At 72.1% G+C, this 56,899-nt stretch carries 52 protein-coding genes, 1 tRNA gene and 1 pseudogene (2 of these 54 only partly in view); 40 read left to right on the top strand and 14 right to left on the bottom strand.

What is annotated here, in order from left to right; all coding sequences use genetic code 11:
• Positions 1–298, bottom strand: partial view of a chorismate mutase gene (locus tag ACGFK0_RS26085; RefSeq protein WP_392909149.1) — the 5' portion only. The gene continues 101 nt to the left of window position 1, outside the view; 298 of the gene's 399 nt are visible here — the first part of the coding sequence; it begins with the start codon at positions 296–298; its stop codon lies off the left edge, out of view.
• Positions 299–574: 276 nt separating this feature from the next.
• Here ACGFK0_RS26085 and ACGFK0_RS26080 point away from each other — a divergent pair, with 276 nt between their 5' ends.
• Together ACGFK0_RS26080 and dnaE are read left to right on the top strand one after the other, a co-directional pair.
• Positions 575–1,426, top strand: a complete 852-nt coding sequence (locus ACGFK0_RS26080) for an AraC family transcriptional regulator (RefSeq protein WP_392909147.1) — start codon at positions 575–577, stop codon at positions 1,424–1,426.
• Between the two features lie 125 nt (positions 1,427–1,551).
• Positions 1,552–6,243: a DNA polymerase III subunit alpha gene (gene dnaE, locus ACGFK0_RS26075; protein WP_392909145.1), complete on the top strand. Its 4,692-nt coding sequence runs from the start codon at positions 1,552–1,554 to the stop codon at positions 6,241–6,243.
• 6 nt (positions 6,244–6,249) lie between these two features.
• On the opposite strand, the gene ACGFK0_RS26070 is transcribed toward dnaE, so the two are convergent.
• Positions 6,250–7,140 (bottom strand): LLM class flavin-dependent oxidoreductase, encoded by an 891-nt coding sequence (locus tag ACGFK0_RS26070; protein ID WP_392909143.1) that lies wholly within the window; start codon positions 7,138–7,140, stop codon positions 6,250–6,252.
• Between the two features lie 52 nt (positions 7,141–7,192).
• A complete protein-coding gene (locus ACGFK0_RS26065) occupies positions 7,193–7,897 on the bottom strand; it encodes a DUF6882 domain-containing protein (protein ID WP_392909141.1) in 705 nt (234 codons plus the stop codon).
• Between the two features lie 120 nt (positions 7,898–8,017).
• Between ACGFK0_RS26065 and ACGFK0_RS26060 the strand changes: the two genes are divergently transcribed.
• Entirely contained in the window at positions 8,018–8,611 is a 594-nt protein-coding gene (locus tag ACGFK0_RS26060) for a hypothetical protein (RefSeq protein ID WP_392909139.1), read from the top strand.
• Here ACGFK0_RS26060 and ybaK read toward each other — a convergent pair.
• Together ybaK and ACGFK0_RS26050 are read right to left on the bottom strand one after the other, a co-directional pair.
• Positions 8,495–9,016, bottom strand: a complete 522-nt coding sequence (gene ybaK / locus ACGFK0_RS26055; protein WP_392909137.1) for a Cys-tRNA(Pro) deacylase — start codon at positions 9,014–9,016, stop codon at positions 8,495–8,497. The genes ACGFK0_RS26060 and ybaK overlap by 117 nt on opposite strands.
• Before the next feature lie 23 nt (positions 9,017–9,039).
• Entirely contained in the window at positions 9,040–9,702 is a 663-nt protein-coding gene (locus ACGFK0_RS26050; protein ID WP_392909135.1) for an LON peptidase substrate-binding domain-containing protein, read from the bottom strand.
• Positions 9,703–9,952: 250 nt separating this feature from the next.
• Between ACGFK0_RS26050 and ACGFK0_RS26045 the strand changes: the two genes are divergently transcribed.
• The 8 genes from ACGFK0_RS26045 to hisF all read left to right on the top strand — a co-directional run bounded on the left by ACGFK0_RS26045 (position 9,953) and on the right by hisF (position 16,217).
• Positions 9,953–10,777 carry a PhzF family phenazine biosynthesis protein gene (locus ACGFK0_RS26045; protein WP_392909133.1) on the top strand — a complete coding sequence of 275 codons (825 nt, stop codon included), beginning with the start codon at positions 9,953–9,955 and terminating at the stop codon, positions 10,775–10,777.
• A gap of 76 nt (positions 10,778–10,853) precedes the next feature.
• Entirely contained in the window at positions 10,854–12,161 is a 1,308-nt protein-coding gene (gene hisD / locus ACGFK0_RS26040; protein WP_392909131.1) for a histidinol dehydrogenase, read from the top strand.
• The gene (locus tag ACGFK0_RS26035; RefSeq protein WP_392909129.1) at positions 12,158–13,297 is read left to right on the top strand and encodes a histidinol-phosphate transaminase; all 1,140 of its coding nucleotides are present in this window, start codon (positions 12,158–12,160) and stop codon (positions 13,295–13,297) included. Before hisD ends, ACGFK0_RS26035 begins: the two co-directional genes overlap by 4 nt.
• Positions 13,294–13,887: an imidazoleglycerol-phosphate dehydratase HisB gene (gene hisB / locus ACGFK0_RS26030; protein WP_358467106.1), complete on the top strand. Its 594-nt coding sequence runs from the start codon at positions 13,294–13,296 to the stop codon at positions 13,885–13,887. Before ACGFK0_RS26035 ends, hisB begins: the two co-directional genes overlap by 4 nt.
• Positions 13,888–13,889: 2 nt before the next feature.
• The gene (locus ACGFK0_RS26025) at positions 13,890–14,060 is read left to right on the top strand and encodes a hypothetical protein (protein ID WP_392909126.1); all 171 of its coding nucleotides are present in this window, start codon (positions 13,890–13,892) and stop codon (positions 14,058–14,060) included.
• Positions 14,051–14,692: an imidazole glycerol phosphate synthase subunit HisH gene (hisH, locus tag ACGFK0_RS26020; protein ID WP_392909124.1), complete on the top strand. Its 642-nt coding sequence runs from the start codon at positions 14,051–14,053 to the stop codon at positions 14,690–14,692. The genes ACGFK0_RS26025 and hisH overlap by 10 nt, the downstream gene beginning before the upstream one ends.
• Positions 14,693–14,739: 47 nt before the next feature.
• Positions 14,740–15,459, top strand: coding sequence for a bifunctional 1-(5-phosphoribosyl)-5-((5-phosphoribosylamino)methylideneamino)imidazole-4-carboxamide isomerase/phosphoribosylanthranilate isomerase PriA (gene priA, locus ACGFK0_RS26015; protein ID WP_392909122.1), 720 nt, complete (start codon positions 14,740–14,742; stop codon positions 15,457–15,459).
• Positions 15,456–16,217 (top strand): imidazole glycerol phosphate synthase subunit HisF, encoded by a 762-nt coding sequence (gene hisF / locus ACGFK0_RS26010; protein WP_392909119.1) that lies wholly within the window; start codon positions 15,456–15,458, stop codon positions 16,215–16,217. The genes priA and hisF overlap by 4 nt, the downstream gene beginning before the upstream one ends.
• Before the next feature lie 43 nt (positions 16,218–16,260).
• On the opposite strand, the gene ACGFK0_RS26005 is transcribed toward hisF, so the two are convergent.
• Positions 16,261–17,952 (bottom strand): CocE/NonD family hydrolase, encoded by a 1,692-nt coding sequence (locus tag ACGFK0_RS26005; RefSeq protein ID WP_392909117.1) that lies wholly within the window; start codon positions 17,950–17,952, stop codon positions 16,261–16,263.
• A 246-nt stretch (positions 17,953–18,198) separates the two neighbouring features.
• Here ACGFK0_RS26005 and ACGFK0_RS26000 point away from each other — a divergent pair, with 246 nt between their 5' ends.
• Positions 18,199–18,819, top strand: coding sequence for a hypothetical protein (locus ACGFK0_RS26000; RefSeq protein ID WP_392909115.1), 621 nt, complete (start codon positions 18,199–18,201; stop codon positions 18,817–18,819).
• 51 nt (positions 18,820–18,870) lie between these two features.
• Here ACGFK0_RS26000 and ACGFK0_RS25995 read toward each other — a convergent pair whose 3' ends face one another.
• Both ACGFK0_RS25995 and ACGFK0_RS25990 read right to left on the bottom strand, forming a co-directional pair.
• A complete protein-coding gene (locus tag ACGFK0_RS25995) occupies positions 18,871–20,046 on the bottom strand; it encodes a winged helix DNA-binding domain-containing protein (protein WP_392909113.1) in 1,176 nt (391 codons plus the stop codon).
• Between the two features lie 18 nt (positions 20,047–20,064).
• On the bottom strand, positions 20,065–20,430 hold the full coding sequence (locus ACGFK0_RS25990; protein ID WP_392909111.1) for a hypothetical protein: 366 nt from the start codon (positions 20,428–20,430) through the stop codon (positions 20,065–20,067).
• Positions 20,431–20,554: 124 nt separating this feature from the next.
• Here ACGFK0_RS25990 and ACGFK0_RS25985 point away from each other — a divergent pair, with 124 nt between their 5' ends.
• Positions 20,555–21,181, top strand: coding sequence for a hypothetical protein (locus ACGFK0_RS25985; protein ID WP_392909109.1), 627 nt, complete (start codon positions 20,555–20,557; stop codon positions 21,179–21,181).
• 38 nt (positions 21,182–21,219) lie between these two features.
• On the opposite strand, the gene ACGFK0_RS25980 is transcribed toward ACGFK0_RS25985, so the two are convergent.
• The 4 genes from ACGFK0_RS25980 to ACGFK0_RS25965 all read right to left on the bottom strand — a co-directional run bounded on the left by ACGFK0_RS25980 (position 21,220) and on the right by ACGFK0_RS25965 (position 26,836).
• Positions 21,220–21,693, bottom strand: a complete 474-nt coding sequence (locus ACGFK0_RS25980) for a hypothetical protein (protein ID WP_392909107.1) — start codon at positions 21,691–21,693, stop codon at positions 21,220–21,222.
• A 97-nt stretch (positions 21,694–21,790) separates the two neighbouring features.
• A complete protein-coding gene (locus ACGFK0_RS25975; protein ID WP_392909105.1) occupies positions 21,791–23,062 on the bottom strand; it encodes a hypothetical protein in 1,272 nt (423 codons plus the stop codon).
• A 97-nt stretch (positions 23,063–23,159) separates the two neighbouring features.
• Positions 23,160–25,016, bottom strand: a complete 1,857-nt coding sequence (locus tag ACGFK0_RS25970; protein ID WP_392909103.1) for an ABC transporter ATP-binding protein — start codon at positions 25,014–25,016, stop codon at positions 23,160–23,162.
• Positions 25,013–26,836 (bottom strand): ABC transporter ATP-binding protein, encoded by a 1,824-nt coding sequence (locus ACGFK0_RS25965; protein WP_392909269.1) that lies wholly within the window; start codon positions 26,834–26,836, stop codon positions 25,013–25,015. The genes ACGFK0_RS25970 and ACGFK0_RS25965 overlap by 4 nt, the downstream gene beginning before the upstream one ends.
• A 185-nt stretch (positions 26,837–27,021) precedes the next feature.
• Here ACGFK0_RS25965 and ACGFK0_RS25960 point away from each other — a divergent pair, with 185 nt between their 5' ends.
• The 20 genes and pseudogenes from ACGFK0_RS25960 (at position 27,022) to ACGFK0_RS25865 (ending at position 48,437) form a co-directional block, all read left to right on the top strand.
• Positions 27,022–27,699 carry a TIGR03085 family metal-binding protein gene (locus tag ACGFK0_RS25960; RefSeq protein WP_392909101.1) on the top strand — a complete coding sequence of 226 codons (678 nt, stop codon included), beginning with the start codon at positions 27,022–27,024 and terminating at the stop codon, positions 27,697–27,699.
• Between the two features lie 251 nt (positions 27,700–27,950).
• Complete coding sequence (locus ACGFK0_RS25955) at positions 27,951–28,157, top strand: cold-shock protein (protein ID WP_018657218.1); 207 nt, start codon at positions 27,951–27,953, stop codon at positions 28,155–28,157.
• Positions 28,158–28,313: 156 nt separating this feature from the next.
• Positions 28,314–28,697, top strand: a complete 384-nt coding sequence (gene hisI / locus ACGFK0_RS25950; protein WP_392909099.1) for a phosphoribosyl-AMP cyclohydrolase — start codon at positions 28,314–28,316, stop codon at positions 28,695–28,697.
• A 13-nt stretch (positions 28,698–28,710) separates the two neighbouring features.
• The gene (locus ACGFK0_RS25945) at positions 28,711–29,298 is read left to right on the top strand and encodes a Trp biosynthesis-associated membrane protein (protein ID WP_392909097.1); all 588 of its coding nucleotides are present in this window, start codon (positions 28,711–28,713) and stop codon (positions 29,296–29,298) included.
• Positions 29,295–29,960, top strand: a complete 666-nt coding sequence (locus ACGFK0_RS25940; RefSeq protein WP_392909095.1) for a response regulator transcription factor — start codon at positions 29,295–29,297, stop codon at positions 29,958–29,960. Before ACGFK0_RS25945 ends, ACGFK0_RS25940 begins: the two co-directional genes overlap by 4 nt.
• Positions 29,961–30,050: 90 nt before the next feature.
• The gene (locus tag ACGFK0_RS25935) at positions 30,051–30,491 is read left to right on the top strand and encodes a DUF2752 domain-containing protein (RefSeq protein ID WP_392909093.1); all 441 of its coding nucleotides are present in this window, start codon (positions 30,051–30,053) and stop codon (positions 30,489–30,491) included.
• A gap of 140 nt (positions 30,492–30,631) precedes the next feature.
• On the top strand, positions 30,632–31,438 hold the full coding sequence (trpC, locus tag ACGFK0_RS25930) for an indole-3-glycerol phosphate synthase TrpC (RefSeq protein ID WP_392909091.1): 807 nt from the start codon (positions 30,632–30,634) through the stop codon (positions 31,436–31,438).
• Between the two features lie 131 nt (positions 31,439–31,569).
• Positions 31,570–32,805: a tryptophan synthase subunit beta gene (gene trpB / locus ACGFK0_RS25925; protein WP_392909089.1), complete on the top strand. Its 1,236-nt coding sequence runs from the start codon at positions 31,570–31,572 to the stop codon at positions 32,803–32,805.
• Positions 32,802–33,614 (top strand): tryptophan synthase subunit alpha, encoded by an 813-nt coding sequence (gene trpA / locus ACGFK0_RS25920; RefSeq protein ID WP_392909087.1) that lies wholly within the window; start codon positions 32,802–32,804, stop codon positions 33,612–33,614. The genes trpB and trpA overlap by 4 nt, the downstream gene beginning before the upstream one ends.
• Positions 33,615–33,766: 152 nt before the next feature.
• On the top strand, positions 33,767–34,252 hold the full coding sequence (locus ACGFK0_RS25915) for a vitamin K epoxide reductase family protein (protein ID WP_392909085.1): 486 nt from the start codon (positions 33,767–33,769) through the stop codon (positions 34,250–34,252).
• A gap of 56 nt (positions 34,253–34,308) precedes the next feature.
• On the top strand, positions 34,309–35,085 hold the full coding sequence (locus ACGFK0_RS25910; protein WP_392909083.1) for a DsbA family protein: 777 nt from the start codon (positions 34,309–34,311) through the stop codon (positions 35,083–35,085).
• 143 nt (positions 35,086–35,228) lie between these two features.
• Complete coding sequence (locus ACGFK0_RS25905; RefSeq protein WP_392909081.1) at positions 35,229–36,083, top strand: DsbA family protein; 855 nt, start codon at positions 35,229–35,231, stop codon at positions 36,081–36,083.
• Between the two features lie 43 nt (positions 36,084–36,126).
• Positions 36,127–37,368 (top strand): prolipoprotein diacylglyceryl transferase, encoded by a 1,242-nt coding sequence (gene lgt / locus ACGFK0_RS25900; RefSeq protein WP_392909079.1) that lies wholly within the window; start codon positions 36,127–36,129, stop codon positions 37,366–37,368.
• 30 nt (positions 37,369–37,398) lie between these two features.
• The gene (locus ACGFK0_RS25895; protein WP_392909076.1) at positions 37,399–38,118 is read left to right on the top strand and encodes a VIT1/CCC1 transporter family protein; all 720 of its coding nucleotides are present in this window, start codon (positions 37,399–37,401) and stop codon (positions 38,116–38,118) included.
• A gap of 103 nt (positions 38,119–38,221) precedes the next feature.
• Positions 38,222–39,013, top strand: a complete 792-nt coding sequence (locus tag ACGFK0_RS25890) for a hypothetical protein (RefSeq protein ID WP_392909074.1) — start codon at positions 38,222–38,224, stop codon at positions 39,011–39,013.
• A 52-nt stretch (positions 39,014–39,065) separates the two neighbouring features.
• Positions 39,066–40,241, top strand: coding sequence for a hypothetical protein (locus tag ACGFK0_RS25885; protein ID WP_392909072.1), 1,176 nt, complete (start codon positions 39,066–39,068; stop codon positions 40,239–40,241).
• A gap of 350 nt (positions 40,242–40,591) precedes the next feature.
• Entirely contained in the window at positions 40,592–45,193 is a 4,602-nt protein-coding gene (gene gltB / locus ACGFK0_RS25880; RefSeq protein WP_392909070.1) for a glutamate synthase large subunit, read from the top strand.
• Positions 45,194–45,211: 18 nt separating this feature from the next.
• Positions 45,212–46,675 (top strand): glutamate synthase subunit beta, encoded by a 1,464-nt coding sequence (locus ACGFK0_RS25875; RefSeq protein ID WP_392909068.1) that lies wholly within the window; start codon positions 45,212–45,214, stop codon positions 46,673–46,675.
• 105 nt (positions 46,676–46,780) lie between these two features.
• Positions 46,781–47,083 (top strand): annotated as a pseudogene (locus ACGFK0_RS25870) (helix-turn-helix transcriptional regulator); the annotation flags it as partial.
• Positions 47,084–47,558: 475 nt separating this feature from the next.
• Positions 47,559–48,437 (top strand): hypothetical protein, encoded by an 879-nt coding sequence (locus ACGFK0_RS25865; RefSeq protein WP_392909066.1) that lies wholly within the window; start codon positions 47,559–47,561, stop codon positions 48,435–48,437.
• A 1-nt stretch (position 48,438) separates the two neighbouring features.
• Here the strand turns inward: ACGFK0_RS25865 and ACGFK0_RS25860 are convergent, their stop codons facing one another.
• Positions 48,439–49,128, bottom strand: a complete 690-nt coding sequence (locus tag ACGFK0_RS25860) for a helix-turn-helix domain-containing protein (protein ID WP_392909064.1) — start codon at positions 49,126–49,128, stop codon at positions 48,439–48,441.
• Between the two features lie 67 nt (positions 49,129–49,195).
• Here ACGFK0_RS25860 and ACGFK0_RS25855 point away from each other — a divergent pair, with 67 nt between their 5' ends.
• From ACGFK0_RS25855 to ACGFK0_RS25845, 3 genes are all read left to right on the top strand, one after another.
• A complete protein-coding gene (locus ACGFK0_RS25855; RefSeq protein ID WP_392909062.1) occupies positions 49,196–49,753 on the top strand; it encodes a type 1 glutamine amidotransferase domain-containing protein in 558 nt (185 codons plus the stop codon).
• 118 nt (positions 49,754–49,871) lie between these two features.
• The gene (gene pyk, locus ACGFK0_RS25850; protein ID WP_392909060.1) at positions 49,872–51,302 is read left to right on the top strand and encodes a pyruvate kinase; all 1,431 of its coding nucleotides are present in this window, start codon (positions 49,872–49,874) and stop codon (positions 51,300–51,302) included.
• Positions 51,303–51,553: 251 nt separating this feature from the next.
• Positions 51,554–52,939 carry an alanine/glycine:cation symporter family protein gene (locus tag ACGFK0_RS25845; protein ID WP_392909057.1) on the top strand — a complete coding sequence of 462 codons (1,386 nt, stop codon included), beginning with the start codon at positions 51,554–51,556 and terminating at the stop codon, positions 52,937–52,939.
• A 348-nt stretch (positions 52,940–53,287) separates the two neighbouring features.
• On the opposite strand, the gene ACGFK0_RS25840 is transcribed toward ACGFK0_RS25845, so the two are convergent.
• Positions 53,288–53,361: transfer RNA gene (locus ACGFK0_RS25840), tRNA-Leu, on the bottom strand.
• Between the two features lie 78 nt (positions 53,362–53,439).
• On the opposite strand from ACGFK0_RS25840, the gene ACGFK0_RS25835 reads away from it, so the two are divergent.
• The 4 genes from ACGFK0_RS25835 to ACGFK0_RS25820 all read left to right on the top strand — a co-directional run.
• Entirely contained in the window at positions 53,440–54,042 is a 603-nt protein-coding gene (locus tag ACGFK0_RS25835) for an ANTAR domain-containing response regulator (protein WP_392909055.1), read from the top strand.
• 122 nt (positions 54,043–54,164) lie between these two features.
• Positions 54,165–55,472, top strand: a complete 1,308-nt coding sequence (locus ACGFK0_RS25830; RefSeq protein ID WP_392909053.1) for a branched-chain amino acid ABC transporter permease — start codon at positions 54,165–54,167, stop codon at positions 55,470–55,472.
• Positions 55,473–55,484: 12 nt separating this feature from the next.
• Positions 55,485–56,477: a branched-chain amino acid ABC transporter permease gene (locus ACGFK0_RS25825; RefSeq protein ID WP_392909051.1), complete on the top strand. Its 993-nt coding sequence runs from the start codon at positions 55,485–55,487 to the stop codon at positions 56,475–56,477.
• A gap of 148 nt (positions 56,478–56,625) precedes the next feature.
• Positions 56,626–56,899, top strand: partial view of an ABC transporter ATP-binding protein gene (locus ACGFK0_RS25820; RefSeq protein WP_392909267.1) — the 5' portion only. 515 nt of this gene lie beyond the right edge of the window; the window shows 274 of its 789 coding nt (coding positions 1–274); it begins with the start codon at positions 56,626–56,628; the stop codon falls past the right edge of the window.

Here is a 56,899-nt window from a genome sequence, read left to right as displayed (position 1 = left end):
CCATCGCCTCGACGATCCGCCGCTCACGGCCGGCATCGCGTCCGGCGAAGCCGCCGACCGGCTTGAGCCGCTGGACGGCGGCGGCGACCGCGGCGCGGTGTTCCAGCAGCGTGGCGAGGGCGGCGTCGAGGCCGTCGATCGCGACCCTGGCCTCGCCGAGCGTGGTGACGGCCGCCGCGGACGGCAGCGGAACGCGCAGCTCCGGGACGCCCGGCTCCGGGGTGCGGGGCACTCCGGACGGGCCGCACGCCGGGCAGGCCGCGTCGTGCTCGGCGGGATCGATGACCTGGTCGTGCATTCGGGGCTCCCTCTCGTGCGGCGGCCGTCCGCGCAAGGGGGAGTCCGTGCCCGGGGCCGCTTCCGATCAACAGAAAAGGCAGAGCCCTGGACGGGCTCCGCCTTGGCCGGCTCCGGGGTCGTCGCTCAGGTCACGGCGACCGGCTCACCCGGAGCCGGCTGCGTAAACCTGGGATGGCGACGACGTTCCACGATTCCGATGGTATGCGGCGGCGGCGCCCGCGCGTCAAACCCTGGACAGATCGTCTCGCCCGCTGAGACGAATACCATGTCCGATATGGGGGCAGAGGTCGCACACCACTACCGGCATCCGGCACTGCCCGAGGTCGACCTGCTGCGGGCCCGCTTCGTGACGCACCGGTTCAACCGGCACACCCACGACGGCTACGTGTTCGGCGTGATCGACGCGGGCGTGGAGGAGTTCGAGCACGGCAGCGGCGTCGAGCGCGCCGGGGCCGGCTCGCTCGTGGTCGTCAATCCCGGCGTCGTCCACGGCGGCCACGCGGGCACACCGGACGGCTGGGCGTACCGCGTGATGTACCCGCCGGTCGGCGTCGTGGCCGAGATGGCCGCCGATCTGGGCGCGCGGCCCGGTACGCCCGCGTTCGCCGGACCCGTCCTGGACGACCCGGCCGCCGCCGGCCTGCTGCGCGCCGTGCACCGGGCGGGGGAGAAGGGGGACGCGCTGGCGGCGTCCACCCTGCTGAGGACGGCCCTGGCCGGCCTGCTGACCCGGCACGCGCGCGTCCGGCCGGACGGCACGTCCACCGGAATGCCGGCCGCCGTCCGCGAGGCCCGCGACATCCTGCACGCGAACCTCGTCGGCCCGCCGTCGCTGGAGCGGCTGGCCGAGGCGGTCGGGGTCCGCCCGTTCGCGCTGCTGCGGGCCTTCCGCGACACCGTCGGCCTGCCGCCGCACGCCTACCTCAACCAGGTGCGGGTGCGAAGGGCGCGGGCCCTGCTGGACGAGGGGCTGCCTCCGGCCGACGTCGCGGCGGGCACGGGATTCGCCGACCAGGCCCATCTGACCCGCCACTTCAAGCGCACTTTCGGTGTTCCCCCGGGCGCCTACCGTAGTGCCCGCGGGATTGGGCGCGTCGGCGCGCGGGGGCCCCGCGAAGCGGGTTAGGCTCTCAGCACCGCGTCGTCCCGGTGCCCCGGCCGGGTCGGCGATCTTCCCCCGGGACCGATCACGCACACGTGCCGGCGAGGCACGTGCGCGGTCGCATGCGACGAGCAGGAGGCGCAGCAGGCATGCCGGATTCTTTCGTTCACCTGCATGTTCATACGGAGTACTCCATGCTCGACGGAGCCGCTCGCCTGAACCAGATGTTCGAAGAGGTCGGCCGGCAGGAGATGCCCGCGATCGCCATGACCGACCACGGCAACATGCACGGCGCGTATGAGTTCCACAAGCACGCCATGGCCGCGGGGGTCACTCCCATCATCGGTTGCCTTCTGGCCGGCCAGGAGATCCTCACCGCCGAGGGCATCAAGCACGTGGAGGACGTCCGGGAAGGCGATCTGGTTCTCACCCACCGTGGTCGTTTCCGGCGTGTGCTGCGGACCATGCGGCGGCCTTACTCCGGCAGGGCGTACACGATCGAGCTGGCGTGCAGGTACGGCCGTACTCTGACCCTCACCGAAGAGCATCCGGTCCTGGTCCGTACACCGGACGGCCTGGTGGACTGGAAGAAACCCGGGGACATCACATCCGGCCGCCGTACCGCCGGAGGCGGCGTACATGCGTGGAACTCATGGGCCTGCCTTCCCAAGCTCGCCGGTGAACAGCAGATCTTCGACATCCTGTCGGTGCTGCCCGCCGACTTCACCGAAGGCCCGGCCGGTGGTGTCGAGCGCTCGTACCCGGCGGGCCACCGGGCGAAAAAGTCCTGGCCGGCGCTGCCCGGCCGGATCCCGCTGGACCGGGACTTCGGCTACCTGCTCGGCCTCTACGCGGCGGAGGGGCACCTGCAGAGCCGGGATGGCGAACTGACCGGCGGGATCGGCATCACGCTCAATCAGGCTGAGCGGGAACTCGCCGATCGCTGGCGCCGTCTGCTCCGGCGCTTTGAGATTCCGACCCAGACGTACCACCGTCCGGAGAAGGGCTCTCAGGAGATCAATGCCTGCTGCGTCCCGCTGGCCTTGGTCTTGAACGAGCTGGTCGGTCGGGGAGCTCGCGGCAAACGGGTGCCTCAGTGCGTGCTCAGTGGGCCGGCCGAGGTCCGGGAGGGCTTCCTCGAAGGATTTCTCGACGGTGACGGTCGCTCCCCGCGACCGGCTTCCAACACCGTCGGCCGCAGGGACCTCAAGGTCGCCTCACGGTCGCTGGCCTGGGGCATGCGCGCACTCCTGGCCGACAGAGGGCATTGGAGCACCGTGTCCAGCGGCACGGAGAAGGGCGACTTCCCCCAGGGCAGGAGTGACCGGGACTACCGCTGGTACCAGGTCTCCTATCACCCCGAGCGTGTGTACGCGCGCACTCTTGAGGATGACGAGTACCTGTACCGGCCGATCCGGCATGTGGAATCGATCGAGCTCGAGTGCGAGGTCTTCAACTTCGAGGTGGAGGAGGACAATTCCTACGTCTCGGACTTCATCCTGCACAACTGCGAGGCCTACATGGCCCCGGAGTCGCGGTTCCACAAGAAGAAGGTCCAGTGGGGGGAACCGAGCCAGAAGCGGGACGACGTCTCCGGCGGCGGGCTGATCAACCACAAGACGCTGTGGGCGCGGAACAGGACGGGCCTGCACAACCTGTTCAAGCTGTCCAGCCGCGCCTACACCGAGGGTTTCGTCTTCAAGTACGCCCGCATGGACGAGGAGCTGCTCGCCGAGCACGCGGACGGCCTGATGGCGACCACGGGCTGCCCGTCCGGCAAGGTCCAGACCCGGCTGAGGCTCGGCCAGTTCGACGAGGCGCTCAAGGCCGCGGCGACGTTCCAGGACATCCTCGGCAAGGACAACTACTTCCTGGAACTCATGGACCACGGCCTCGACATCGAGAGGCAGGTCCGGCAGGGCCTGATCGACATCGGCAAGAAACTGGGCATCCCGCCGGTGGTCACCAACGACTCGCACTACACGCACGAGTCGGAGGCCACCGCGCACGACGCGCTGCTGTGCGTCCAGGTCGGCAAGCAGCTCGCCGATCCGGACCGGTTCCGCTTCAACGGCAGCGGCTACTACATCAAGACGGCCGACGAGATGCGCGCCATCGACTCGTCCGACATCTGGGCCGAGGGCTGCCGGAACACGCTCATGGTCGCCGAGCGGGTCGACCCGGCGGGCATGTTCGAGTACCAGGACCTCAGCCCCCGCTTTCCGGTCCCCGAGGGCGAGACGGAGGAGAGCTGGTTCCGCAAGGAGGTCTGGAAGGGCCTGGAGCGACGCTTCCCCGACGGCCTGCCGGACGGGTACCGGGAGCAGGCCGAGTACGAGATGGGCGTCATTCTCGGCAAGGGCTACCCGTCCTACTTCCTCGTCGTCGCCGACTTCATCAACTGGGCCAAGGAGAACGGCATCCTGGTCGGCCCGGGGCGGGGCAGCGCCGCCGGTTCGCTGATCGCGTACGCGATGGGCATCACCGACCTCGACCCGATCCCGCACGGGCTGATCTTCGAGCGGTTCCTGAATCCCGAGCGCGCGTCCATGCCCGACATCGACATCGACTTCCCTGAAGACCGGCGCGCCGAGGTCATCAGGTACACGACGGAGAAGTGGGGTGCGGACAAGGTCTCGTTCATCGCCACGTTCGGCACCATCAAGGCGAAGGCCGCCATCAAGGACGCGGGCCGCGTCCTCGGCTTCCCGTACGCGCTCGGCGACCGGATCTCCAAGGCGTTCCCGCCCGCCGTGATGGGCAAGGACATCCCGCTGTCGGGCATCTTCGACGACAAGCACCCCCGCTACGGCGAGGCCGGCGAGCTGCGCAAGCTGTACGAGGAAGAGACCGACGTCAAGCAGATCATGGATCTGGCGCAGGGCCTGGAGGGGCTGATCCGGCAGACCGGCGTGCACGCGGCCGGGGTCATCATGTCCGGTGAGTCGATCACCGACCACATCCCGATCATGCGCAGGGACGCCGACGGCGCCATCATCACGCAGTTCGACTACCCGACCTGCGAGACGCTCGGCCTGCTGAAGATGGACTTCCTGGGCCTGCGGAACCTGACGATCATCGACGACGCGCTCAAGGGGATCAAGAAGAACAAGGGCGTCGACGTCGACCTGCTCGACCTCCCGCTGGACGACCAGCCGACCTATGACCTGCTCGCGCGCGGCGACACCCTGGGCGTGTTCCAGTTCGACGGCGGCCCGATGCGCTCGCTGCTGCGGCTGATGAAGCCGGACAACTTCGAGGACATCTCCGCCGTCGGCGCCCTGTACCGGCCGGGCCCGATGGGGGCGAACTCCCACACCAACTACGCGCTGCGCAAGAACGGCCAGCAGGAGATCACGCCGATCCATCCGGAGCTGGAGGAGCCGCTCAGGGAGATCCTCGACACGACCTACGGCCTGATCGTCTATCAGGAGCAGGTCATGGCGATCGCGCAGAAGGTGGCGGGCTACACGCTCGGCAAAGCGGACCTGCTCCGCCGCGTCATGGGCAAGAAGAAGAAGGCGGAGCTGGACGCCCAGTTCGTCGGCTTCGAGCAGGGCATGGTCGACAACGGCTTCTCCAAGCAGGCCGTCAAGACCCTGTGGGACATCCTCGTCCCCTTCTCCGACTACGCGTTCAACAAGGCGCACTCCGCCGCGTACGGGCTCGTCTCCTACTGGACGGCCTACCTCAAGGCGAACTATCCGGCCGAGTACATGGCGGGCCTGCTCACGTCCGTCGGCGACGACAAGGACAAGAGCGCCCTCTACCTGAGCGAGTGCCGCCGGATGGGCCTGAAGGTCCTGCCGCCGGACGTCAACACCTCCGAGGCCGACTTCACCCCGCTCGGCGACACCGAGATCCGCTTCGGGCTGTCGGCCGTCCGCAACGTCGGCCACAACGTGGTGGACGGGATCGTCGCGGCCCGCAAGGAGAAGGGCGCCTACGCCGACTTCAACGACTTCCTCAACAAGGTCCCGCCGATCGTCTGCAACAAGCGGGTCGTGGAGTCGCTGATCAAGGCGGGCGCGTTCGACGAGCTGGGCCACGAGCGCAAGGCGCTGCTGATGGTGCACGAGCAGGCCATCGACTCCGTCATCGACATCAAGCGCAAGGAGGCCGTCGGCCAGGACTCCCTCTTCGGGGCGCTGGAGGACGACGGCGGCGACGACGCGTTCGCCGTCACGATCCCCGAGGGCGAGGAGTGGGACAAGACGACCCTCCTGGCGTTCGAGCGGGAGATGCTCGGCCTGTACGTGTCCGACCATCCGCTCCTCGGCGTCGAGCACATCCTGGAGCGCGAGGCCGACTGCACGATCGCGGTCCTGAACGGGGGCGAGCGCCCGGACGGCCAGATCGTGGTCGTGGCCGGCCTGCTGTCCGGTCTCCAGCGCAAGGTCACCAAGCAGGGCAACTCGTGGGCGATGTTCCAGCTGGAGGACCTCGGCGGGTCTATCGAGGTGCTGTGCTTCCCGTCGTCCTACCAGCTGTGCTCCACCCTGCTGGCCGAGGACGCGATCCTGATCGTCAAGGGGAAGCTGGACCGCCGCGAGGACGTCGCCAAGATCATCGCGATGGAGGTGGCCCAGCCGGACCTGTCGGTCACCGACGCGACCGGCCCGCTCTCGGTCACGCTGCCGCTCGGCCGCTGCACGCCGCCGACGGTGTCGCGGCTGAAAGAGGTGCTGATCACCCATCCGGGAACCGCGGAGGTGCACCTGCACCTGCAGAACGGGCCGCGTACCACGGTCGTCCGGCTGGACGACAGGCTGCGCGTGGCGCCGTCCCCGGCGCTGATGGGCGACCTGAAGCAGCTCCTCGGCCCGTCCTGCCTGGGCTGATCCGCGTCAGGCGCCCAGGAGGGCGCGGGTCGCGGGGATCACCTCGCGGGTCCAGCGGAGGAGCTGGGTCTCGTCGGCGGTCTCGGGCCAGTAGACGAACGTGTCGAACCCGGTGTCGGTGGCGAGACCGGCGAGGACGCGGGCCCACCCGGCGGCGTCGGTGCGGATCGGTTCCTCGCCCTTGAGCCGGACGGTGCCGGGCGAGTCCGTGACGTCGCCGACGAGCTGGGCGATGCGGGTGATGGCGGACGGGTCGCGGCCGGCGTCCTCGGCGGCGCGGGTGATGACGTCCTGGGATTCGCGCCACTTCTCGTACGGGAGGTAGTGCGGGATCGGCGCGGCCCACCCGTCGCCGAGGCGTCCGGTGAGCGCGAGCGCCTTGGGGCCGACGCTGCCGATCCAGATGCCGATCGGGTGCGCCGGGGCGGGGCCCGCGTGGAGGCCCTTCACCGTGTAGTGCTCTCCGGTGATCTTGACGGTCTCGCCGGGCCGCCACATGGCGCGGATGATCTCGATGGCCTCCTCCAGCGCCCGCAGCGCCTGCCCGGCCGTGCGGTGCGGGCCGCCCATCGCGGTGATCGCGGGCCAGAACGCGCCGGCGCCGAGCGCGAGCTCGAACCGCCCGCCGCTGAGCAGGTCGAGCGTGGCGGCCTGCTTGGCGAGGACGGCGGGTCCCCGCAGCGGCAGGCTCGCCACGTCCGGGAACACCCGCAGCCGCTCGGTCTCGGCGAGGACGGCCGCCATCAGCGTGACCGTGTCGGCGAGGCCGGCGGCGTAGGGGTGGTCCTGCACGCCGAGCAGGTCGAGGCCGTCGGCGTCGGCGAGCCGGGCGAGGGCGCGGACATCGCCGAGTCCGGAGGCGGACGGGTTGAGCTGGATGCCGAATCGGTAGGTCATGGGCCGACGCTACCGAGGCCGGCGCCGGGGCCGAATCAGTAACGCTACCGGGTCAGGTGCCGAGTGGGACGGGGCTCAGTTCGGCCTCCCACTTGACGAAGCGGCCGAGGCCGTCGAACCGGGCGCGGGCCGTGCCGCCGCCGGGGAGGAGCACCTCGGTCAGGACGTCGCTCTGCCGGAACGGGACGCGGTGGTGGGACAGGAACCCGGCGAGCGTCAGCCGCGGCTCGTGCGGGAACAGGCCCGCCGCGTTGGCCAGCAGCCGGGGGAGCGGGACCGGGTCCCACCGGGCGGGCGGCGCCTGCGGGTCGTCGACGTGCAGGTAGGCCGAGCCGCCGTCGTAGCCGGCGCCGATGTACCCGCCGCCGCCGAGGACGCCGCCGGCGGCCATCGCGATCAGCTCGCCGCCGTGCCCGGCCGGCCCCTCGTACCAGGACAGGTCGACCTCGGGGGTGGTGAACTCGGGGATGCCGAGCCGCTCGCCGAGCGTCCGGATGACCAGCGTCGGGACGACGGCGGGGTGCGCGTCGCCGAACTGCGGGTTCGCCCATCCCCACAGCCAGGTGCGCTCGCGGGCGGCGTAGCTGCCGAGGAGCGAGACCCGGACGGCGACCCCGCCGCTGGCATAGGTGCGGGCGGTCAGGTCGGCGCTCCAGTCCTCGCGCGGCAGGAACTCGGCGAGCGTCTCCTGCTGCTGCAGGACGACGGCCGCCAGCGCGGCGCCGAGGCGTTCGAACGCGGGACTGAATCCGGACATGTCGGGCACATTATCCCAGTAGTCGAGGCGATCGGGGGCCGGAATCGGGCAGGCTAGGCTTTCGCTGTCAGAGGACTCACACTAGGAGCGTACGAGGTGCGGGGACCCGCCGGGAGGTTCTTGGCGACGAGGCCGTGGACGTCGGGGGCGGTGACCGCCGCCGTCGTGACGTTCCTCGGGCCGCTCGCGGGGCTGTTGTGGGCCGGCACGGCCCCCGAGGTGACCTATGTGATCGTCCAGGGTGAGCCGCTGCTCGCCGATCCGGAAGGGCAGGGGCCGATCGGCCTCGACGCCGGGTTCGCCGTCATCGCCCTCGCCGCCGGCCTGCTGTGCGGCGCCGCCGCGTATCTGGCGGGCGGCCGCCGCAACGACGTCCCGCTGCTGCTCGGGCTGGCCGTGGGCGGCTCCGCCGCGGCCGTCCTCGCCTGGCAGACCGGTCATCTGATCGGCCTGGCGGAGTTCCAGGACGCGGTCCGCACCGCGCGCGACGGCACCACCGTGACCGGGGTCGCCGACCTGCGGGCGAAGGGCGTCCTGGTGTTCTGGGCGCTGCCCGCGGTCGTCCTGTACGGGATGCTGGAGGTGATCGTCCGGCGGCTACCCGCGGGCTATCGCGGCGAGCGAGGCGCCGGTGAGGCGGACGAGGTCGGCGGGCGCGAGCTCGATCTGCAGTCCGCGCCGGCCGGCCGAGACGTAGACGGACGGGAGCGCTGACACCGACGCGTCGATCACGGTCGGCAGCGTCCGGCGCTGCCCGAGCGGGCTGATCCCGCCGACGACGTAGCCGGTGGCGCGTTCGGCGTCGCGCGGGTCGGCCATCCGCGCCTTCTTGCCGCCCGCCGCGGCGGCGAGGGCCTTCAGGTCGAGGGTCGCCGACACCGGGACGACGCCGACGGTCAGCCGCCCGTCGACGTCGGCGAGCAGCGTCTTGAAGATCCGCCCGTGCGGGATGCCGAGGGCGTCGGCCGCGGCCTCCCCGTAGGACCCGGCGTCCGGGTCGGCCTCGTAGGCGTGCAGCGTGAACTCGATCTTCGCCTGGGTGGCGGCGACGGTCGCCGGCGTGCCCGCGCCGCCCTTGCCGCCCTTGCCCGTGCCGCCCTTCGCCTTCGCTGTGCTCATGGACGCAGTCTGCCGTGATCGTCTCAGTTGGGGTGGAACGACCCGTCGAGGAACTGCCCGGCGGGGATCATCGGGAGCACGTCCAGGATGCGGTTCTCCCTGGCCAGCAGTTCGCGTTCGGCCCCCAGGCGCAGCGCGGCGTCCTCGCACTCCAGCAGCCGCTGCTTGTCGTGGCCGTCCAGGACGAGCGACGCCGCGATCGCGTACGACATCGCCACCGGGTCGTCGGGCGGTTCGGCCTCGTCGAACGGCCCGGCTCCGGCGGCGCCCAGCCGGTGCCGGTACAGCCGGTACAGCCGGCGGACGCGCAGCGCGACGGGCCCCGGGTCGGCCCCCGGCTCCTCGGGGAGGTACTCCACCTCGCCCTGCAGGTACGGCCGGGACCGGTCCAGTTCCTTCAGCCGGAACCGCCGGGCGCCGACCGTCACGATGTCGTACCGCCCGTCCGGGTGCCGGGTCGCCTCGCGCAGTTCGGCGACGCAGCCGACCTCGGCGAGCCGGTGCGCCGCGCTTTCGCCGACCTCGTGGCCGAGTTCGATGCCGACCACGCCGAAGCCGCGGGGTTCGGGCAGTTCCAGGAGGTCGCCGATCAGCCGCCGGTAGCGGTCCTCGAACAGGTGCAGGGGGAGCACCAGGCCGGGGAACAGCACGGTGCCCAGGGGGAACAGGGCGAGCCTCTCGGTCACACTCTTTCTCCCACGCTCCTGGGCGCCGCCGGGGGAACGCCCTCGTACGCCAGCGTACGTGCTCCTTGATGATCTTGGTAAGGTCCGGTTCTTCACAGTGTGAAGCGGATGTCATCACGGCGGTCATCACGGCGGTCATCACGGCGGTCACCGCGGCGGACACCGCCCGGGGCGGCGTGGCCGGGCGGCAGGCCATTTCCTCCGATCGGCCCTGCCGTCCCGCCCGGGCCTGCCGGTAGCGTCGGACGTCATGAGGATGCTCGTCGTCGACGCCTTCACCGCCCGCCCGTTCGCCGGCAACCCGGCCGCGGTGTGCCTGCTCCAGGACGCCGCCGATCCCGCGTGGATGCAGCGGGTCGCCGCCGAGATGAAGCACTCCGAGACCGCTTTCGTCCGGCCCCTCGACGATGCCGAGGCGGAGTTCGGACTGCGCTGGTTCACGCCGATGGCGGAGGTCGCGCTGTGCGGGCACGCCACCCTGGCCTCCGCGCACGCCCTCTACTCCACCGGGACCGTCGCGCCGGGCGAGCCGATCCGCTTCCGGACGCTCAAGAGCGGTGTCCTGACCGTCACCGGGGACGGGGGCGGGGACGGCGGCGGAACCCTGTCGATGGACTTCCCCGCCTGCTCGCCCGAGCCGGTCGACGTCCCCGAGGGGCTCACCGAGGCGCTCGGCGCCGAGGTGAGGGCCGCCGGACGCAACACGCAGAACGACCTGCTCGCCGAAGTCGCCGACGAGGCGGCCGTCCGCGGGCTCACCCCCGACATCCCGGCGGTCGCCCGGATCGACGCCCGCGGCGTGATTGTCACGGCGCCGGCCGCCCAGGGGGACGATCACGACTTCGTGTCCCGGTTCTTCGCCCCGCGCGTCCTGCCCGGCGACGGCGAGGACCCCGTCACCGGCTCGGCGCACTGCGCCCTCGCCCCCTACTGGGCGCGACGCCTCGGCCGCGACACCATGACCGGCTTCCAGGCGTCGGCCCGGGGCGGGTACGTCGGTGTCGCCGTGCGCGGTGACCGCGTCGTGCTGTCCGGCTCGGCCGTCACCGTCCTGGGCGGCGAACTGCGGGCGTGACCGCCGTGCGCGACGCGCCCGTCTCGGCACCTGAGACGGTGCGCGAGGGGTGGAGGGCACTCCGTAGACTGGACGCGTGATTTCCCGTATCGACCTGCGCGGTTCGCTGCCCGGCGATCTGCGCTCCGTGCTGCCCCGCGCCGACTTCGACGTCGAGGCCGCCCTGGACAAGGTGCGGCCCATCTGTGAGGACGTCCGCCATCGTGGCTCGGAGGCGGTCCGGGAGCACACGAAGAACTTCGACGGGGTCGATCTGGAGAGCGCCCGGGTCCCGGTCGAGGCCGTCCACCGGGCCCTCGCCGAACTCGACCCCGCCGTCCGGGACGCGCTGGAGGAGAGCATCCGCCGCGCCCGGCTCGTCCACCGCGCTCAGCGCCGCGCCGACGTCACCACGCAGGTGGTGCCGGGCGGCACCGTCACCGAACGCTGGATCCCGGTCGAGCGCGTCGGGCTGTACGTGCCGGGCGGCCGGGCCGTGTACCCGTCCAGCGTCGTCATGAACGTCGTGCCCGCCCAGGAGGCCGGGGTCTCCTCCCTCGCCGTCACCTCGCCCGCGCAGCGCGACTTCGGCGGGCTGCCCCACCCGGCGATCCTGGCCGCGTGCGCGCTCCTCGGCGTGGACGAGGTGTACGCCGCCGGCGGCGCGCAGGCGATCGCCATGTTCGCCTACGGCACCGAGGAGTGCCCCCGCGCCGACCTGGTCACCGGCCCCGGCAACGTGTACGTCGCCGCCGCCAAGCGGCTGCTCAAGGGCGTGATCGGCATCGACGCGGAGGCCGGCCCGACCGAGATCGCGATCCTCGCCGACGGCACCGCGGACCCGGTGGACGTCGCCGCCGACCTGATCAGCCAGGCCGAGCACGACACGCTCGCCGCCGCCGTGCTGGTCACGGACTCGGTGCGGCTCGCCGACGACGTCGAGACCGAGCTGAAGGCGCAGGTCGCCCGCACCAGGCACGTCGAGCGGATCACCGAGGCCCTCGCCGGGCGGCAGTCCGGCATCGTGCTGGTCGACGACGTCGAGGACGGCCTCAAGGTCGTGGACGCCTACGCCGCCGAGCACCTGGAGATCCAGACCGCCGGCGCCTCCGCCGTCGCCGCCCGCGTCCGCAACGCCGGTGCGATCTTCGTGGGGCGGCACGCGCCCGTGTCGCTCGGCGACTACCTCGCCGGGTCCAACCACGTGCTGCCGACCGGCGGATGCGCCTGCCACTCGTCCGGGCTGTCGGTCCAGTCGTTCCTGCGCGGCGTCCACGTCGTCGAATACGACCGCGGCGCCCTCGCCGGCGCCACCGCCCGCGTGGTCGCGCTCGCCGACGCCGAGGACCTGCCCGCCCACGGCGCCGCGCTCAGGGCCCGCTTCGACTGGGAGATCCCCTCGTGACCTCGCTCGACGACCTGCCGCTGCGGGACGACCTGCGGGGCCGCGAACCCTACGGGGCACCCCAGATCGACGTCCCGTACGCGCTGAACACCAACGAGAACCCGTACCCGCCGTCCGACCGGCTGGTGAAGGCCCTCGGGGACGCCGTCATGGACGTCGCCGGGACGCTGAACCGCTACCCGGACCGCGACGCCGTCGCGCTCCGCGAGGACCTCGCCGCGTTCCTGAACGCCGACACGCCCGGCCTCGGCCTCACCGCCGGGCGGGTGTGGGCGGCGAACGGCTCCAACGAGATCCTCCAGCAGATCCTGCTGGCGTTCGGCGGGACGGGCCGCACCGCGCTCGGCTTCGAGCCGTCCTACTCGATGCACCCGATCATCACCGGGGTGTCGGGGACGCGCTGGATCGACGCCTTCCGCGATGAGGACTTCGGGATCGAACCGGCCCGCGCGATCGAGGCCGTCGAGGAGCACCGGCCCGACGTCGTGTTCCTCACCTCGCCGAACAACCCGACCGGGACGGCGCTGCCGCTGGAGGCGATCGAGGCCGTCCTGCGGGCCGCGCCCGGCATGGTCGTCGTCGACGAGGCCTACGGCGAGTTCCGCCGCCGGGAGACGCCGTCCGCGCTGACGCTGCTGGACGGCAACCCGCGGCTGATCGTCACCCGGACGATGTCCAAGGCGTTCGCGATGGCCGGGACCCGGCTCGGCTACCTGGCCGCCGACCCCGCCGTCCTGGAGGCGCTGCTGCTCGTCCGGCTGCCCTACCACCTGTCGGCCGTCACCCAGGCCGTGGCCCGCACCGCCCTCGCCCACGGCGAGGAACTGCTCGGGAGCGTCGAGGCGCTGCGCCGCGAACGCGACGACCTGGTCGCGTGGCTGCGCGCCGAGGGCTTCCGGGTGGCCGACTCCGACGCCAACTTCGTCCTGTTCGGGACGTTCCCCGACCGCCGGAAGGTCTGGGAGAACCTGCTCGAACGCGGCGTGCTGATCCGGGAGGTGGGACCGCCCGAGTGGCTGCGGGTCAGCGTCGGCACCCCGGACGAGATGGCCGCCTTCCGCACCGCGCTCACGCAGGCGCGAGGGGGGACGGCCCCCCGAGCCGACTTCGTCGGAAAAAGTGAGGAGAGTCTGTGACGCGCAAGGGACGAGTCGAGCGCGGGACCAAGGAGACACAGGTCCTCGTGGAGATCGACCTCGACGGGACCGGGCAGGTCGACGTCGCGACCGGCGTGGGGTTCTTCGACCACATGCTGGCCCAGCTCGGCAAGCACGGGTCGTTCGACCTGACCGTCAAGACCACCGGCGACCTGCACATCGACAGCCACCACACGATCGAGGACACCTCCATCGCGCTCGGCCAGGCGTTCCGGGAGGCGCTCGGCGACAAGGCCGGCATCCGCCGCTTCGCCGACGCGTCCATCCCGCTGGACGAGTCGCTCGCGCAGGTCACCGTGGACGTGTCCGGCCGCCCCTACCTCGTGCACGTCGAGCCGGACGGCATGGCCCCGATGATCGGCCCCGAGTACGACACCACGATGACCCGGCACATCTTCGAGTCGTTCGTGTCGAACGCGCGGGTGGCGCTGCACGTCCACGTCCCGTACGGGCGCAACGCCCACCACATCGTCGAGGCGCAGTTCAAGGCCCTCGCCCGCGCGCTGCGCGACGCCGTGGCGTTCGACCCGAAGGTGCACGGCGTCCCGTCCACCAAGGGGGCCCTGTAACCGTGGACATCGGTGACCTGCACTTCACCTACGCCACCATGGCGCTCTTCGCGGTCGCGGTGTTCCTGCTGGCGGGCGTCTACAGCTTCGTCAAACAGGGCATCAAGATCGGCGCGGTGATCCTGCTGGTCCTCGCAGGGCTGGCCATCGCCGGGGGTGTGTCATGGCTGTGAAGGACATCGTCATCCTCGACTACGGGTCGGGGAACCTGCGCTCGGCCGAACGCGCCGTCGCCCGCGCCGGCGCCGACGTGACCGTCACCGCCGACTGGGACGCGGCGCTCGCCGCCGACGGCCTGGTCGTGCCCGGCGTCGGCGCGTTCGCGGCGTGCATGGCGGGCCTGCGCTCGGTCCGCGGCGACCAGATCATCGGACGCCGCCTCGCCGGCGGGCGTCCCGTCCTCGGCATCTGCGTCGGCATGCAGATCCTGTTCACCAAGGGCATCGAGCACGGCGTCACCACCGAGGGCTGCGACGAGTGGCCCGGCACGGTCGACCGGCTCGAAGCCCCGGTCGTCCCGCACATGGGCTGGAACACCGTGGACGTCCCCGGGGGCTCCGCCCTCTTCCGCGGCCTGGAGGACGCCCGGTTCTACTTCGTCCACTCCTACGCGGCCCGCCGCTGGGACCTGGAGCCCGACCCGACCGGCCTCATCGAGGCGCCACTGGTCACCTGGGCCGAGCACGGCGACCGTTTCGTCGCCGCCGTCGAGAACGGCCCGCTGTGCGCCACCCAGTTCCACCCGGAGAAGTCCGGCGACGCGGGAGCCGGCCTCCTCCGCAACTGGCTCACCACCCTGTCCTGAGCTCCTCTCTCATCACCGTCTTTCACCACCGTCGATAAGGTTTCCGCATGACTTTGACGCTCCTTCCCGCCGTCGACGTCGCCGACGGCCAGGCGGTCCGCCTGGTCCAGGGCGAGGCCGGCACCGAGACCTCCTACGGCGCCCCGCTGGAGGCGGCGCTGGCGTGGCAGCGCGCGGGGGCGGAGTGGATCCATCTGGTCGACCTCGACGCCGCGTTCGGCCGCGGCTCCAACCGGGAGCTGCTCGCCGAGGTGACCGGGAAGCTGGACGTCAGGGTGGAGCTGTCCGGCGGCATCCGCGACGACGCGTCGCTGGAGGCCGCCCTCGCCACCGGCTGCGCCCGGGTCAACATCGGCACCGCCGCGCTGGAGGACCCCGCCTGGTGCCGGAAGATCATCGCCTCGCACGGCGACAAGATCGCGGTGGGGCTGGACGTGCGCGGCACGACGCTCGCCGCGCGCGGCTGGACGCGGGAGGGCGGCGACCTGTGGGACGTCCTCGCCCGCCTGGAGGACGACGGCTGCCCCCGCTACGTGGTCACCGACGTCACCAAGGACGGCACGCTGCGCGGCCCCAACACCGGACTGCTCCGCGAGGTCTGCTCCCGGACCGACAAGCCCGTCATCGCGTCCGGCGGCGTCTCCTCGCTCGACGACCTGCGCGCCCTCGCTGGACTGACCGGAGACGGCGTCGAGGGCGCGATCGTCGGCAAGGCGCTCTACGCGCGGGCGTTCACACTGGAAGAGGCCCTGGAGGCCGTCAAGTGACCGTGGCCGTGCGGGTCATCCCGTGCCTGGACGTCGATGCCGGGCGCGTGGTCAAGGGCGTCAACTTCCAGAACCTGCGGGACGCCGGCGACCCCGTCGAGCTGGCCCGCCGCTACGACGCCGAAGGCGCCGACGAGCTGACGTTCCTCGACATCACCGCGTCCAGCGCCGACCGCTCCACGACCTACGACGTCGTCCGCCGCACCGCCGAGCAGGTGTTCATCCCGCTCACGGTCGGCGGCGGCGTCCGCACCGTCGAGGACGTCGACCGGCTGCTGCGCGCGGGCGCCGACAAGGTGTCGATCAACACGGCCGCGATCGCGCGCCCGGAGTTCCTGCGCGAGGCCGCGCTCCGGTTCGGGTCGCAGTGCGTCGTGCTGTCGGTGGACGCCCGCCGCGCGCCCGGGACGGACTCGGGCTACGAGGTGACCACGCACGGCGGCCGGAAGGGGACGGGCATCGACGCGATCGAGTGGGCCCGCCGCGGCCAGGACCTCGGCGTCGGCGAGATCCTGCTGAACTCCATGGACGCCGACGGCACCAAGGCCGGCTTCGACCTGGAGATGCTGCGCCGCGTCCGGGAGACGGTGACCGTGCCGGTGATCGCCAGCGGCGGCGCCGGGGCCGTCGAGCATTTCGTCCCCGCCGTGGACGCGGGCGCGGACGCCGTCCTGGCCGCCAGCGTCTTCCACTTCGGTGAGCTGAAGATCTCCGAGGTCAAGACCGCACTGCGCACCGCCGGCCACCCCGTCCGCTGAGCGGAAACCCTGATGGGCGCGGCGCGCCTCCGGATCGCGTCCTCTAGATCGCGTCCTCCTCGGCGGGGGCCGGGACGGTCGCTTCGGGGGAGCGTTCGACGACGGGGAGGATGATCGCCGACGGGTGGTCGGGGTCGTGGAAGAGTTCCTGGTGGGCCGGGACCATCCGGCTCGCGGTGGCGAGGGGCTCGCCGGTGCCGGGGTTCGCGGCGACCTTGGGGTGAGCGCCGCTGGTGACGTGGACGCGGACCTTGTGGCCGCGTGCGAACCGGTGCCCGGCCGGCCACAGGTCGACGGCGATGCGGCGGACGCCGCCGGTCCCGACGGGCTTGTCCGCGGCGGCGGGCAGCCGCAGGCCGCCCTCGCAGACGTTGCGGGACGTCCCGTCCGGGGCGACGTCGCAGAGCCGGACGATGAAGTCGGTGTGCTCGCGGTCGGAGCGGACGAACAGGTCGGCGCCGACCGGGCCGATGACGTCGAGGTCGTCGTCCAGGGCGGGGGAGGTGAACACCAGGACGTCGGGGCGCCGCTCCAGCGGCCGGTGGTCGACCGGGCGGGAGCTGCCGAGCAGGGTGGGGCCGCCGAGCGCGGGCGTCGGGCGGGCCGGGTCGAACCGGTAGGTGCTGGCGGGGGCGTCCCGCGGGCCGTCCTCGCCGAGGCCGTGGCCGGCGTGCAGGTGCCAGCGCGCCTGGCGCATCCCCGGGGGCGGCCAGTCGCGGTAGTGCCGCCACTCCCCGGCGCCCGTCACGTAGACGCGGACGGGGTCGGTGCGCAGCCCGGAAGTGTCGCCGAGCAGGTGGGCGCGGAACCATGCGAGCGACTCGCGCAGCGCCGGCAGGCCGTGCCGGGCGTCGGTGTGCCACCAGGGGCCGATGGTCAGGTACGGGGCGTGCCCGGCGGAGCGCAGCGCGAGGTAGTCCTTGAGCTGCCACGGCAGGAACACGTCGTACCAGCCGCCGAGGAGGCTGACGGGCGCCTCGACGCCGCCGACCGTCCCGCTGAAGTCGCGGCTGTCCCAGTAGCCGCCGGCGGCCGTGTGGTTGGCGAGGACGTCCTGGTAGAACCGCATCTGCTCCCCGCCGGTCAGCACGTCCAGCTCGGAGAGGGGGCGGCCGGAGCGGGCGGCGCGGACGGCGCGGCGGCGCGACAGCAGCGGCGCGGTCAGCAGGCCGAACGGCTGCTTCTGCCGGTGCGTGAGGTCGGTCCAGGTGAGGGTGGACTCCAGTGCGAACGACCCGCCGACGTAGGCGGCGTCCCGGAACGACGACGCGGTGATCTGCAGGGACATCGCCTTCAGCTCCGGTCCCGCCTCGGCCGCGACCGCCCACGCGGAGTAGCCGAGGTAGCTGGCGCCGTAGGTGGCGAACGTGCCGTTGAACCACGGCTGCGTCTTCAACCACTCCACGGTGGCGAGCCCGTCGTCGCGTTCACTGCCGAGCGGGTCGAACTCGCCGCCCGAACCGAATGTGCCGCGCGCGCTCTGCACGACCAGCTGGAACCCGAAGGGGACGAACAGCAGCCCGTTGGCCAGCGCCGCCGGGCCGCGCCGCCCGTAAGGGGTCCGCACCAGGATCGTGGGCGGACGGTGCACGCCGCTGGGGACGTACCGGTCGGCGAGGAGCGTCACGCCGTCCGGCATGGTGACGGGCAGGTCGCGCTCGACGGTGTAGGGGGCGAATCCGCGGGGGCGGCGGAGCCGGATCGGTGGTGCGGGCAGTCGGTCCCACGGGGCCATGCTGTCTCCCAGGCTGCCGTCTCCGTGCACGCCGTCGGTTGCTACTACCTAGTAAGGTATCCGTTCCGGCCGCCTGCAATCGCCACCCCCCCGGCGAACGGCCAAGGCCGGGCATGCCGGCGGCCCAATGGAGACCCGGCCGAACCCGGCGATCGGCAGTCCCTGACAAAGGCGTCCCTGGCGGCGTGCAAACTTGTCTGGGATCGTTGCGTTTCCGCACAACCGGCTCTGCAGGGGGGAACACTGATGTGGCCCGGGTCCAACCCACCGATCGGACCGCCGCCCACAGGGCGGGGTCAGGCGGGCCCGTCTTGGACCCCGGCGCCGCAGATCAGCCCCGGTGCCGGCTGGTACGCCCTGCCCGTCGTCCTCATCCTCGTGGCGATCACCGGGTTCTTCACCGTGTTCGCGGTCCTGTGGGACGACTCCAAGGTCGCGGACGGCCCGTCGGCGAGCGGAGACCCCGTCGCCGGGGTCCGAGTCCGGCTCTCGGACGGGTACGGCTACTTCATCTACGTGCGGATCGGCGAGTCCTCCCCCTTCGCGTGCTCCGTCGAGGTGGGGGAGCGGACCGGCCCCATCCAGCTGACCAGGAAGAACTCCTGGAGCGCCGCCGAGCACCCGTCCTACCGCTACACCGCCACGTTCGAGGCGCCCGTGTCGGGGACGGCCATGTTCCGGTGCCGCGGCACCACAGGCCCGATCCTGGTGACGCCGGACGACACCGTCCACGGCTACCTGGGGTTCGCCATCCTCGGCGCGATGGGCCTCGGGACCCTCGCGGCCGTCGCCTTCGTCGTCACCCTCGTCCGCCGCGGCGGCGCCAGGCGCAGGGCCGCCGTCCTGCACGGCCCCTACGGCGCCTGACCCGCGCGGTGGCCCCGCGCTCCGGGTCAGGCCGCGGGCCCGCGCTCCGGGTCAGGACGTGAGTTCGCGTTCCAGGGGGGTGCGGAACCGGGGGGTCGCGCGGATGTCGCCGTACCAGGCGGACATGCGCCCCGCCTCACGGTCGATCGCGCCCTCCGCGTCGGCGCCGACGTCCTCCAGCAGGCGCACGGCGATCTCGCCGTCCTTGCGCTGGGCCCAGCCGCCGACGATGCGGCCGTCCCACCAGATCGACGGCCCGATGTTGCCGTTCCTGTCGAACAGCCGCGGGCCGTGGTCGCCGAGGAACCAGCCGCGTTCCCGCCAGCCCATCGGCGTCGGGTCGAGGGCGGGCAGCAGCGCCGCCCACGGGTCCGGGGCGGGCACCGGGTCCAGGTCGTCCGACAGGACCACGCCGGTGGCGCCGCCGAGGTCGACCTCGGTGACGTCCAGGAGCGCGAGGGCCCTGCCGACGTCACCGGCGTTCCAGCCCGTCCACCACTTCAGGTCGGAGACCGGGGCGGGGCCGAACGCCCGCAGCCACCGCCGGACGAGGTCGGCGCGGGCGGACGCGGCGGGGACGTCCTCGATGCCGCCGGGCAGCCAGGCCTCCACCGGGGACCACGTGTACTGGCTGCTGACCCACGTGCCGTTCGGGCGCCCCCGGACGATGAGGCCCTCACAGCCGAGCGTGACGAGGATCCACGTGGTGACGTTCGTGGGCCTGGAGTACGACTTGCCGGGGGCCGGGTCGACCTGCGTCCGCAGCCGGGGCACGGCCGCGCCGAGCTGCGCGCCCGTCGCCTCCCCGCGTGCCAGCAGCGCCCGGTGCGCGGCCTCCTCGGCCTCCGCGAACCAGGTGGGGACGTCGGGGATGTCGCTGCCGCGCTCGATGATCCGGGCGTAGGCGGCGCGCTGCCTGGCGGCCAGGGCGTTCGCCGTGGACGCCTGCAGGACGGGGACGAGCTCGACGGGCGCGACGAACATCGTCCGGCGCATCGCGAGCATCCGCAGCAGCGTCCGGTCGTCGTACAGGGCCCGCTCCAGCGCCTCCGGGGCGGCGTCGACGCTGCGCGCCGCGACCGACAGGAACACGGTGGCCGGGTCGGTGGCGTGCAGCACCACCATGGACCGTGCGACGTCGGCGACGTCGTCCGTCCTGAACAGGGGGGACAGGCGGTGGCGGAGACCGAGCCGGGCGCGGCGCTCCGCCACGTTGATCGAACGCATGAGCGAATACTAGCCGGGTCAGCCGCCGCCCTCGCCACCACCTTCGCCGCCACCGCCGCTGGAGATCTTGACGACGACCTGGTCCTGGGTGACCGACTGGACCGAGACGTCGAAGCCCTCGGCCTGCTCGCCCTCGCCCGCCGGCACGGTCACGGTCTGTCCCGCGATCTTGAGCGTGACCAGCTGGCCCTCGACCTTCACCAGCTCGGCCTTGACCCCGAGGATGGAGGCGCTCGCCTCGACGCCGCGGTCGAAGGTCACCGTGCACGCGTTCAGGCCGCATTCGGTGGTGGCGTTCTCGCCGCCGCACCCGGCGGCGGCGCCGAGCGGCAGCAGGACGAACGGGACGACGGCCAGCTTCCGCCGGAGGGAAAAGGAGATCATGCGGGGAGTCTAAGGGGACCGCCGTCCGGCGCCGCCCCCCGGAAGCCGTATTCGCGCGGGACGGATGTGGCACCCCACGGTGACGGAGCTGGACCTCCAGGTGACATCGTGTTTCGCTGGGGACGTGACCAGTGACGATGCCGTGGAGTCACGGCCGATGGTGGGGCCGGTGGTGTGCGCGGCGCTGCGCCTGGAGGCCCGCGCGGTCCGCCGCGGCCTCGCCCGCACGCCGGTCGTGGTCGTCGGCTACCGCGCCAGGTACGCCGGCCGGCTGCCGGACTCCTGCGCCGCCCTCGTCACGATGGGCTTCGGGGGCGCGCTCGACGAGCGGCTGCGGCCGGGGGACGTCCTGGTCGCCGACGAGATCCGCGGCACCGGCCCGGACACGGCCCCGGTGCCGTGCAGCGCGCCGCACCTGCTCGCCGGGGAGCTCATCCGGGACGGTCTCAGCGTGCAGGTCGGGCCGCTGGTGACCACCGGCCATGTCGTCCGCGGCAAGGAACGGGCGGTCTTGGCGGCCCAGGGCGCACGGGTGGCGGACATGGAGTCGGCCGTGGTCGCCGCGCGGGCCGGCTCCCGGCCGGTCGCCGCCGTCAGGGTCGTCGTCGACGGCCCCGGGCATCCGCTGTGGCACCCGGGCATGATCGGCCGCGGCCTGGCCGCGCGGCGCGTCCTGGCGCGCACCGGGCCCGCCCTCGAACGCTGGGGCGCCCTGCTGGTGTGCGGTGAGGACGACACGCGCGCCCTCTGACCCGTCCCCGGCCCCGCGAGACCGCTGCCCGCCGGACGCTATCCGCCCGAGCCGTGGCCGCCGGACCCGTGCCCGCCGGAGCCCTTCTCGCCGGACTCGTTGCCCCAGCTGTGGGAGTCCCCGTGCACGATCTTGCCGCCGAGGTCCTTGCGGATCGTCTGCAGGGTCTTCTCCTTGCTGACCACCACCCAGCGCGCGCCGACCAGGTACACGCCGCCCCACGGCTTGGCCTCCTCCAGCCAGGCGTTCATGTTCTTGTCGGTGGTGAAGCTGAGCAGGACGTACTGGCCGAGGTCGTTCTTGCAGTTCCCCTGCTCCATGTCCGCCACTTTCCGCTTGCCGGTCACGGAGCAGTCCGTCTGCTCGGCGAGCTCCTTCAGGCTGGCCGGCTTCGCGCTCTTGCCGTCCGAGGCGTCCGCGCCGCCGCAGCCTGCCGCGAGGGGCAGTGTCAGGGCGGCGGCGGCGCACAGCAGCGCCTGCTTCTTCGGGACGAGGTGGTGTCGGGAACCCATCGCTGATCCTCCGGGGTGAGATGCGCGATTCGGGAGGTGAATACGCGCCCCGCCCCGGAGAGGTTCACCGGACGGCTCAGGTCGTCAGGCGGACGGTTCAGGTCATCAGGCGGGCGGCGGCCGCGGTGCGGACGTCGGGTTCCTCGGCGGTGTCGTGATGCAGCCGCTGCAGCCGGATCCGCGTCTCGCGGGTCAGCGGGGCGAACCGCGCGGCCTCGCGCCGCACCCCTTCCTCGCAGTCCCACAGCCCCTCGACGGTGTAGGACTCGGCCGTGTGCGGGGCCGTCCGGGTCAGCGCGGTCAATATTCGCGGTCTCAGGAAAGCGTAGGTGGATTCGGTCCAAGCGGATTTCAGCAGCGGGACGGCCTCACCGGCGCGTAGCCGCCCGACCCCCTCGATGGGGTTCGCGGCGGCCCGCCACTCGCGCCGGTCGAGGGCCGTGCGCAGCTCGTCCATGAGCAGCGGGACGTCCTGGCGGGTGCCGTAGCGGGCGAGGATGCTCAGCCCCATGTCCGCGCAGCCGCCGCGTTGCGCCGCCCACGCCCGCGCCCGCGGCACCGTCTCCGGCCCGTACTCCCGCAGCGCCCGGCGCACCGCGCCGCCGTACCTGCTCGGCCCCGCGTCGTGGTCGCCCCGGGGCAGCAGCTCCTCCGCGAGGTCGAGCAGCGCGAGCGTCCGCCGCCGGCCCAGCTCGAAGATCGCCGCGATGGCGCCCTCGCCCCGGCGCCTGGCCAGGTCCAGCAGCTCGTCCTCGCTCTGCCGGTCCCGGCCGGGCGCCGCGACCATGGCCCTGCGCGCCGCCCTGCCGGCCTCCCGCTGGCGCGCCCGGGCCTCGGCGATCCGCGGCTGCCGCGCCGCCCACGTCTCGATCACGGCGTTGTGGTGGGCCGGGATCAGCAGCGCCAGATCGGAGTCGTCGCACCGGGCGGCGACCAGCTCGTCCAAACCGATGGTCAGTGACGGATCCGCAAGGTCGACCAGCTCTTCGACCGCGTCGAACCATTGCGCGCCCTCCTCGGCGTACCGCCGCAGCGGTCTCGCCGCCTCCCGCCGGCTCAGCCGCACCAGGTCCGCCAGCACGCCCAGCGCCAGGTCCACGCGCCAGTCGTCGCCGTCGACCTGGTCGGACGGGTCGAACAGGTGCGCCGCGACCGGCTCCGCGGACATCTCCAGATCGACCATCAACCGGGCGTAGTACAGCCGCCGTGACTCGCACTGGCGGTCCCACCGCGGGTCCCGCCGGACGCAGTCGTAGACGTACTCGCCCGCGCCCCGCTTGTCCGCCGCGCGCCGCGCGGCCCTCCCGAGCCCCCGCTGCAGCTGACCGTGCAGCGTGCCCGCCGATTCCAACACGACTCCGTTGCTCACCCCAGCAGAATGCGCACCAGAACAGATATCGGGCAAGTCCTTTAGCGGTGTTTGCGCAGGGGAGCGACCCGCCGGCCCCGTTCCCCGGTGGTCGCGGTCACAGGGTTCGCTGGGCGATCCAGGAGCCGTGGAGGTCGGCGTAGACGCCCGGTTCGGCGACGAGGTCGGCGTGGGAGCCGCGCTGCACGATCCGTCCCGCGTCGAAGACGATGATCTCGTCGGCCGCCTCCGCCGTGGACAGCCGGTGCGCGATGGAGATCGCGGTGCGGCCCCGGGTCACCCCGTCGAGTGCCCGCTGGATCCGCACCTCTGTCGCGGGATCCACGGCGGAGGTCGCCTCGTCCAGGACGAGGAGGTCCGGGTCGGCGATGTAGGCGCGGGCCAGTGCGACGAGCTGCCGCTCACCCGCCGACAGCGACTCGCCGCGCTGCCCGACGGGCGTGGCCAGGCCGCCGGGGAGGCCGTCGAGCCAGTCGGCGAGGCCGAGTTCGGTCAGGGCCAGGACGAGGTCCTCGTCGGACGCGTCCGGGCGCCCGTAGCGGATGTTGTCCGCCAGCGAGGCGTCGAAGAGGAAACCGTCCTGCGGCACCATGACGATCCGCTCGCGCAGGGACGAGAACCGGATGCGGTCGAGGGGCACGCCGTCCACCAGGACCCGCCCGGACACGGGGTCCATGAGCCGCGTGAGGATCTTGGCGAACGTCGTCTTGCCCGACCCCGTCTGCCCGACGATCGCGACGCGGCTGCGCGGCGCGATGCCGGCGCTCACGTCGTGCAGGACGGGCGGCCCGCCCGGATAGGCGAACCCCACGGACTCGAACTCCACCTCGATGGGGCCGCGCGGCAGCGTCTCGCCGCCGTCGCCCGGGTCGGCGACGTCCGGGACGGTGTCCAGCACGCCGAGCACCCGCCGCCACCCGGCGATCGCGTTCTGCGCCTGGTTGAAAACCTCGGTGGCGGTCTGCATCGGGCTGACGAACAGCGTGACCAGGAACAGGAACGCGACCAGCTCACCGGCCGACACCTGCCCGGCGATGCCGAGCAGCGTCCCGGCGATCACGACGCCGGCGGTGGCCGCGGCGGCGACCAGCTCGCTGACCGGGAACGTGAGCGCCACCATGGCCTGGGCGCGGGTCTGGGCGTGGCGGTGGGCCTCCACGGTCGCGTCCACGCGCCGCCCGGTGCGCTCCTCGGACGCGTACGCGCGGATCACCGCGGCGCCGACCACCGACTCGCTGACCGCGCCCAGCATGTCGCCCATCCGCTCCCGCACCCCCATGTAGGCGGCGGAGAGGATCCGCTGGAAGTGGCGCAGCGCCCACCCCAGCGGCAGGAACGCCAGCCACACCAGCAGGGCCAGCTGCCACGAGTAGACGACCATCAGCACGCTCGCCACGAACAGCTGCCCGATCGACACGATGAACATCAGCCCGCCCGACTGCATGAACTGGCTGATCTGGTCGACGTCGCCCGTCACCCGCGACACCAGCGAGCCCCGCTTCTCGCCGCTCTGGGTGAGCATCGACAGGTCGTGCACGTGCCGGAACGCCTTGGTCCGCAGCTCCGCCAGGCCGCCCTCCGACGTCTTGTACAGCCGGACGTTCATCAGGTACGCGCACACGGCCGTCACCAGCACGGCCACCGCGCACAGCAGCACCGCCGACCGGATGAAGCCGATGTCGGGGCCGCCCGCCCCGCCCAGGCCCTTGTCGATCGTCTGCTGGACGGCGATGGGGACCACCACGCGCCCGGCCGTCGACACCAGCGCGAGCAGCAGCGTCCCGGTCAGGCCGATCATGAACTCGGGGCTCAGCAGGATTCCCCGCTTGAGCGTGCTGATCGCGCCCTCGGTCGTCGAGGTCTCGCTGAGCCCCGTGGTGTCCGGGCGCGTGGTGTCCGGGCGCGTGCCGTCCGGGCCCGGACCGCCCGCCTTGGTGCTCTTCGTGATCGTCATGCCAGGGCCCCCTCGCCGCCTTCGACCGCTTCCTGTTCCGCCTCGGCCCGCTCGTAGGCGTTGACGAGGTTGCGGTAGCCCTCGGAGCTCTCCAGCAGTTCCGCGTGCGCGCCGCGTGCGGTGACGCGGCCGTGCTCCAGGTAGACGACTTCGTCGGCCAGCGCGATCGTCGCCTTGCGGTAGGCGACGACGAGGACGGTCGCGCCGCCGTCCCCGCCGCCGGACTGCGCGTCCCGGAGGTTCTGCAGGATGCGGGCCTCCACCTGCGGGTCGACGCTGGACGTGGCGTCGTCCAGGACGAGCAGCCGGGGGCGCCGCACCAGGGCCCGCGCCAGCGCGAGCCGCTGCCGCTGCCCGCCCGAAAGCGTCGCCCCCCGCTCGCCCACCAGCGTGTCGAGCCCGCCGGGGAGCGCCGCGACGAACCCTTCGGCCTGGGCGAGGCGGAGCGCCTCCCAGACGCGTTCGTCCGGGACGTCCAGGCCGAGGGTGACGTTGCCCCGCACGGTGTCGTCGAACAGGAACGTCTGCTGGGGGACGAGCGCGGCCGTCGCGGCGATCCCGCCGCGCTCGACGTCCCGCAGGTCCGTGCCGTCCAAGAGCACCGATCCGTCCGCCGGGTCGACCAGCCGGACGAGCAGCGAGGTGAGCGTCGACTTGCCCGAGCCGGTCGGGCCGACCACCGCGATCGTCCGTCCGGGCGACGCGGCGAACGACACGTCGTGGAGCACGCGCCGCTCCGCCGCGCCGGCGCCGTCCCCGGCCGCCTCGCCGCCGCCCGGCTGATACGCGAACCGGACCTCCCGGACCTCCAGCGCGGTCGCCCCGCCGGAACCGTCCAGGGAACCGTCCCCGTACGGGAGGGACCCGCTCGCGTCCAGGACGCCCCGGACCCGCTCCCAGCCGACGACGCTGCGCGGCACCTCGCCCAGCACCCAGCCGAGCGCCCGGACCGGCCACGACAGCAGCGTGAACAGGTACGCGACGTTCACCAGGTCGCCCGGCGACATCGCCCCGGACCCCACCCGCATCGACCCGATCAGCAGGACGGCGAGGACGCCCAGGTTGGGCAGCGCCTCCAGCACCGGGTCGAACAGCCCGCGGATCCGGCCGACCGCCACGTTCGCGTCGCGCAGCGCCTCCGCCCGCTCGGTGAACCGCTTAGTCTCCGACTCCTCCCGGCCGAGGGTCTTGACGACCAGGCCGCCCTCGAAGCTCTCGTGCGCCACCTCGCTGACCTCCGCGCGCAGCTGCTGCGCGCGGGTCGCGACCGGTGACAGCCGGCGCTGGTAGACGACGTTGATCAGCGCGATGGCGGGGAACACCAGGAACCCGACCCCGGCCACGACGAGGTCGGTGAACAGGATCGACACCGCCGCGATCAGCAGCATGAACACCACGCCGACCGCCATCGGCAGCGGCGCGATCGGCGCCCACACGGCCTCCACGTCGGCGTTGGCGTTGGACAGCAGCTGCCCGGCCGGATGCCGGTGGTGCCACGCCAGCGGCAGCCGCAGGTACTGCCGGGTCACCGAGCGCCGGTACTCGGCCTGGAGCCGGTACTGCATGAGGCCGGCGTAGAACCGCCGTCCCGCGACGCCGATCGCCTTCAGCAGCGCCACGCCCATGATCGCGGTGGCGGCCGCGGCCAGCGCCCCCGCCGTCGTGTCCCCGGACTCGAACGCCGGCAGCACGACCTCCTCGGCCGCCCAGCCGAGCACCTGGGCGCTCGCGACGGTCATCGCCGCGTACAGCACGCTGGCGAGCACCGACACCGTGAACACCCGCGGTTCGGCCTTCACCGCGACCCACAGGACGGCCATCCCGTCGCGAAGGACCCGCGGGTTGACGCGTCTGGACGCAGGTGGCACGGCGACTCCTCGAACACGGCGGCGCCCGGGAACGCCCCCCGCGCACGGGGCCGTGGGGGAGTGCGGGCCTGAATATCACCTACGATCCGGCACCCGCGCTTATTCCCGGCCGGCCCGCCGCGGCTTACGATCAGCCGATGAGCACGCCCGAGGACGGCCCGGCCCCGTCCGCTCCCGATCCCGTCCGCCGCGAACGCCTGCTGCTGGCCGCAGCCCTTGCGGAGGCGGGGCCGGACGCGGCCACGAAATGCGCCGGCTGGGACGCCCGCGACCTGGCCGCCCATCTGGTCGTCCGCGAGCGCCGCCTCGACGCGGCCCCGGGAATCCTGTTGTCACCGCTGTCCTTCTACACCGAGCGCGTACGGCGCCGGACGGCCCGCGCCGTCCCGTTCGACCAGCTGGTGGAACGGTTCCGCCAGGGGCCGCCGAAGTTCTCGCCGTACGCTCTTCCCGGCGTGGACAAAATCGCCAACGGCGTTGAGTTCTTTGTGCACCATGAGGACATCCTGCGCGCGGCTCCGGACTGGGAGCCGCGGGACATCTCGCCGGAACTTGAGGAAGTGCTCTGGCGGCGGATAAGAATTGCCCGCTTTGTCCTAAGAAAGGTTCAGGTCGAGGTAACGCTCGTCCAGCCCGACGGAAGGAGCGTGCGCGTGTCCGGGCGCGGCCGCCGCGCCCGCGGAGCCGTGCGCGTGCACGGTCCCGCCGGCGAACTGGTCCTGTGGACACTGGGCCGCCGGGACGTCGCGAGGGTGCGGCTCACCGGGGCGACGGACGCTGTCAAGGCCCTGACCGAGACCGGTTGGAGTCTTTAACGGGCAGGTAACGGCGGGGTTCGCCAGGAGAAGAACTACGTCCCTTGTTGCTCCTCCGCTTTGCGTGGAACCGGTGATACGGTGGGGCGGTCGGTTGCAGTCGTGGTTCTCGATCGTTTGTCCAGACGCCCGCGGACTGATGGCAGCGGGCGTTTTGGCTTTTCCGGGACCGTACGGGGGGCGAGAGCGTGCCGCAGCGACCGCACGGGCCCGCGAGGTGTGGGCCCAGGTTTTGCCGCAAGGAGAAAGACATGCCCCAGCAGGGCACCGTGAAGTGGTTCAACGCCGAGAAGGGCTTCGGATTCATCGCCGTCGACGGCGGCGGGCCGGACGTCTTCGTGCACTACTCGGCCATCCAGTCCTCCGGATACCGCACGCTGGACGAGAACCAGCGCGTCCAGTTCGAGGTGACGCAGGGTAACCGGGGTCCGCAGGCTGACCAGGTCGTCCCCCTGTAACACCCGTAGTCGTACGTCTGGGTCCGTCCCCCCGGCCAGGGGAGGCGGGCCCTTTCGTTTCACGGCGTCTTCGTTCCACGGCGTCTTCGTTCCACGGCGTCGCCGCGGGCGTCACCCGCATCCGCCGCGCGGCGGCGCTGCCATAGGATCGGACCCATGTCAGTTCGACCCTCCGGCCTGGACCCCGAGATCGCCGACCGGCTGAAGCGCGACCCGAACGGTCTCGTGCCCGCCATCGCCCAGCAGCACGACACCGGCGAGGTGCTCATGCTCGGCTGGATGGACGACGAGGCCCTGCACCGCACCCTCACCACCGGCCGCTGCACCTACTGGTCGCGCAGCCGCCAGGAGTACTGGGTGAAAGGCGAGAGCTCCGGCCACCAGCAGTGGGTCAAGTCCGTCGCGCTGGACTGCGACGCCGACGCGATCCTGGTGAAGGTCGACCAGGTCGGCGCCGCCTGCCACACCGGCGACCGCACCTGCTGGGACGCCGACGTCCTCCCCGCCGTGGTCGGAGAACGACCCGACGCCGCCGTATGACCGGGCGCGCACGATGACCCCCGGGCGTGAACGCGGCCTGACGGCCCTGCTGTGCGCCGCCGGTTCGGGTCTGGCCCTGCTCGCCGCCGGGCGCACCTGGGCCACCGTCGCGGCCGAGGGCGCCATCACCCCGCTCACCCGGAACCTCTCGGGCGGCGACCTCGGCGGCGCCGCCGGCGCCCTCGGCCTGGCCGGGCTCGCCGGGCTCGCCGCCCTGTTCGCCACCCGCGGCCGTGTCCGCGCGGGCGTCGGCGTCCTCATCGCCCTGTTCGGCGCCGGCATCGCCTACGCGTCGGCCGCCGTCGTCCGGCGCTCGAACGTCCTGTCAGCCGCCGGCGACGAGAGCACCCTGCTGACCTTCGGCGGCGACCCCGCCGTCGACGTGAGCCTGTGGTGGCTCGTCTCCGTCGCCGGCGGCGTCGTCCTCGCCGTGGGAGGCCTCGTCACCGCGGTCCGCGGCGCGCGCTGGCCGGGGATGTCCGCCCGCTACGAACGCGCGGCCCCGCGCCGGCCGGCGGCCGGGGACGACGACCCGTCCGCCATGTGGAAGACCCTCGACCGCGGTGAGGACCCCACCGCCCAGAAGAACGGCCGGCCGTGAACACCGACGGCGGCGGGCTCGTCCTCGTGGCCGAGCACGACCCGGCCGTCGCCGAACTGCAACGCCGCTACCTCGCCCGCGAAGGCTTCGACGTCGAGATCGAAGCCGACCCCGCGCGCGCACCCGCGGCGGCCCGGCGCAGCCGCCCGGACGCGGTCGTCCTCGACCTGTCCGCCTCGGCCCTCCCCGCGGACCTGTACCACCGCGTGACCGAGGCCGCCCGCCCCGCCCCCGTCATCGCCGTCACCGGCCCCCTGGACCCCGCCATCGCCCGCGCCCTCGGCGAGCACCGCGTCGACCGCCCCTTCGGCCCCCGCGTCCTGGTCGCCGCCGTCGCCGAGGCACTCCGCCGCGGCGCCCCCGCGGAAGCGCCGGGCCCCCTGCGCGCCGGCCCCCTCGCCCTCGACCCCCGCAGCCGCGTCGCCGTCATCGGCGACCGCCGGGTCACCCTCACCGTCACCGAATTCGACCTCCTCGAATTCCTGATGGGCAGCCCCGGCCGCGTCCACACCCGCGAACAGCTCCTCGACGCCGCCTGGGGCCCGGGCGCCGGCGCCGGAAGCCGCACCGTCGACGTCCACGTGGCCCAGCTCCGCGCCAAACTGGGCGAACGCAACCCCATCAGAACCGTCCGCGGCGTCGGCTACGTCCTGGACGCCTGAGCTGCGCCTGAACTGCGCCGCTCATGCCGCGGTGCCCTGCCGGACCCGCACCGGCCTGCGCGGCGTGCCCGCCTGACCTAGGCTGGCAGCGTGACCCGCTCGCCCGCCCACCCTCACCCGCCGCCGACCAGGGGACGCGGCCGGGCCCTGCTTCCGCAGGCGATGGTGCTCGGCGGCGCCGCCGCGGCGACCCTTCTCGTGGCGTTCCGGGACCCCAATGAGGCAGGGCACTATCCGAGTTGCCCGTTCTTGCTCATGACCGGGTACTACTGCCCGGGCTGCGGGATGACGCGGCTCGTCCACGCGCTCACGCACGGGGACGTCGGCGCCGCGTTCGGGCTCAACCCCCTGCTGTTCGTCCTGCTGCCGGTCTTCGGCTACCTGTACGTGCGGTGGACGCTGCTGGCCGCGCGCGGCGACCCGATGCGGACCAGGTTGTTCAGACCCGCGGTGGCGTACTCGTTCATCGCCCTGCTCGCCGTCTACTGGGTCGTCCGCAACCTGCCCTTCGCCCAGGCCCTGGCCCCCTGACCCGCCCCTCCGCAGCCCACCGGAGCGGAGCGGGGAGACCCGTGCCGTATAGCCGGGGTCTTGGGGGTCGCCCCTCGGATGAACAGAGCCAGCGGCTACGATCGGTGCACGGAACGACCTGAAATAGGGGGCCTGCGACCTTGAGCGTTTTGGACGAGATCATCGAGGGCGTCCGAGCCGATCTCGCCGGAAGGCAGCGTGAGGTTCCGCTCGACGTCCTGAAGGACAAGGCGGCCGCCGCCCCCGCCGCACGGGACGCGCTCGGCGCGCTGCGCGGGCCGGGGGTCTCGGTGATCGCCGAGGTCAAGCGCAGCAGCCCGTCCAAGGGAGCGCTCGCCGCGATCGCCGACCCGGCGGCGCTCGCCCGCGACTACGAGGCGGGCGGCGCCAAGGTGATCAGCGTGCTGACGGAGCGGCGCCGGTTCGGCGGGAGCCTGGAGGACCTCGCGGAGGTCCGCGCGAACGTGGGCGTCTGCGTGCTGCGCAAGGACTTCATCGTCACCTCCTACCAGTTGTGGGAGGCGCGGGCGAACGGTGCCGACATGGCGCTGCTGATCGTCGCGGCGCTGGAGCAGGACGCGCTGGTGTCGCTGGTCGAGCGGGCCGAGTCGATGGGGCTGGTTCCGCTCGTGGAGGTGCACACCGAGGAGGAGGCCGTCCGGGCGGTGGAGGCGGGCGCCAAGGTCATCGGTGTGAACGCGCGTGATCTGCGGACGCTGCAGGTCGACCGCGGGGTGTTCGCGCGGGTCGCGCCGCTCATCCCCAAGGACGTCGTGAAGGTCGCCGAGTCCGGGGTGCGGGGGCCGCACGACCTGCTGGCCTACGCGTCCAATGGCGCCGACGCCGTGCTGGTGGGGGAGAGCCTGGTGATCGGGAGGGATCCGCGTGCGGCGGTCGCCGATCTGGTCGCCGCCGGCGCTCATCCGGCGCTGCGGCAGAGCGGCTGACGTGGTGCGGCCGTTCTCGCAATGAGCCGATAGGGTACGGGCATGCAGGTGGAGCCGCTCCGGGAGCGATGGCGGGGCTTTTGAGCCAGTGACGCACAAGCCCCTTCTCGTATGACAGGACGCGTTTTCTCATGACCATCGACACCGCGCGCGGTGCCGTGCCCGACGCGACGGGCCATTTCGGATCCTTCGGCGGGCGGTTCGCGCCCGAGGCGCTGATGGCGGCGCTGGACGAGCTGACCCGCGAGTTCGAGACCGCCCAGCAGGATCCCGCCTTCACCGCCGAGCTGGACGACCTGCTCGCGAACTACGCGGGCCGCCCGAGCCTGCTGACGGAGGCGAAGCGCTTCTCCGAGCACGCGGGCGCCCGTGTGCTGCTCAAGCGCGAGGACCTCAACCACACCGGATCCCACAAGATCAACAATGTGCTGGGGCAGGCGCTGCTCACCCGGCGGATGGGCAAGACCCGGATCATCGCCGAGACGGGCGCGGGCCAGCACGGCGTCGCGACCGCCACGGCCGCGGCGCTGCTCGGCCTGACCTGCACCGTCTACATGGGCGAGGTCGACACCGAGCGGCAGGCCCTGAACGTCGCCCGGATGCGGATGCTCGGCGCCGAGGTCGTCCCGGTGCGGACCGGCAGCCGCACCCTCAAGGACGCCTGCAACGAGGCGTTCCGCGACTGGGTCGCCACCGTCGACGACACCCACTACTGCATCGGCTCCGTGATGGGCCCGCATCCGTTCCCGATGATGGTCCGCGACTTCCAGCGGATCATCGGAGTGGAGGCGAGGCGGCAGTGCCTCGAACTGACCGGCGCCCTCCCGGACGCCGTCGTCGCCTGCGTCGGCGGCGGCTCCAACGCGATCGGCACCTTCCACGCCTTCGTCCCGGACGAGGCCGTCCGGCTGTACGGGTTCGAGGCGGGCGGCGACGGCGTGTCGACCGGCCGGCACGCCGCGACGCTCGCCGGCGGCACCCTCGGCGTCATCCACGGCATGCGGACCTACCTGCTGCAGGACGACGACGGCCAGACCATGGAGACCCACTCGATCTCCGCGGGCCTGGACTATCCCGGCGTCGGCCCCGAGCATTCATGGCTGCACGACTCCGGCCGCGCCGAGTACCGCGAGATCACCGACGCGGAGGCGATGGAGGCGTTCTCGCTGCTGTGCCGCACCGAGGGCATCATCCCGGCGATCGAGTCCGCGCACGCGCTGGCCGGCGCGCTCAAGGTCGGCCCCGAACTGGCGAAGGCCGCCGGCCCGGACGCCGTGATCGTCGTGTGCCTGTCCGGGCGCGGCGACAAGGACATGCACACGGCCGCCACCTTCTTCGGCCTGATGCCCGAAGGAGAGGGAAAGTGACCGTCCAGACCGCCTACGACAAGGCCAGGGCCGAGGGACGGGCCGCGCTCGTCGGCTACCTGCCCGCCGGTTTCCCCACCTACGAGGGGGCGATCGCGACCGCGAAGACGATGGTCGACGCGGGCTGCGACGCCATCGAGATCGGGTTGCCCTACTCCGACCCGATGATGGACGGCCCCACCATCCAGGACGCGGTGCACCAGGCGCTCGTCGGCGGCATCCGTGTCGCCGACGTGTTCCGGACGGTCGAGGCCGTGGCGGCGACCGGCGTCCCGACGCTCGTCATGACGTACTGGAATCCCGTCGACCATCACGGTGTCGACGCGTTCGCCCGCGACCTGGCCTCGGCCGGCGGCGCCGGGCTGATCACCCCGGACCTGACGCCCGAGGAGGGCGGCGCCTGGCTGGAGGCGTCCGACGCCCACGATCTCGACCGGGTCTTCCTCGTCGCGCTCAGCTCCACCGACGAGCGCATCGAGAAGATCACCGGGGTGTGCCGGGGGTTCGTGTACGCGGCGTCGCTGATGGGCGTCACCGGTGCCCGTTCCGCCGTCGACACAGGTGCGCCCCGCCTGGTGGAACGGACGCGGGCGATCATCGACAAGGGCGGGTCGTCCCTGCCCGTGGGCCTCGGGCTCGGAGTCGGCAGCGGCGCCCAGGCCGCGGAGGTCGCCGGGTTCGCCGACGGCGTGATCGTCGGTTCGGCGTTCATCCGCCGCCTGCTGGACGCCCCCGATCTCGCGTCCGGGCTCGCCGGCGTGCGGGCGCTCACCGAGGAGCTGGCGGCCGGCGTCCGTTCCGGCCGCTGACCGCGTCCGCGGGGGCGGGGAATCACCGTTCCCGCGGGCGTTCCGCGGCGTCCCCGTGACGCCCGCGGGCGCCGCCGATTCGATGCTCGCGGGTGCCCCGCTCTCCCGTAGGGTGTGTTCGCCGGTTTGAGGCGGTCCTCGGAAGGATCACGATGACGCAAGAGATGACGGCGGAAGGCCGGGCCAAGACGGCGCCGCCGCCTCCCGCCTGGTTCCTGATCCCGGCGTGGGTGCTGACGATCGCCGGGCTCGGGATCTCCGTTTATCTGACGGTCACGCATTACGACGAGGGCGCGCTGGTGTGCTCGGCGTCCAAGACCGTCGACTGCCATGCGGTCACGACGAGCGAGTACTCCACGCTCGCCGGGATCCCCATGCCGCTGCTGGGCCTGGCGTTCTTCGTCGCGTTCGGCGCGCTGATCACGCCGTGGGCGCTGCGGTCGGCGCGGCCGCCGCTGCGGTGGGGCCGGGTGGCGAGCACCGCGGTCGGCGTGCTGTTCGTCGTCTACCTCGTGACCGTGGAACTGGCGCTGCTGCACAAGATCTGCCTGTGGTGCACCGGGGTGCACGCCATCACCGTCCTGCTGTTCGTCCTCGTCTTGATCGACGAATTCCGACGAATCGGTCAGGTCGACTAACCTCACCGTGACCGCGCCCCACGGTGGCGGCGCGGCCCTCACGCCTAGGAGAACACATGAGCAAGGCCGCACGGGAGCGGTCCGCGAGAGAGCGCCTGGCCGCCGAGCGCAAGCGGCAGGCGGCGCGGCAGAAGCAGCGGCGGCTGCTCGCCATCGTCCTCGGATCGGTGGTCGCGGTCGCGGTGATCGTGGTCGGCACCGTCCTGATCATCGACTACCAGAGCAAGCAGGGCCGCGCCGAGGTCCACCAGGGCGCGCTCGCCCCGCTCAGCCGCCAGGACGACGGCTCGATCGTGATGGCGCAGCCCGGGGTGACCAAGCCGGTTCTGGAGGTCTTCGAGGACTTCCAGTGCCCGGTCTGCAAGCAGTTCGAGGAGGCCACCGGCGAGACCGTCCTGGAACTGGCGGAGCGGGGCAAGGTCAAGGTCGTCTACCGGCCGTTCCACCTGTTCGGCCAGCAGAAGGATCCCATCAGGATCAACTCGCTGCGCGCGGCCGAGGCGGCGCTGTGCGTTCCGGCCGACAAGTGGATCTCCTACCATGACGCGCTCTTCCGGTTCCAGCCGGCCGAGGGCTCGGAGGGCTTCTCGCCCGACGACCTCGTGAAGTGGGGCAAGGACGTCGGCGTCACCGACCCGAACTTCGAGAAGTGCGTGCGGGACGAGCAGAAGAAGTCCCAGGTCGACGCGATGACCAAGTACGCCCTGCAGGACCGCCAGGTCCAGGGGACCCCGTCGGTCTTCCTGGACGGCAAGCAGCTCGACTCGACGCAGTTCATGAACCCGGCCGCGCTCCGGGCGACCATCGACGCGGCCGCCGCCTCCGGCAAGTGACCCCGGCCTCCGGCAGGTGAGCGCACGCGCCGCGCCGTCCCGCCCGGGACGGCGCGGCGCGGCGCTTCACCGGCCTCGGGACGCCCCCGACCGCTACGCTCGTGTGTGCGCACGAACACGCACAGTGGCCGATCGGGGGATCGATGAGCGAGCAGGGCAGGGGACCGTCGGCGCGCCGGCGGCTCGCGGACGAACGGGGCCGGGCCGCGGTCCGGCAGCGCCGCCGGCGGCTGCTGGCGGTCGTCCTCGGCGCCGTCGCCGTGGCGGCCGTCGTGGTCGCGGGGACCGTCGTGGCGGTGTCGCGGATCGGCGGGGACGGGCCTCTCGGCGACACCTACACGGGCCCGCTGGCGCCGGCGACCCGCGTGGAGCACGGGGCGGTCGCGATGGCGCAGCCGGGCGTCACCGGGCCGGTCCTGGAACTGTACGAGGACTTCCAGTGCCCGGCGTGCGAGGCGCTGGAGGGGCGCCTCGGCGGGACGCTCAAGCAACTCGCCGCCGAGGGCGAGGCCAGGGTCGTGTACCGGCCGTTCCAGCTCTTCCAGCAGGAACCGCTGATGTCGAACTCGCGGAGGGCCGCGAACGCCGCCGCCTGCATCCCCGTGAGCAAATGGGTCCCCTACCACGACAGGCTCTTCGCCGAGCAGCCTCCCGAGGGCGCCAGCGGCTTCACGCCGGAGAACCTGATCACGTGGGCGGCCGAGCTGGGCGTCACCGATCCCGCGTTCGCCGCCTGCGTCAACGGGAACCAGAAGATCGACCTGGTCGAGAAGGCGAGCACCGCGGCCGGGCGTGCGGGAGTCGACTCCACCCCGTATCTCGCGCTGAACGGCGAGAGGGTCGACGGCGACGCCCTCGGCTCGCCGGACGAGCTGAAGAAGGCCGTCGCCCAGGCGGGTGGGGGCCCGGTCCCGTCCCCCGGCGGCACACGATCGGACGGCAGGGCGAACGGCACCGTGGACGGTACCGCGGGCGTCCGCGGCCCGGCACGGTCGTAGAGTCGGCGCACGCGCCGCCCCGGAGGCGGTAACGTCAGCGTCCATGCAGCCGCTCGCCTACATCCCGAGTCCCTCACAGGGCATCTGGCACATCGGGCCCGTTCCCATCCGCGCCTACGCCATCATGATCATTCTGGGCATCGTCGCCGCGGTGTGGCTGGGCGAGCGACGCTGGGCCGCCAAGGGCGGCACCCCCGGCGTGATCATCGATGTGGCCGTGTGGGCGGTGCCGTTCGGTCTCGTCGGCGGGCGGATCTACCACGTCATCACCGACTACCAGCGCTATTTCGGTGAGGACGGCGATCCGGTCCGGGCGCTGGAGATCTGGAAGGGCGGCCTCGGGATCTGGGGCTCCGTCGCGTTCGGCGCGGTCGGCGCGCTCATCGCATGCCGGCGGCGCGGGATCTCCGTCCTCGCGCTCGCCGACGCGGTCGCCCCGGGGATCGCACTGGCGCAGGCCATCGGCCGCTGGGGCAACTACTGGAACCAGGAGCTGTACGGCCGTCCCCTCGACGCGTTCTGGGCCCTGGAGATCGACGAGGACCACCGGCCGACGCTCGAGGGCGGGCCCAGCCTCGACCCCCAGTACGCCGACATCGCCACCTACCACCCGACGTTCCTGTACGAGTCGCTGTGGTGCGTCGGCGTCGCGATCCTGGTCATCTGGGCCGACCGGCGCTTCAAGCTCACGCACGGCCGCGCGTTCGCGCTCTACGTCGCCGCCTACACGCTGGGACGCGCCTGGATCGAGGCGCTGCGCATCGACGACGCCCACCACATCCTCGGCCTGCGGCTGAACGACTGGACGTCGATCCTGCTCTTCCTCGGCGCGGTCGCCTACCTGTACCGGATGCGCCACCGTACCGGCCCGGAGAACGTCGGCGGTCCCGCCGCGGACGGGCCGTCCGGCGAGCCGGGATCCGCCGAGGCGAAGCCCGTGCCGAAGGACGAGCCCGAACCGGAACCCGAGACCGAGAAGACCGAAGCCGAGGACTCCGAAACCGAGGACTCGGAGACCGAGAAGTCGGAAGCCGAGAAGTCCGAGGACGCCGACAAGGCCGAGGACGCGGACCGGGTTGAGGACGCCGAGGGCGCGGACAAGGCCGAGGACGTCGAGGACGCGGAGAAGGCCGGAGGCGGGGACGCCGAGGCGGAGGCCGCGTCCGAGGAGAAGGACCCCGAGAACGAGGCCGAGCTCGAGGCTGAAGGCGACGACGAGGCCGGAGACGGTGTCGGCGAGGCCGGGCGGGTGGATGAGGGTGAACCCGTCAAGGACGGAAAGTAGCGGTCGGCGGAGGGCTCCGGTGCAGGCGAGATGACCAGCGGCAAGCCGGGCGTGCCCCCGGAACACCATCATCAGCACCGTGACGTCACCGGCGGCTGGCTGCGGCCGGCGGTGTTCGGCGCGATGGACGGACTGGTCTCCAACTTCGCGCTGATCGCGGGCGTCGCGGGCGGCCAGGCGAGCCAGAAGGTCGTCCTGCTGGCGGGTCTGGCGGGGCTGGCCGCGGGCGCGTTCTCGATGGCCGCGGGGGAGTACATCTCGGTCGCCTCCCAGTCGGAACTGGCGGAGGCGGAGATCGAGGTGGAGCGGCTGGAGCTGGCCCGGCACCCGGTGGCGGAGGAGCGGGAGCTGGCCGAGGTGTTCCGGTCGCGCGGGGTGGACCCGGAGACGGCCGCGGAGGTGGCGCGGCAGCTGTCCAGGGACCCCGACGATGCGCTGGAGGTGCACACCCGCGAGGAGTTGGGGGTGACGCCCGGTGACCTGCCCTCGCCGACGCTGGCGGCGGGCTCGTCGTTCCTGTCGTTCGGGATCGGCGCGATACTGCCGGTGCTTCCGTACCTGCTGGGCGCCTCCTCGCTGTGGCCGGCGGCGATCATCGCGGCGCTCGGGCTGTTCGGCGCCGGCGCGCTGGTGTCGCGGATCACGGCCCGGCCCTGGTGGTTCGGCGGGACGCGGCAGCTGCTGTTCGGCGCGGCCGCCGCGGCGATCACCTACGGGGTCGGCGCGCTGATCGGGACCAATGGGCTCTAGTACGGCGCGGTTGCCGGCTCCGGTGCGGGCGGTCGCTCCAGGGAACTGGATAAAACGCCCTTTTGGCCACGCGGGGGCCGCCCGGACCGCTAAGCTCCGGGGCGTGATCGAGGCTCGTGACACAGGTTCCCCCGAGGCCGCGCGCGAGGGCGGCGGGCAGGACTTCTGGCCGGAGGAGAAGTCCGGTCGCAGCCTGCCCCGTCCGAAGCTGCTGTTCGGCGCGGTCGCCGCGCTGGTCGCGGTGATCGTCGCGGTCGTCGCCGTGCTCGTGTTCACCGGCGGGGACGAGGCGCCCGCCGAGAACACGGCGCTGCCGACCGCCTACGCGCCCGACTACAACGGCGAGGGCTTCAGCGAGATCGCGAACAGGTCGGCCGACCGCCGCGAGATCACCGAGGGGGAGGCGGCCTCCGCCAAGAACCTGAAGTCGGGCGCCTACGCGTTCACGCTGGCCGAGTCCGCGCTGACCTCCGACTGCAAGTCCGCGACGTGGGGCGCCCGCCTGCACGCCGACCTCGCCAAGTTCGGCTGCAGCCAGGTCGTCCGCTCCGCCTACGTGAGCGCCGGCAAGAAGCACGTCGGCCAGTTCATCGTGATCAACATGGAGACCGTGGAGGGCGTCAAGCAGATCCTGCGCGACCTTCAGCGCGAGACGGGCGCCGGGTGGGTGACGCCGCTGGACGCGCCGGGCGTCCCCGCGTTCGGGTCCGGGTTCAGCGCCGCCTACGCCAAGACCTACGGCCACTATGCCGTGATCACGTGGGTGGAGCGGGCCGGCGGGGAGCAGCCCGCCTCGCTCAACGAGGTGATCGATGTGAGCCTGGTCATCGAGGGCGCCGCCGACTTCCTCTACGGGCGGCTTGACCTGGCCTCGGGCGGAAGGCCCGGCCAGTGATCCGGCCGCATGCGGGCGTGTCGCGGGCCGGCGGGCAGTAGTCTGCGCGCTCGTGGACTCCGATGAATTCCGCCGCGGCGGCGGCCCCCGGCGCGCACCGGTGAGCCGCCAGGGCCGCAGGCAGCCCGCCCCGCGCAGGACGGCGCCGGGCCGCGAGGGAGGCCCCCGCCGGCCGAACCCGTCGCAGGCGCGGCGGAAGGGCGCGCCCCGCCCGGGGCGGCCCGTTCCGCCGCCGCGCATGCCGTTCGAGGACGACGAGTCCGCCTACCCCGACGCGTCCCCGTTTCACGACACGTCCGCCTACCCGGCCGCCCCCGCGTATCACGACGCGCCCGGCACAGGCCCGCGGCCGCTTCCGGGTGATGCGCACGGTCCCGGCGGGAAGCCGGGACGGCGCGGCGGGAAGCCGAGACAGCGGGGGAAGCCGGGCAAGGGGGGGCGTTCCGCCGGGCAGGCGCGGCAGTCCCGTCCGGCGTCGCGTGAGGGCGGGCGCGGAGCGAGGCTGTACTTCGGCGCCGCCGCGGTCCTGGGCCTGCTCGTGCTCCTCGGTGTGGGCGCGGTGGTCGTTCCGCGCGGCGGCGGGAACGGTCCGGCCGCGGGCGGCGCGGCCACCGTGACGATCGGGACTCCTGCGGAGACGGGCGTCTCGCCGGACTCCTACTCCAGTTCGTCCTCGTCGTCGGCGTACTCGGGCATCGCGTCCCGCCGCGCGGACCCGAAGCCGCTGACGGTGGAGGAGGCGTTCCCGTCGTCGGCGGCGAAACTGTCGGTCCCGGGCGGCGAGGTGCGGGTCAAGCTGCGCGTCAAGCGGCTGGACGGTGACTGCGCCGCCGCCGTGTGGGGCGCGACCGTGGGTGAGGTGCTGGGCGAGGGCGGCTGCACGCAGGCGGCCCGCGGGATCTACTCCGACACGGAGAACGGCCATGCGCTGGCCGTCGCGGTGTTCAACCTGGCAGGGTCCGCGGAGGCCGACCGGTTCGTCGCGACGCTGGAGCAGACGATCGGTGCCGGTTTCGTCCGGCCGCTGGAGGCCCCCGCCCCGCTGGACGGCTTCGGACGCGGCTTCGGCATGGCGCGCGGCCTGGCCATGGGCCATTTCGCCGTGGTCACGTGGGCGCAGCGGCTGGACGGCAAGGGCGGCCCGGAGGACGAGGCGCTCCTGTCGCTGCTGATCGAGGGCGGCAAGAACCCGGCGGTGCTCGGCCGCGCCGCCCGCGCGTCCGAATGACCGCGCCCGCCTGACCGCGCCCGCCTGACTGCGCCCCGCCTGATCCCGGCCGCCTGACCGCGTCCAGGTCGCCACATTTCGGGCAAGTCACTGGAACACCACGGTAAACATCGCTCTCCCGGTGATGATCGTCACCGTTGCCGGGGCACTTTCCGTTGGGGGAGGAACCGGTAATCTGGTCTAAACCACTGTGAGATGGCGCCCATGGGCCGTCCGCGCCGGAAGTTTCGCGATCCGGGGCAGCCGGGCATGATCCCGGCAGTGATGTAATGTCATCTCACCGCAGCAGGGCCAACGTCGTCCCGGACTGCACTGACATCAGCAGTGACACGACGACGACGGGAGGGTTGATGGCTTCTGCTGCCCTCACACCTGATGCCCGCACTTCTGTTGCCGGCCCTCCGGGGCCCGGCACCGGCGGCCGCCCCCTCGCGCAGGGGCTCTACGACCCGGTTCACGAACACGACGCATGCGGTGTCGGAATGGTGGCGGACCTGCACGGCCGCAAAAGCCATGACATCGTGCAGAACGCCCTGACGGTCCTGAAGAACCTCGACCACCGCGGAGCGGTGGGCGCCGAGCCGGACGACGGCGACGGCGTCGGCATCCTCGTCCAGATCCCGGACGCGTTCTTCCGCGACACCTGCGACTTCGCGCTCCCCGACGCCGGCGCCTACGCCGCCGGCATCGCGTTCCTGCCCGCGGACGGCGACGAGCGCGCCACCGTGGTCGCCCATGTCGAGAGGCTCTGCGTCGAGGAGGGCCTGACGGTCCTCGGCTGGCGGGAGCTGCCGCACGACCCCGACTTCACCGGCCCGGCCTCGCGGCGCGTCATGCCGCACTTCTCGCAGCTGTTCGTGGCCCCCGCCGCGGGCGGCCCCCACGGCGGCAAGACCGGCCTTGAGCTGGACCGCGTCGTGTTCTGCATGCGCGAGCGCGCCGAACAGGACGTGCGGGTCTACTTCCCGAGCCTGTCCAGCCGGACGATCGTCTACAAGGGGATGCTGACGACCCCGCAGCTGGAGCCGTTCTTCCCCGACCTGTCGGACCGCCGCTTCACCAGCGCGATCGCCCTGGTGCACTCGCGGTTCTCGACCAACACCTTCCCCGCCTGGGAGCTGGCCCACCCGTACCGGTTCATCGCCCACAATGGCGAGATCAACACGGTGAAGGGCAACCGGAACTGGATGCGGGCCCGCGAGGCGCTGCTGAAGTCCGACCTGATCCCCGGGGACCTGTCGCGGATCTACCCCGTGATCGACATCGAGGCCAGCGACACCGCCTCGTTCGACGAGTGTCTGGAGCTGCTGCACCTCGGCGGCCGGTCGCTGCCGCACGCGGTGCTGATGATGATCCCGGAGGCGTGGGAGAACCACACCGAGATGGACGCCGCCCGCCGCGCGTTCTACGAGTTCCACTCCACCCTGATGGAGGCGTGGGACGGTCCCGCCAGCGTCAGCTTCACCGACGGCACCGTCGTCGGCGCCGTCCTGGACCGCAACGGGCTGCGTCCCGGCCGGTACTGGGTGACCGACGACGGCCTGGTCGTGCTGGCCAGCGAGGCGGGGGTCCTGGACATCCCGGCCGCGAACGTCGTCCGGAAGGGCCGGCTGCAGCCCGGCAAGATCTTCCTGGTGGACACCGCCGCCGGGCGGATCGTCGAGGACGACGAGGTCAAGGCGGAGCTGGCCGCCGAGCACCCGTACGGCGAGTGGCTGCACGAGGGCCTGGTCCGGTTCGAGGAGCTGCCGAGGCGCGAGCGGGAGATCCCGTCGCACGAGACCCTCGTCAAGCGGCAGCAGACGTTCGGCTACACCCTCGAAGAGCAGAGGATCATCCTGTCGCCGATGGCGAAGACGGGCGCCGAGCCGATCGGGTCGATGGGCACCGACACCCCGATCGCGGTGCTGTCGGAGCGGCCGCGGCTGCTGTTCGACTACTTCAAGCAGCAGTTCGCGCAGGTCACGAACCCGCCGCTGGACGCGATCCGCGAGGAGCTGGTGACCTCGCTCCAGTCCACGCTCGGCCCGGAGGGCAACCTCCTGGAGCCCGGCCCGGACTCGTGCCGCCGCCTGGTGCTGCCCACCCCGATCCTGGACAACGGCGAACTCTCCAAGATCATCCACATTGACGACGAGGGGTCCCTGCCGCATCTGCAGGCCCACGTCGTGCACGGCCTGTACGACGTCGCCGGCGGGGGAGAGGCCCTGGAGGCCCGGCTGGAGGAGATCAACTCCGAGGTCGGCCGCGCCATCGACGCCGGCGCCCGCGTCATCGTGCTGTCGGACCGCGGCGCCGACTCCGCCCGCGCCGCGATCCCGTCGCTGCTGCTGACCGGCTCCGTCCACCACCACCTGATCCGGGAGAAGACCCGCACCCGGGTCGGCCTGGTGATCGAGACCGGCGAGGCCCGCGAGTGCCACCACATGGCGCTGCTCATCGGGTACGGCGCGTCCGCGATCAACCCGTACCTGGCGATCGAGACCGTCGAGGACCTCGTCCGCGGCGGCGCCATCGAGGGCGTCGAGCCGGAGCAGGCCGCCCGGAACCTCGTGAAGGCGTACGGCAAGGGCGTCCTGAAGGTCATGTCGAAGATGGGCGTGTCCACGGTCGCGTCCTACACCGGCGCGCAGATCTTCGAGGCGATCGGGCTCGGCGGCGACGTCGTGTCCCGCTGCTTCACCGGCACCACGTCCCGGCTCGGCGGCGTCGGCTTCGACGTGCTGGCCCGCGAGGTCGCCGAGCGGCACGCCCGCGCCTACCCGCCGGGCGGCAACGACCTGGCGCACCGCACCCTGGAGGTCGGCGGCGAGTACCAGTGGCGCCGCGAGGGCGAGCCGCACCTGTTCAACCCGGACACGGTGTTCAAGCTGCAGCACGCCACCCGCACCCGCCGCTACGAGATCTTCAAGGAGTACACCGCGCAGGTCGACTCGCAGGCCGAGCGGCTGATGACGCTGCGCGGGCTGTTCAGGCTGAAGGACGGCGAGCGCGAACCGGTCCCGATCGACGAGGTCGAACCCGTATCGGAGATCGTCAAGCGGTTCTCCACCGGGGCCATGTCGTACGGCTCCATCTCCGCCGAGGCCCACGAGACCCTCGCGATCGCGATGAACCGCCTCGGCGGCAAGTCCAACACCGGTGAGGGCGGCGAGGACCCGGAGCGGTTCACCCCCGACGAGAACGGCGACCTGCGCCGCAGCGCCATCAAGCAGGTCGCGTCCGGACGGTTCGGCGTCACCTCCGAGTACCTCACCAACGCCGACGACATCCAGATCAAGATGGCGCAGGGCGCCAAGCCCGGCGAGGGCGGCCAGCTGCCCGGCCACAAGGTCTACCCGTGGATCGCCAAGACGCGGCACTCCACCCCCGGCGTCGGCCTCATCTCGCCGCCGCCGCACCACGACATCTACTCGATCGAGGACCTGGCGCAGCTCATCCACGACCTGAAGAACGCCAACCCGGCGGCGCGCGTGCACGTCAAGCTCGTCGCCGAGGTCGGCGTCGGCACGGTCGCGGCCGGGGTGTCCAAGGCGCACGCCGACGTGGTGCTGATCTCCGGCCACGACGGCGGCACCGGCGCGTCCCCGCTGACGTCGCTCAAGCACGCCGGCACCCCGTGGGAGCTGGGCCTCGCCGAGACGCAGCAGACGCTGCTGCTGAACGGCCTGCGCGACCGCATCGTCGTGCAGACCGACGGGCAGATGAAGACCGGGCGGGACGTCGTCGTCGCGGCGCTGCTCGGCGCCGAGGAGTACGGCTTCGCGACCGCGCCGCTGGTGGTGTCGGGCTGCATCATGATGCGGGTCTGCCACCTCGACACGTGCCCGGTCGGCGTCGCCACCCAGAACCCCGTGCTGCGGCAGCGGTTCTCCGGCAAGCCCGAGTTCGTCGTGAACTTCTTCGAGTTCATCGCCGAGGAGGTCCGCGAGCATCTGGCGGCCCTCGGGTTCCGCTCGCTGGAGGAGGCGATCGGGCACGTCGAGATGATCGACACCCGCGAGGCCGTCGAGCACTGGAAGGCGTCCGGGCTCGACCTCACCCCGGTCCTGCACACGCCAGAGCGGGCCGAGGGCGCGGCCCTGCACCGCGTCACCGAGCAGGACCACGGGCTGGAGAAGGCCCTGGACAACACGCTGATCCAGCTCGCCGAGGGCGCGCTCGCGTTCGGCGACAAGGTCACGCTCGACCTCCCGATCCGCAACGTCAACCGGACGGTCGGCACCATGCTCGGCCATGAGCTGACCAGGAAGTGGGGCGGCCAGGGCCTGGCCGACGACACGATCGACGTCACGTTCACCGGCTCGGCGGGCAACTCGTTCGGCGCGTTCCTGCCGCGCGGGATCACGCTGCGGCTGGTCGGCGACGCCAACGACTACGTCGGCAAGGGCCTGTCCGGCGGGCGGCTGACGCTGCGCCCGCCGGCCGATGCCGGGTTCGCGGCCGAGGAGCAGATCATCGGCGGCAACGTCATCCTGTACGGCGCGACGTCCGGTGAGCTCTTCGCCCGCGGCATCGCCGGCGAGCGGTTCTGCGTCCGCAACTCCGGCGCCACCGCCGTCGTCGAGGGCGTCGGCGACCACGCCTGCGAGTACATGACCGGCGGCCGCGCCCTGATCCTCGGCCGGACGGGACGCAACCTCGCGGCCGGCATGTCCGGCGGCATCGCCTACGTCCTGGACCTGGTGCCCGAGCGGGTCAACGGCGAGATGGTCGACCTGGACCCCCTCGACCCCGACGACCTGGACTTCGTCCGGACCCTGGTCGAGCGGCACCTGGCCGAGACCGGCTCACGGGTAGCGGGCCGGCTGCTGGACGACTGGGACGCCGCGGCCGACCGCTTCACCAAGATCATGCCGCGTGACTACCGCCGCGTCCTGGACGCGATGGCCAAGGCCGAGGCCGAGGGACGCGACGTCGACGAGGCCGTCATGGCCGCGGCGCAGAGCTGAGAGAGGGGGACGTCCTTCATGGCTGACCCGAAGGGTTTTCTGACCGTCGGGCGGGAGCTCCCGAAGCGCCGCCCGGTCGACGTGCGGATCAAGAGCTGGTCGGAGGTCTACGAGGACTTCGGCAAGGACCGGCTGGAGAAGCAGGCGAGCCGCTGCATGGACTGCGGCATCCCGTTCTGCCACCAGGGCTGCCCGCTCGGCAACCTCATCCCCGAGTGGAACGACCTCGTCTACCGGCAGGACTGGCGGGAGGCCATCGAGCGGCTGCACGCCACCAACAACTTCCCGGAGTTCACCGGGAGGCTGTGCCCGGCGCCGTGCGAGAGCGCCTGCGTCCTCGGCATCAACCAGGACCCGGTCACCATCAAGCGGGTCGAGGTCGAGATCATCGACCGGGCGTTCGCGGAGGGCTGGGTGCGGCCGCAGCCGCCCGCCGTCAAGACCGGCAAGACGGTCGCGGTGGTCGGCTCGGGGCCCGCGGGCCTCGCCGCCGCCCAGCAGCTCACCCGCGCCGGCCACGACGTCACCGTCTACGAGCGCGCGGACCGGATCGGCGGGCTGCTGCGCTACGGCATCCCCGAGTTCAAGATGGAGAAGCGGCACCTCGACCGGCGCCTCGCCCAGATGCGCGCCGAGGGCACCGACTTCAAGACCTCGGTGAACGTCGGCGTCGACGTCACCGCCGACGACCTGCGCGCCCGCCACGACGCCGTCGTCCTCGCCGGCGGCGCCACCGCCTGGCGCGACCTGCCCGTCCCGGGCCGGGAGCTCAAGGGCGTCTACCAGGCGATGGAGTACCTGCCCCCGTCGAACAAGGTGCAGGAGGGCGACTACGACGAGTCGCCGATCTCCGCCAAGGGCAAGCACGTCGTGGTCATCGGCGGCGGCGACACCGGCGCCGACTGCATCGGCACCGCGATCCGGCAGGGGGCCGCCTCGGTCACCCAGCTGGAGATCATGCCGCGCCCGCCGGAGTCCCGCCCGGACACCCAGCCGTGGCCGACGTACCCGATGCTGTTCAAGGTGGAGAGCGCCCACGAGGAGCTCGCGGACCTCGGCGGCGACCGCGTCTACGCCGTGTCCACCACCGAGTTCGCCGGCGACGGGGACGGCAACGTCCGCGCGCTGAAGATCGTGGAGGTCGGCGGGCCGCAGTCCGGGTTCCAGCCGGTCGAGGGCAGCGAGCGGGAGATCCCGGCCGAGCTGGTCACGCTCGCGATGGGCTTCCTCGGCCCGCAGCGCGAGGGCCTCCTCGACCAGCTCGGCGTCGACCTCGACCAGCGCGGCAACGTCGTCCGCGACGGCGACTACAAGACGTCGGTGGACGGCGTGTACGCCGCCGGCGACATGGGCCGCGGCCAGTCCCTGATCGTCTGGGCCATCGCCGAGGGCCGCGCCGCCGCGCACGGCGTCGACGCGTTCCTCACCGGCCGCACCGGCCTGCCGTACCCGATTCCGCCCACGGCGCGTCCGATGGCCTGAGCGCATCCATCGCAGTGACGGCCCACCGCGCTCGCGTGCGCGGCCGAGGTCGCCGCGAAACGAAGGCCCCGAAGGCACGCCCGCGCCCTGCCTTCGGGGCCTTCGATGTGTCAGCACCGGAGCATGGGATCCGCGCCGTCCACCCTGGACACGGCCTTGCTGCGCCGCATGAGGCTGGCCCGGGACACGATGGACCGCGAGTGGGCCGAGCCGCTCGACGTTGCCGCCATCGCCGCCCGCGCCGGCTACTCGCGCTACCACTTCGTCCGGCTGTTCAGTGAGGTCTACGGCGAGACGCCCGGCGCCTACCTCGCCCGCCGCCGCATCGAACGCGCCCGGGACCTTCTGCGCACCGCGAATCTGACCGTCACCGAGATCTGCATGCTCGTCGGCTTCACCAGCCTCGGCACGTTCTGCACCCGCTTCAAGCAGCAGGTGGGGGTGACGCCCACCGAGTTCCGCAGGCGGGCCCGCGCCACCGACTCCTCCGTCATCCCCGGCTGCTTCGTGCTGCGTCGAGGCCGTCTTCCGCGACGACTCCGGCTGCTGGTACAGCCTCACCCAGCCCTTCGAGCAGCTCGACGAGACCCTGCCCTGGAACGACTGCTCCGGCTGACCAGGCGTTCCACGTGGCCCATCCCGGCCCGTCCGTCCCTCTTGTGGTCTTGGGACGGGTCGGCTAGCGTCCGGCCAGGGTTCACCGTGCGGCGGGCGCACAGCCGCCGGCCCCTCACGCCGCCGTGCACCGGGGCCCCCGCACCCCGCACGCGGGACATCAGGGGCCCGGCCACCCACCGCTGGGGTGGCCGGGCCCACCGCGCCCCGCGCCGACGCGTCCGATTCCTACAAGACCGGCCGGCGGCGGCCGCCCTACGTTGGCCCCATGAGAGTTCTGCACGACACCGGCCTCGCCCGCGCCGCCGGGTTCATGCGCCTCAGCGCCCGTCTCATCGACCGCCACCGGTTCGCCATGCACTTCCGCGGCGGGCCCGCGGCACCCGTCCTGGCGGCCCTGCGCGCCTACGAGAACCCGGACGGCGGATACGGCCACGCCCTCGAACCCGACCTGCGCGGCGAAGGCAGCCAGCCCGTCCCCGCCCAGCACGCCCTGGAGATCCTCCACGAGGCCGGCGCCGACGACGACCCCGCCGTCACGCGCACCGGCGACTACCTGGCCTCCATCACCACCGCCGACGGGGGAGTGCCGTTCGTCCTGCCGACGGTCCGCGACACTCCCCACGCCCCGTGGTGGCAGACGCCCGACGACCCGCCGGGCGGCATCAACCCCACCGGGACCCTCGCGGGGATGCTTCACCGCGCCGGGTCGGACCATCCCTGGCTCGGCCCCGCCACGGACTTCTGCTGGCGCCACCTGGAGGGCGAGGACACCGAACCCGGCCCGTACGACGCCCTGTCCATCCTCACCTTCCTCGACCACGTCCCCGACCGGGACCGCGCGGAGGCGGCCTTCACCCGTGTCCGCGACGCCCTCGCCGCCCCGGTGGCCCTCGACCCGCACGCCGGAGGGGACGGCCACTCCCCGCTCGACTTCGCCCCCACCCCGCACGGCCACGGACGCCGCCTGTTCACCGGCGACGTCATCGACGCCCACCTCGACGCCCTCATCGACGCGCAGGGCGACGACGGCGGCTGGGACTTCGGCTTCCCGAGCTGGACGCCGATCACCCGGCCCGAATGGCGCGGCTTCGTCACCGTCGAACGGCTCAGGACGCTGCGCGCCTACGGCAGGCTCAAGCTCTAGGTCACAGCAGGTTCCGGACGGGCTCGCCCGCCAGGTCGCGCACCTCGTGCGCGAAGTGCGACTGGTCGGCGTAGCCCGCCGCGAACGCCGCCCCCGCCAGCGGCTCGCCCGCCCGCGCCAGCCGCAGCGCCCGCTGGAACCGCAGTACCCGCTGGAGCGTCTTCGGCCCGTACCCGAACGCCGCCAGCGAACGCCGCCGGAGCTGCCGCTCGCTGAAGCCCAGCCCGTCCGCCACGTCCCGCACCGAACCGCCGGCCAGGCCCGCGACCACCGCCGCGACGACCGGATCCGGCGGCCGCATCCGCTCCCGCACCGCCGCGACCAGCGTTCCGCACCGGTCATCGGCCGGCGCCACCGCCACCGCCTCCGCCAGCCGGTCGGCCTCCCCGCCCCACAGCTCCCGCAGCGGCAGCCGCCCGTCCCGGACCGCGTCCGCCGGGACGCCCAGCACCGGCGGCGCCGCCCCCGGCCCGAACCGCACCGCCGCCACCGCGTCACCCGGCCGCATGACCGCCGGAACCGGGCCGGTGTCCGGCCCCGCCACCAGGATCCCGGACGCCGACCAGATCAGGTCCACGCACCCGTCGGGCACGACGCGCTGCGTGAACGGCTCGGCGTCGCGCGGCAGCGCCGCCGTCCAGGCGCACGCCAGCCCCGCCGCGGGGAACTCGCGATAACCGGTGGGACTCACACCTCCTGCATACCACCCGCGCTCACGGGCAGAGCCACAGAAAACCCACCGAACCGGGAGGACGGCCATGCCGGACAACGACCTTCAGGACAGGACCATCGCCTTCCTCTGCGCCACCGAGGGCACCGAGCAGGTCGAGCTCACCGAGCCCTGGAAGGCCGTCGAGCAGGCCGGCGGCACCCCCCGCCTCGTCTCCACCGAGTCCGGCCGCCTCCAGGCGTTCAACCACCTGGACAAGGGCGACACCTTCCCCGTCGACACCACCGTCGACGTCTCCGACCACACCGAGTTCGACGGCCTCCTCCTGCCCGGCGGCGTCGCCAACCCCGACTTCCTGCGCACCCGGCCCAAGGCCGTCGCGTTCGCCAAGTCGTTCTTCGACGCGGGCAAGCCCGTCGCGTCGATCTGCCACGCTGCGTGGACGCTCGTCGAGGCCGACGTCGTCCGCGGCCGCACCATGACCTCGTTCCCGAGCATCCGGACCGATCTGCGCAATGCGGGCGCCACCTGGGTGGACGAGGAGGTCAGGGTCTGCGAGGACGGGCCGAACGTGCTCGTCAGCAGCCGCGGCCCCGGCGACCTCAAGGCGTTCTGCCGGGCCGCCGTCGAGGCGTTCACGCGGTGACGGCCACTTCTGGTCCAGTTATGGTCTAGACCTCTGAGCTAGACCAATCGATGAACCCGCGGCGACCATATCCTGCACGAATATCCGTACCAGCGGGTAACTAAGTACGGTTGTGCACGTGAACCGTCGAGCGAAGATCGTCAGCACCATCGGCCCCGCCTGCTCCAGCACCGAGCAGATCAACGCCCTCGTCGAAGCCGGGATCGACGTGGCCCGCCTCAACATGAGCCACGGCGACCACGCCGTCCACGAAGAGGTCTACCACCGGATCAGGGCGGCCGCCGACGCCACCGGACGGGGCGTCGGCATCCTCGCGGACCTCCAGGGCCCCAAGATCCGCATCGGACGCTTCCCCGACGGCCCCGTACGCCTCACCCTCGGCGACGAGTTCACCATCACCACCGACGACGTCCCCGGCACCCGCCGCGAGGTCTCCACCACCTACCATGGCCTCCCCGGCGACGTCGGCCCCGGCGACAGCGTCCTCATCGACGACGGCCGCGTCGCCCTCAAGGTCACCGCCGTCGACGGCGCCCGCGTCCGCACCACCGTCACCGTCGGCGGCATGGTCTCCGACAACAAGGGACTCAACCTCCCCGGCGTCCCCGTCAGCGTCCCCGCCCTCACCGACAAGGACGAACGCGACCTCCGCTGGGCCCTGCGCCTCGGCGTCGACCTCGTCGCCCTCTCCTTCGTCCGCACCCCCGCCGACGCCGACATCTGCTACCAGATCATGGAAGAGGAGGGCGTCCGCGTCCCCCTCATCGGCAAGATCGAAAAGCCCCAGGCCGTCGAACGCCTCCCCGAGATCGTCGCCGCCTTCGACGGCATCATGGTCGCCCGCGGCGACCTCGGCGTCGAACTCCCCCTCGAACAGGTCCCCATCGTCCAGAAACGCGCCATCGAGCTCTGCCGCGAGAAGGCCCGCCCGGTCATCGTCGCCACCCAGATGCTCGAATCCATGATCTCCGCGCCCCGGCCCACCCGCGCCGAGACCTCCGACGTCGCCAACGCCGTCTTCGAAGGCGCCGACGCCGTCATGCTCTCCGGCGAGACCAGCGTCGGCCAGTACCCCATCGAATCCGTCCTCACGATGAGCCGCATCGTGCAGACCGCCGAACAGGCCGCCCTCCAGGCCACCCACACCCTCGATCGCATACCCGAGACCGTCGGCGGCGCCATCGCCCGCGCCGCCGCCGAGGTCGGCGCCATCGTCGGCGCCGAGGCCCTCGCCGCCTTCACCATGTCCGGCGAGACCGCCCGCCGCCTGTCCCGCTACCGCTCCCCGATCCCCCTGCTCGCCTTCACCTCCGTCCCCGCCGTCCGCGGCCGCCTCGCCCACGTGTGGGGCGTCGAAACCTTCATCGTCCCCCAGGTCGACCACACCGACGCCATGTTCGGGCAGGTCGAGCAGGCCCTCCTCGAACTCGGCCGCGTCCAGAAGGGCGACAAGGTCGTCGTCGTCGCCGGCTCGCCCCCCGGCACCCCCGGCTCCACCAACGCCCTGCGCGTCCACAGCATCGGCGAGGCCATCACCGTCCAGCCCTGACGCACCACACCAGCGGCCAACCACCCCGCCGGGCACCGCGCGAACCGCACCCCCGCGCGGTGCCCGGCCCCGTCCCGCCGTGTCACCGTCCGGTCTCAGAACCACCTCACTCCGAAAACACCGCCCACCAGGGTCAAGACCCGAGATATGTGGAAAGACGATCTCGTAACGGGTGATCGGCGCCCCTTCACAACGGGCAGCCACTCCCCTACGTTCCGGGAAATCAAGCCGTTCCCCTGATCGGTGGTGTGATGGACCTCAACGAATCCCTCGGCGACGCCAGCAGCTTCATCTGGGGCCCCTGGCTCCTCATCCCGCTGCTCCTGCTCACCGGCCTCTACCTGACCATCATCCTGCGCGGCCTCCAGGTCCGCCACTTCCGCCTGGCCTTCCGCCTCGCCTTCGGGCGCAGCGACGCCGAAGCAGAAGGCGACATCACGCACTACCAGGCGCTGTCCACGGCCCTGGCCGCGACCGTCGGCGTCGGCAACATCGCCGGTGTCGCCACCGCGATCGCCCTCGGCGGCCCGGGCGCCGTCTTCTGGATGTGGGTCACCGGCATGGTGGGCATGGCCACCAAGTACAGCGAAGCCTTCCTCGGTGTGCGCTTCCGCCGCACCGACGCCGCAGGCGAGCAGGGCGGCGGCCCCATGCACTACCTGAGGAACGGCATCAAAGGCCCGGCCGGCCTGATCCTCGGCGGCTTCTTCGCCGTCGCCGGGGCCATCGCCGCGTTCGGCATCGGCAACATGACCCAGGCCAACACCGTCGCCGCGAACGTGAAAGAGGAGTGGGGCGTCGACCCCATTTTCACCGGCATGATCATCACCGTGTTCGCCGGCGCGGTCATCCTCGGCGGCATCAAGAGCATCGGCCGCTTCACCAGCGCCTTCGTGCCGCTGATGATCGTCCTCTACGTCCTGGGCGCGGCGGGCGTCCTGGCCTTCAACCTCGACGAGATCCCCGGCGCGCTCGGCACCATCTTCACCGACGCGTTCTCCGGCACCGCCGCCACCGGCGGCTTCGTCGGCGCGGGCGTCGCCGCCGCCATCCAGTACGGCGTCGCACGCGGCATCTTCTCCAACGAGTCCGGTCTCGGCACCGGCGGTATCGCCGCCGCCGCGGCCAAGACCAGCCATCCGGTCCGGCAGGCCCTCGTGTCGATGACCCAGACCTTCATCGACACCCTCGTCGTGGTGAGCTTCACCGCACTGACCATCGTCATCACCGGAGTGTGGGACGACGCCGGCGAGGAGGAGGCCGCCAGCTTCACCGCACGCGCGTTCGACGCGGGCCTGCCCGGCGAGTGGGGCAGCCTCATCGTCACGCTGAGCGTGATCTTCTTCGCGTTCTCCACCCTGCTGGGCTGGTCCTACTACGGAGATCGCTGCGTGGAGTTCCTGTTCGGCCGCAAGGCGGTGTTCCCCTACCGCATCCTCTTCATCGTGATCGTGTACGTGGGCGCCACCACCACGCTCACCACGGTCTGGACCTTCTCCGACGTGATGAACGGCCTAATGGCACTGCCCAACCTGATCGGCCTGCTCATCCTGTCCCCGCTCGTCTACCGGGAGACACGCGACTACTTCCGGCAGCGCCCCAAGGAGGACACGACCGCCGAAACCACAGCGAAGTAGCCGAGACGACGCCGGGCCTGATCAGCCCTCAGGCCCGGCGTCCCTCCGGCCGCTCAGCACTTCGGCCCCACGAACTCGTCCAGCCGCGCCACCGCTCCCCGCTCTTGAACTGCCGCCGTATCCGGTTGATCGTGCGGCGCCCATCCGAAGGCGTGCCGACTCTCGGCTCTTCTCCGTATCCATACGGTGATGATGTCGGTCCGATCCGACAGAACGCGGCCGCTGGTCGCCGCCATCGCTTGCCAGTCACTGCAGCGAGCTGGGCATCACCCTCGGCAGGACCTGGGGTGAGCGATTACGCCCCCGCTGAGATCAAACACCGCCCGACTGGACGGCATTCGATACATGTGCCCCGAGTGGGATTCGAACCCACACTTGATGTGGTTTGAGCACATTCCCTCTGCCTGTTGGGGTATCGGGGCATCTGTTTCAATTGTCCGTTTTGTGCTGCTGTGGGGGTGGCCTCGGTCCAGGGTAGCGGGTTTCGGTAGGGTCGGGGTGTGGAGAGCGCGCGGCGGGTTGTGATCGCGGAAGACGAGGCCCTGATCAGGCTGGACCTGAAGGAGATGCTTCAGGAGGACGGCTACGAGGTCGTCGGGGAGGCCGGGGACGGCGAGACGGCCGTGCGGCTGGCGGGTGAGCTGAAACCCGACCTCGTGATACTCGACGTCAAGATGCCGGTACTGGACGGGATCTCCGCCGCCGAGCGCATCTCGGCGGACCGGATCGCGCCGGTGGTGATCCTCACCGCGTTCTCCCAGCGCGAACTCGTCCAGCGGGCCACGGACGCGGGGGCGATGGCCTATCTGGTCAAGCCGTTCTCCAAGACCGACCTCGCGCCCGCGATCGAGATGGCGGTGAGCCGGTACACCGAGCTGCGGGCGCTGGAGGCGGAGGTCGCGGGGCTGCAGGAGCGGCTGGAGACCCGCAAGGTGGTGGATCGCGCCAAGGGGCTGCTGCAGGAGGCCAACGGATGGTCCGAGCCGGAGGCGTTCCGGTGGATCCAGAAGGCCTCGATGGACCGTCGGCTGACGATGCGTGCCGTGGCCGATACCGTCGTGGAGGAGCTCTCTCGCCAACGGGAACGTCCTGACGTGGGCTAATGCAGTCCGTTCTGTCACGTTCTGCGAACGATTCGTTCACGACTCCGCTGTCGCAGGGTACCGCCGATCGGCGCTTCGCTACGCTCGCCACACATTCCTGATGTGCGAGTAAAGGAGCCTGTGTGCGCCGAACACTGGCGGCCGCCCTGCTCGCGCTCGCCGCGATCCTGCTGGTCACCCCAGCGGCGTTCGCGGCTGAGGGCGAGGCATTGGCAGGCACGGTGCGAGGTCCCGACCGTAAACCGGTCGCGGATATCGTGATCATGGTCAAGCAGGGCGAGAAGGAGGTCGGCGAGGCCACGACCGGGGCCGACGGGACGTGGCGTGTCGAGGTCCCCGGACCCGGGCGCTACGACGTCAGCCTCGACGTCGGATCCCTTCCGCAGGGGATGGTCATGCGCCGCCAGGGAGGCGAGTCGCTCACCGACATCTCCGTGACCGAGGGCCAGGAGCGGAGCGTGCTGTTCCCGCTCGTCGCCGAAGGCCAGGCCGGCGGGGGAACGGACGGCGGTCCGGACGCCCAGCCGGCCGACACGGGACCGGGCACGGGTGAGCGGTTCCTCCAGCTGCTGCTGGAGGGCCTGCGGTTCGGCGCCATCATCGCGATCACGTCGGTCGGCCTGTCATTGATCTTCGGCACCACGCGGCTGGTGAACTTCGCCCACGGCGAGCTGGTGACGCTCGGCGCGGTGATCGCCTGGTTCGTGAACGTGCAGGGGCCGACCTGGCAGCTGATCCCGGCGACCCTGGTGGCGGTGGCGGCCGGGGTCGGCATCGGAGGCGCGGTCGAGCGGGGCATCTGGCGGCCCCTGCGGCGGCGCGGGGTGGCGCTGATCCAGATGTTCATCGTCTCGATCGGCCTGGCGCTGCTGCTCCGGCACGGGATTCAGGTCTGGTTCGGCGCGACCGCCCAGCCCTACGCCGACTACCAGATCCAGGAGCGGCTGACCTGGGGTCCGCTGTCGATCACGCCCAGGGATCTGACGATCATCGGCATCTCCTTCGCGGTGCTGTTCGCGGTGGGGCTCGGGCTGCAGCGCACACGCATCGGGAAGGCGATGCGCGCGGTGTCCGACAACCGTGATCTCGCGGAGTCCTCGGGGATCGACGTCTCCCGGGTGATCCTTTACGTGTGGATGCTGGCCGGCGGCCTGGCGGCGCTCGGCGGCGTGTTCTACGGCGTCAGTGAGAACGTCTCCTTCAACATGGGGTTCCGATTGCTGCTGTTGATGTTCGCGGCCGTGATCCTCGGCGGGCTGGGCACCGCGTACGGTGCGATCGCGGGCAGCCTGGTCGTGGGGATCGTGGCGCAGGTGTCCACGCTGTGGCTCCCGGTGGAGCTGCAGAACGCCTGGGCGCTGGTGGTGCTCATTCTCGTGCTCATGTTCCGGCCTCAGGGGATCCTGGGCCGCGCGGAACGAGTCGGATAGGGGGCGCGGGACATGGACTTCATCGAGATTCTCGCGGCCTCGCTGCGCGGGGCGTTCGCACCGGAGGCGGCGGTGTACGCGCTGGCGGCCATCGGCCTCAACGTGCACTTCGGCTACACGGGCCTGCTCAACTTCGGGCAGGTGGGCTTCATGCTGGTCGGGGCGTACGGCCTGGCGATCAGCGTGAGCACGTTCGGCTGGTCGATGTGGGTCGGCGTGCTGGTCGGCATGGCGTGCGCGGCGGTACTGGCGTTGCTGCTGGGCATTCCGACCCTGCGATTGCGGGGCGACTATCTGGCGATCGTGACGATCGCGGCAGCGGAGATCATGCGTTTGGTCTACCGGGCGGAGTTCGCCAACGAGGTGACCGGCAGCGTGTACGGGCTGCAGCAGTTCGCGAACCCGTTCTTCGAACTCAATCCGTTTCCGGCGGGCTCGTACGGGGTGGGGCGGTTCTCCTACTCCGACCGCGACCTGTGGGTGATGACCTTGGGCTGGGCGCTGGTCGCGGTGGTGGCGCTCATGGTGTACCTGCTGGTGCACAGCCCGTGGGGCCGGATCCTCAAGGGAATCCGCGAGGACGAGGACGCCGTGCGCGCCCTGGGCAAGAACGTCTTCGGCTACAAGATCCAGAGCCTGGTGCTCGGTGGTGTGATCGGTGGGCTGGCGGGCGTGATGTTCGCGATCGGCTTCCAGTCGGTGCAGCCGGACACCTTCAACCCCGAGATCACGTTCTTCCTGTGGACGGTGCTGCTGATGGGCGGGGCCGGGCGGGTGCTCGGGCCGATCGTCGGTGCGTCGATCTTCTGGTTCATCCTGGTGTTGATGGACACCACGCTGCGTCAGGCGCTCAGCGCGGGATACATCTCCGACAGCATTCTGGAGTCTTCGGACATCGGCCCGCTGCGTTTCGCGGTGGTGGGACTGCTGCTCATGTTGATCATGATCTACCGGCCGCAGGGCGTGCTCGGCAGCAGGAGGGAGATGTTGCTCCATGACCGATGAGCCGATGGGCGCGCAGGGCGACGGCGCAGACGGCGCCGAGCTGGGCGACAGCGAGATCGTCGAGGCCAGGCAGCTGGCCGAGGAGGCGGTGGAGGAGACGGTCCTGCCGGACGAGTCACCGCTGGCCGGGCTCACCGGCGAGCCGGGGATGGCCAAGCCGGACCCGATTCTCGTCGCCGACGAGGTGAGCCGGGCGTTCGGCGGGCTGAAGGCGGTCGACGTCGGCCACCTGGAGGTCCAGCGCGGGACGATCACCTCCCTGATCGGCCCGAACGGTGCGGGGAAGACGACGCTGTTCAACGTGCTGACCGGGTTCGACCGGGCCAATGGAGGCACGTGGTCGTTCGACGGCCGCCCGGTGGCGGGGCTCCCCGCCCACAAGATGGCCAGGCGCGGGATGGTGCGGACGTTCCAGCTGACCA

This window comes from Spirillospora sp. NPDC048823, from assembly GCF_043198445.1.
Taxonomy (GTDB): Bacteria; Actinomycetota; Actinomycetes; order Streptosporangiales; family Streptosporangiaceae; genus Spirillospora.
Note: the sequence above shows the minus strand (reverse complement) of the source record. Positions and strands in the feature narration are given on the sequence as shown.

Coding starts and splice junctions, on each gene's coding strand:
- priA (WP_392909122.1), top strand. CDS start 14,740: ATGACTTTGACGCTCCTTCCCGCCGTCGACGTCGCCGACGGCCAGGCG.
- trpB (WP_392909089.1), top strand. CDS start 31,570: ATGACCATCGACACCGCGCGCGGTGCCGTGCCCGACGCGACGGGCCAT.
- ACGFK0_RS26005 (WP_392909117.1), bottom strand. CDS start 17,952: ATGGCCCCGTGGGACCGACTGCCCGCACCACCGATCCGGCTCCGCCGC.
- ACGFK0_RS25980 (WP_392909107.1), bottom strand. CDS start 21,693: ATGGGTTCCCGACACCACCTCGTCCCGAAGAAGCAGGCGCTGCTGTGC.
- ACGFK0_RS26070 (WP_392909143.1), bottom strand. CDS start 7,140: ATGACCTACCGATTCGGCATCCAGCTCAACCCGTCCGCCTCCGGACTC.
- ACGFK0_RS26000 (WP_392909115.1), top strand. CDS start 18,199: ATGTGGCCCGGGTCCAACCCACCGATCGGACCGCCGCCCACAGGGCGG.
- ACGFK0_RS25955 (WP_018657218.1), top strand. CDS start 27,951: ATGCCCCAGCAGGGCACCGTGAAGTGGTTCAACGCCGAGAAGGGCTTC.
- ACGFK0_RS25945 (WP_392909097.1), top strand. CDS start 28,711: ATGACCCCCGGGCGTGAACGCGGCCTGACGGCCCTGCTGTGCGCCGCC.
- ACGFK0_RS25895 (WP_392909076.1), top strand. CDS start 37,399: ATGACCAGCGGCAAGCCGGGCGTGCCCCCGGAACACCATCATCAGCAC.
- ACGFK0_RS25825 (WP_392909051.1), top strand. CDS start 55,485: ATGGACTTCATCGAGATTCTCGCGGCCTCGCTGCGCGGGGCGTTCGCA.
- ACGFK0_RS26080 (WP_392909147.1), top strand. CDS start 575: ATGGGGGCAGAGGTCGCACACCACTACCGGCATCCGGCACTGCCCGAG.
- ACGFK0_RS25910 (WP_392909083.1), top strand. CDS start 34,309: ATGAGCAAGGCCGCACGGGAGCGGTCCGCGAGAGAGCGCCTGGCCGCC.
- ACGFK0_RS26065 (WP_392909141.1), bottom strand. CDS start 7,897: ATGTCCGGATTCAGTCCCGCGTTCGAACGCCTCGGCGCCGCGCTGGCG.
- ACGFK0_RS25995 (WP_392909113.1), bottom strand. CDS start 20,046: ATGCGTTCGATCAACGTGGCGGAGCGCCGCGCCCGGCTCGGTCTCCGC.
- ACGFK0_RS25990 (WP_392909111.1), bottom strand. CDS start 20,430: ATGATCTCCTTTTCCCTCCGGCGGAAGCTGGCCGTCGTCCCGTTCGTC.
- ACGFK0_RS25865 (WP_392909066.1), top strand. CDS start 47,559: ATGAGAGTTCTGCACGACACCGGCCTCGCCCGCGCCGCCGGGTTCATG.
- ACGFK0_RS25960 (WP_392909101.1), top strand. CDS start 27,022: ATGAGCACGCCCGAGGACGGCCCGGCCCCGTCCGCTCCCGATCCCGTC.
- lgt (WP_392909079.1), top strand. CDS start 36,127: ATGCAGCCGCTCGCCTACATCCCGAGTCCCTCACAGGGCATCTGGCAC.
- gltB (WP_392909070.1), top strand. CDS start 40,592: ATGGCTTCTGCTGCCCTCACACCTGATGCCCGCACTTCTGTTGCCGGC.
- ACGFK0_RS25855 (WP_392909062.1), top strand. CDS start 49,196: ATGCCGGACAACGACCTTCAGGACAGGACCATCGCCTTCCTCTGCGCC.
- ACGFK0_RS25905 (WP_392909081.1), top strand. CDS start 35,229: ATGAGCGAGCAGGGCAGGGGACCGTCGGCGCGCCGGCGGCTCGCGGAC.
- dnaE (WP_392909145.1), top strand. CDS start 1,552: ATGCCGGATTCTTTCGTTCACCTGCATGTTCATACGGAGTACTCCATG.
- ybaK (WP_392909137.1), bottom strand. CDS start 9,016: ATGAGCACAGCGAAGGCGAAGGGCGGCACGGGCAAGGGCGGCAAGGGC.
- ACGFK0_RS25970 (WP_392909103.1), bottom strand. CDS start 25,016: ATGACGATCACGAAGAGCACCAAGGCGGGCGGTCCGGGCCCGGACGGC.
- ACGFK0_RS25965 (WP_392909269.1), bottom strand. CDS start 26,836: ATGGCCGTCCTGTGGGTCGCGGTGAAGGCCGAACCGCGGGTGTTCACG.
- ACGFK0_RS25915 (WP_392909085.1), top strand. CDS start 33,767: ATGACGCAAGAGATGACGGCGGAAGGCCGGGCCAAGACGGCGCCGCCG.
- ACGFK0_RS25845 (WP_392909057.1), top strand. CDS start 51,554: ATGGACCTCAACGAATCCCTCGGCGACGCCAGCAGCTTCATCTGGGGC.
- hisI (WP_392909099.1), top strand. CDS start 28,314: ATGTCAGTTCGACCCTCCGGCCTGGACCCCGAGATCGCCGACCGGCTG.
- hisH (WP_392909124.1), top strand. CDS start 14,051: ATGGCTGTGAAGGACATCGTCATCCTCGACTACGGGTCGGGGAACCTG.
- ACGFK0_RS26045 (WP_392909133.1), top strand. CDS start 9,953: ATGAGGATGCTCGTCGTCGACGCCTTCACCGCCCGCCCGTTCGCCGGC.
- ACGFK0_RS25875 (WP_392909068.1), top strand. CDS start 45,212: ATGGCTGACCCGAAGGGTTTTCTGACCGTCGGGCGGGAGCTCCCGAAG.